Here is a 57,671-nt window from a genome sequence, read left to right as displayed (position 1 = left end):
CGAGGCGGGCGCCGGTGGTCTCCACGGCCTGCAGTATCGCCCGCTGGATCGTCGGCATCGCCTCGACCTGGAGGTGGTAGGCGACATTGACGCAGTGGTGGACGACGGCGGCGCCGTGGATCGCCTCCAGCGCTCCGGCGACGGTGCCCACGTCTCCCCTCGCCCGCCGGACACCGTCGATGGCCTCGCCCTCTCCCGACCGGCTGACCAGCCGGACCTGGTGGCCACGACGGGCCAGTTCCGCGGCGAGCGCGGTGCCTGCGGGGCCGGAGCCCAGAACGACGTGCAGATCCGTGTTCGTGGTCATGATCTCGCTCTCCTCCGTGGGCAGCCGGAGATCGGCCACCCCTCACCTGGCTGGTTACAAGGAATATCTTGAGTTAGAGACTGTAACTCACGCGAGTACCCCTCGCAATCGAAGGCAGCCGGTAGTGTTTGCGACGACCTACTCCACAGGGGGAACCCATGACCGCTGCGCGCACCAGCCCCCGGGACCGCTACCGCGAACAGACCCGCGCCGAGATCAAGGCCATCGCCCTGCGGCAACTCGCCGAAGGCGGTGCGGGGGCGGTGGCGCTCACCCGGATCGCCCGGGAGGTCGGCCTCTCCGGGCCCGCGCTGTACCGCTACTTCGCCAACCGCGACGACCTGCTCAGCAGCCTCATCCAGGACGCCTATGACGACGCCGCCACAGCGGTCGGCAGCGTCGGCGACCAACTGCCCCCCAGCCCCCGGACGAGCCTGCGACTCCTCGCGGACGCCTACCTCGGCTGGGCCGCGGCCCAGCCGCACCGCTATCTGCTGATCCAGGGCAGCCCACTGCCCGGCTACTCGGCTCCGGCCGACACGACAGCCCGGGCCCGCGCGGTCCTGGGCCCCTTCCTCCAGGTCTTCGCCACCGGCGAGCCCGACGAGGAAGTGCGCCCCCTGGTCGCCGAGCTGGCCGCCTGGGCGCAGGAGGACGAGGCGGCCGCCGCCTGGCTGCGCGAGTACACCGGGCTGGAACCGGAGGACGACCGCGCCGCGACCGCCCTGGCCGGTGCGGTCCTCGCCTGGTCCCAGCTGCACGGCACGGTCAGCCTCGAAGTCTCCGGACAGTACGCCGGGATGGGCCACCGGGCACGGACACTGCTCACCTGCCAGATGAGCACCCTCGCGGCGGCGTTCCGCCTCCCGGACGACTGGCCGGAGCGGGCGACGGGCTGAGAGCGGAGCAACCCCGTCCACACTGGTCGTGTCGATCACCTGCTGCGGCGAGGAGAAGAGGTCGCGAACGCTCTCCGCCGCGGCAACGACGACGAGCAACGGCGCCATGGGGCACTGTTGACCTCCCATCCCTGGCGGATCGGCAAGTCGGCACGCCGGTGGATCGGTAGGGGGAGCCGAGGGGCCGGGTCCGCGGTTGCTCCCCGAGTCTGCGGACCCAGACCTCTTCGACCAGTATCACAACCACAGCAGCCGCAAGGCCGCAGCCCACACCGAGGGTGTGCACTCGAACGGCTCAGCAGCGGCTACGTGTGGTTCGCACCTGGCGCCCGGCACGTCGAACCACTCATCCGCCATGAGGGGAATGATCCCGTTAAGACCGTTTTCTTCGTGTCTACTGACCTTTGTGCGCCGTTGACTGTGGTGCCCCTTGCGCCTCCCCGGTATCGACGTGGCGGATCGCAGGGCACACAGGTGACGGCTGTGCGGCAGCCGGACAGGAGAAAGGGCACAAGGTGGCGGTAACGACTGACCAGCCCGTGGACGAGGAGTCGTCCGGGAACACGGGGCGGGCCGGACACAAACGCGGATCGATCGTCGTGGCCTGGATGACCACCACCGATCACAAGAAGATCGGCTCGCTGTACATGTGCACGGCCTTCGTCTTCTTTCTGCTGGGCGGCCTTCTCGCCCTCGGCATGCGGATCGAACTGGCACGTCCCGGTCTGCAGTTGCTGTCGAACGAGCAGTACAACCAGGCGTTCACCATGCACGGCACGATCATGATGCTGATGTTCGCCACCCCGCTGTTCGCCGGTTTCGCCAACGCGATCATGCCGTTGCAGATCGGCTCCCCGGATGTGGCCTTCCCCCGGCTCAACATGCTTTCCTACTGGCTCTTCCTGTTCGGCTCGCTCATCGCCGTGGCGGGATTCCTCACCCCGCAGGGCGCGGCGGACTTCGGCTGGTTCGCCTACACGCCGCTGTCGACCGAAGTGCGCTCGCCCTATCTGGGGAGCGATCTGTGGGTGATGGGGCTGGCCCTGTCCGGATTCGGCACGATCCTGGGTGCCGTCAACTTCATGACCACCATCGTGTGCATGCGGGCCCCGGGTATGACGATGTTCCGCATGCCGATCTTCACCTGGAACGTGCTGCTGACCAGTGTGCTGGTCATCATGGCCTTCCCCGTGCTCGCCGCGTCCCTCTTCGCTCTGGAGGCCGACCGGAAGTTCGGCGCCCATGTCTACGACGCCGCCAACGGAGGACCGCTGCTGTGGCAGCACCTGTTCTGGTTCTTCGGTCACCCGGAGGTCTACATCGTCGCTCTGCCGTTCTTCGGCGTGATCACCGAGATCATTCCGGTCTTCGCCCGTAAGCCGATCTTCGGCTATGTCGGTCTCATCGGGGCCACCATCGCCATCGCCGGCCTGTCGGTCACCGTCTGGGCGCACCACATGTTTCCCACCGGGGCGGTCCTCCTGCCCTTCTTCTCCTTCATGTCCTTCCTGATCGCGGTGCCCACCGGGGTGAAGTTCTTCAACTGGATCGGCACCATGTGGAAGAGTTCACTCTCCTTCGAGACCCCGATGCTGTGGTCCCTGGGCTTTCTGGTCACCTTCTTGTTCGGCGGGCTGACCGGGGTGCTGCTGGCCTCCCCGCCGCTCGATTTCCATGTGACCGACAGCTACTTCGTCGTGGCCCACTTCCACTACGTCCTCTTCGGGACGGTGGTGTTCGCCATGTTCGGCGGGTTCCACTTCTGGTGGCCCAAATTCACCGGCCGTATGCTCGACGAACGCCTCGGAAAGATCCACTTCTGGACCCTTTTCACCGGCTTCCACACGACCTTCCTGGTCCAGCACTGGCTCGGCGCCGAAGGCATGCCGCGCAGATACGCCGACTATCTGTCCGCCGACGGCTTCACCGCTCTCAACACCGTCTCCAGCATCGGCGCCCTTCTCCTGGGGCTGTCCACCCTTCCGTTCCTCTACAACATCTGGAAGACCGCCAAATACGGCGAGAAGGTCACCGTCGACGACCCCTGGGGCTACGGTCGGTCCTTGGAGTGGGCCACCTCCTGCCCACCGCCCCGGCACAACTTCGTCACCATGCCCCGGGTCCGCTCCGAATCCCCGGCCTTCGATCTCCACCACCCCGAAATCTCCGAGATCGACCAGGTGGAGAACATCGATCGCCGCGACGTCGTGGAGACGGGAAAGGGTGTGGCTCCGCCCCTGGGGAGGTCGGATGACCAGTGAGCACGGCGGCGGACCACCCTCGTCCGAGGCGCGCCCGGCACCGCGTGCGGGCGAGCGGGACGAGGCCGCACGCGGGGTCGCGGAGTTGGAGAGCTATCTGCTGCGGCAGACCGAAACACACAACGCCCAGCACGACGCCGCCTGTTTCGCGGCGGAACTCCCCTGGCTGACGTCGGCGCAGCGCAAACAGGTCATCCGTCTCTATGTGCGCGATCGAAAGGCCCTTGCCCGGCAGACGCAGAAACTGATCGAGACAGCACTTGAGCAGCGCGCGGCGGAGGTCGCGACCGCCTATGAGGCGCTGCGGCGCCGTATGTGCCTGACCGTCAGCGTGCTGATCATCGCGCTGACCTTCGCGCTCTGCCTGCTCAGCCTGACGCTCCTGACGTGACGCCTCCGCTCCCGCAGCGGAGGGGCGGTCCGGCACTGAGGGATCGGCTGCCGCCGGGACAGGAGGTGCCCCCGGAGGTGAACGGTGCGCACCGGGGCGTTTGAGCCGGGCGTCCCCGGCAACCGAGGGTCGTGGAGAGGTGGGCCCCGTGCTGCGCTCCAGCAGCGTGGGCAGGGTCCGGGAAGGAGCTGTCATGGCGGGAGACCGCGAGGGCACGGACGGTCACCGCTCGGGGCTGCGGGTGGTCGTCGTCGGCGCCACCGGCAACGTGGGCACGAGCGTCGTCCGGGCGCTCAGCGAGGACGAGCGCGTCGGCTCCGTCCTCGGGCTGGCCCGGCGGTCGTGCAGGCTGTCGGTGGCCAAGGCGGAATGGTCCTGTGTGGACATCGGGGACCCCCGGACCGATCTGGCGCCACATTTCCAGGGCGCGGACGCGGTGGTCCACCTGGCCTGGCTCTTCCAGCCCACGCACGATCCGGTCACCACCTGGCGGACCAACGTGGACGGCAGTGTGCGGGTCTTCGACGCCGTCGCGCGCAGCGGCGTCCCCGCCCTCGTCCACGCCTCCTCCGTGGGCGCGTACTCCGCCGGCCCGAAGGAGGAGTACGTGGACGAGTCGTGGCCCACCCACGGCTGGCCCCGGGCCGCCTACTGCCGGGAGAAGGCCTATCTGGAGCGGGTCCTCGACGCCTTCGAGGAGCGCAACCCCGACGTCCGGGTGGTGCGGATGCGCCCCGGATTCCTCTTCAAACGGGAATCGGCCTCCGAGCAGCGGCGGCTCTTCGCCGGCCCGCTGGTGCCCCAGCGACTGGCGCGGCCCGCGCTGCTCCCGGCCGTCCCCGACATCCCGGGACTGCGGTTCCAGGCCCTGCACACCGACGACGCAGCCGACGCCTACCGCCGCGCCGTCCTGCGCCCGGTGCGGGGTGCCTTCAACCTGGCCGCCGCCCCGGTCATCGACTCCGCACAGCTCGCCGGGCTCCTCGGGGCACGCACGATGCGGCTCCCCCTGCGACCGCTGCGCAGTGCCTTGGCCGCGGCCTGGCGCCTGCGCCTCGTACCGGCCTCCCCCGACCTGTTCGACGCGGTGCTGCGGCTGCCGCTGCTGGACACCACCCGGGCGCGCACCGAACTGGAGTGGAGCCCCGGCCGCAGTGCGACCGAGGCCGTCGACGAATTCGTGCGCGGGCTGTATCAGGTAGCCGGCGCGGACACCGCCCCCTTGGCCTCGCGCCTGCCCGGCGGCCGGGCCCGCGAACTGGCCACGGGCGTCGGCCGGCGCCCTTAGCACCGGGCCGGCCGACGGGGCTGGTCAGTCCGTGCCGGACTCCATCGCGGCGCGATCCAGCAGCTCGTCGTCGCCGAAGACCTCGCCGCGCGAGGCGATGGCCTCGGCACCGCCCTCGGGCAGGGTGCCGATCAGCCCGGTCGCGGCCGCCTGGGCGGCGCCGATGGCGGGGGTGGAGGTGCCGATCAGGCCGAGCCCGGCGTACTGCTCCAGCTTGGCGCGGGAGTCGGCGATGTCGAGGTTGCGCATGGTGAGCTGGCCGATCCGGTCCACCGGACCGAACGCCGAGTCCTCGGTACGCTCCATCGACAGCTTGTCCGGGTGGTAGCTGAACGCCGGCCCCGTGGTGTCGAGGATCGAGTAGTCCTCACCGCGCCGCAGCCGCAGCGTCACCTCGCCGGTGACGGCCGCGCCGACCCAGCGCTGCAGCGACTCGCGCACCATCAGCGCCTGCGGGTCCAGCCAGCGGCCCTCGTACATCAGCCGCCCCAGGCGCCGACCCTCGTTGTGGTACTGGGCGAGGGTGTCCTCGTTGTGGATGGCGTTGACCAGCCGCTCGTACGCCGCGTGGAGCAGGGCCATGCCCGGCGCCTCGTAGATCCCGCGGCTCTTGGCCTCGATGATCCGGTTCTCGATCTGGTCCGACATGCCCATGCCGTGCCGCCCGCCGACGGCGTTCGCCTCCATCACCAGGTCGACAGCGGAGGCGAACTCCTTGCCGTTGATCGTCACCGGACGGCCCTGGTCGAAGCCGATCGTCACATCCTCGGTGGCGATCTCGACCTCGGGGTCCCAGAACCGCACACCCATGATCGGCTCCACGGTCTCCACCCCGGTGTCCAGGTGCTCCAGGGTCTTGGCCTCGTGGGTGGCGCCCCAGATGTTGGCGTCGGTGGAGTAGGCCTTCTCCGTGCTGTCGCGGTAGGGCAGGTCGTGGGCGAGCAGCCACTCCGACATCTCCTTGCGGCCGCCCAGTTCGGTCACGAAGTTCGCGTCCAGCCAGGGCTTGTAGATCCGCAGGTTCGGGTTGGCGAGCAGTCCGTAGCGGTAGAACCGCTCGATGTCGTTGCCCTTGAAGGTGGAGCCGTCGCCCCAGATCTGCACGTCGTCCTCGAGCATCGCCCGGACCAGCAGGGTGCCGGTGACGGCGCGGCCGAGGGGTGTGGTGTTGAAGTAGGCGCGCCCGCCGGAGCGGATGTGGAACGCCCCGCAGGTGAGTGCGGCCAGGCCCTCCTCGACCAGCGCCGCACGGCAGTCGACCAGGCGCGAGATCTCGGCGCCGTAGGTCTTCGCACGGCCGGGCACCGAGGCGATGTCGGGCTCGTCGTACTGGCCGATGTCGGCGGTGTAGGTGCACGGAACGGCGCCCTTGTCGCGCATCCACGCGACCGCGACGGAGGTGTCGAGGCCGCCCGAGAAGGCGATGCCGACGCGCTCGCCGGCGGGAAGGGAGGTGAGGACCTTAGACATAGGAAGATTATGCATAATCACGCATGCTCATGCAAAGGGTGGCCCCCCTTTCGGGGATACGGAAGCACACGGTGAACACTCCCTCACGCTCACCGGCGCCCCCGACACCCTGAGTAACTGAGGGAGCACGAGGGGACGACGCGACTTGCAGCCCGGTCGGCGATAAGGCCTCCGCACCCCGGGCCTAAGGAACCCCCGGTGCCACAAGATGCGCAGACTTCCCCATGTGGCGCCCCCACCTCGGACACGACGCTGGAAGCACAGCAGGAGACCAGCCCGTCCAAGGAGACCGTCATGATGCACCACGAGTTCCAGGCCGCCCGCCAGGCCGCCCTCCTCACCCGGGCGGCGCAGCGCCGCCTGGTCCGCGAGGCCCAGCAGGCCAACAAGGCGGCCCGTAACGGCGCCGACAGCACCCTCGGTACCGGCAGCCGCAAGCTCTTCTTCCGTGTCGCGTGACGGAGCGAGGGCGTCGCTTGGCCGGGCCCTACGACATGGGATGCTCGGCACCGTGCACAGCAGTCACACAAGCCCCGTTTTCGTGGGCCGCAGCGCCGAACTGACCGCCCTCGGTGAGGCCCTGTCCCGGGCGGAGGCCGGGGAGCCCCGAGCCCTGTTCGTGGGCGGTGAGGCCGGCGTCGGCAAGACCCGGCTGATTCAGGAGTTCCTCGGCCGGGCCGCCGCGGGCGGGGCCGTGGTCGCTCTCGGCGGCTGCGTCGAAACCGGCGCCGACGCCCTGCCGTACCACCCCGTCTCGGCCGCCCTGCGCTCCCTGCGCCGCCAGCTCGGCGCGGAGCTCCTCGCCGCCGTCGCCGGCCAGGAGGGCGAGCTCGCCCGACTGCTGCCCGAACTCGGCGAGATGGACCAGGGCCGCTCCGAATCCGACGGCCGCGCCCGGCTCTTCGAGCTCACCGTCCGCCTGCTCGAACGCCTCGCGGCGGACCGGACCCTCGTCCTGGCCCTGGAGGACCTGCACTGGGCCGACCGTTCCACCCGCGAGCTGCTCAGCTATCTGCTGCGCGCCCTCACCGACAGCCGCCTGCTCATCCTCGCCACCTACCGCGCCGACGACCTGCACCGCCGCCACCCCCTCCGCCCCGCCCTCGCCGAGTACGAGCGGCTGCGCACCGTCACCCGCCTCGAACTGCCCCGCTTCGACCGGGACGAGGTCCGCCGCCAGCTCGCCGCCATCCACGGCGGGGCCCCGCCCGAACAGGTGCTGGACCGGGTCTTCGACCGCTCCGAGGGAAATGCGTTCTTCGTCGAGGAGCTGGCCCGCAGCATCCTCGCAGGCTCCCCGGGCGCCATCCGCGACTCCCTCCGCGACCTTCTGCTGGTCCGGGTCGAGGCACTGCCGGACCAGGTGCAGCGCGTGGTGCGGATCGCCGCCGAGGGCGGCTCGGAGGTGGAGTTCCGGCTGCTGGCCGCCGTCACGGGTCTCGCCGAGGACGAGCTGATCGAGGCGCTGCGCACCGCTGTCGGCGCCGCCGTCCTGCAGCCCTCCGACGGGGGCGAGTCCTTCCGTTTCCGGCACGCCCTGATGCGCGAGGCCGTGGTCGGCGACCTGTTGCCCGGCGAGCGCTCCCGGCTCAGTCGCCGCTACGCCGAGGCGCTGGAGGCCGATCCCACGCTCGTACGATCCGAGGAGCGGGCCGGACGGCTGGCCGGCTACTGGTTCGACGCCCGCGACCCCGCCAAGGCGCTGCCCGCCCTGATCGCCGCGGCGGCCGCCGCCCGCGGCCGGCACGCCTTCGCCGAGCAGCACCATCTGCTGGAACGGGCGCTGGAACTGTGGGACGACACCTCCGAGGCGCTGCGCCGCCGGGCGATGCGGCAAGGTGTCGACGACGGCCTGTGTCCGGCCATCTACCCGGACATGCCGGGAGACTTCGTGGACCTGCTCGCCGCACTCACCGTCGCCGCGCGCCTCACCGGAGAGCGGGAGCGGGCGCTCGCCCTCTGCAACCGGGCGCTGCGCGCATTGGAGGGCGTCCCCTCCCCCACCTCCCGAGCTCTCGGCTCCGGTCGAGCAGGGGGTACCCCACCGGGCGACGGAGACCCCATCAGGGCGGCCTGGTTCTGGACCGAGCGCTACCAGTTGACGCGCGACCTGTCCCGATCCGACGGCTGGGACGAGATCGCCCACGCCCAGGAGCTGGTGAAGGGCCTGCCGCCGTCCGTCGTACACGCCGATGTGCTCACGCACGCGGCGCACTGGTACGCCGTGCACCAGCCAGGGCCGACGGCGATCGAGACCGCGAAGCAGGCGGTGGAGCTGTGCCGGTTGACGGGAGCCGAGACCACCGGCCTTGCCGCGCAGCACACCCTGGCCTGGCTGATCATCGACTCGGGCGATGTCGAGGCCGGCCTCGCGCAGGCCCGCGAGGTGTGCGCCCGGGAGCTGGAGCCGGGCAACGCCAACGTCCTGCTGCGCGGCTACGGCAACCTGTCCACGGCGCTGCACGGCATCGGCCGCTACGCCGAGGCGGTCGAGGTCGCCGAACAAGGCAGCGGACTGGCCGACCGGCACGGGCTGCCGGACACCGCTTCGTTCATCGACTGCAACCTCGCCGAGTCCCTCACCCAACTCGGCCGCTGGGCCGACGCCGACGAGGTGCTCCTCCGGGCCCTCGGCCGCCGCGGGGTGAGCGTCCGCGTCCGGGGGCAGATCGCCGGGCAGCGGGCCGAACTGGCCCTGGCCCAGGGCGCGTACGACGAAGCCCGGCAACGGTTGGAGGAGTCCGACAGCTGGACCACCGGCCCCTACCCGGAGCCGCAGCACACCCTGGCCACGGCCCGGATCGCCATCGTGCTCGCGGCCGCCGACGGCCGGATCCTCGACGTCCGCTCCCTGCTCGACGCGGCGGTCGGCGAGGCCATCGCCCCCAGCCACCAGCGCTACGGCTGGCCGCTGCTGTACGAGGCAGCGGCGGCGGAGGCGCGGGCCCGCGGGCGCGCGGTGGCCGAGCCGGGGCGCGCGGCGGCGGTGGACCGGATCCGCAAGGCGATGAAGGGCCAGCCCGAGTTCGCCCCGGTGTGGGCCGCGCAGGCCCGGATGACCGAGGCCGAACTGCTCACCGCCGAGGGCCGGGACGCCACCGCTTGCTGGACGGAGGCCGTTGCCGCCGTCGAGCGGCTGGAGGCCCCGCCGCTGCTGGCCACCGCCCGGCTGCGGCTGGCGGAGGTCCTGATCACCCGCGGCGGCGCCGGGTCCCGCCGAGCGGCCGGAGAGCTGCTGCGGCAGGCTGAGGCGGCGGCGGGAGAGATGGGGGCGGCGCCGCTCCGGATGGAGATCACCACGCTGGCCGGCCGGGCGCGGATCCCGCTGCCGCAGGCCGACGGGGAGACGGCCCCGCCCCCCACGCCGGCGACGGCTTTGGGGCTGACCGCCCGGGAGCGGGAGGTGCTGCGGCTGGTCGCCGCCGGGCGGAGCAACCGGCAGCTCGCGGAGGAGCTGTTCATCTCGCCGAAGACGGCGAGCGTGCACGTCTCCAACATCCTGGCCAAGCTGGGCGCCTCAGGCCGAGGGCAGGCCGCGGCCATCGCGCACCAGCTGGGCCTCTTCGACGAGTGACGCTCCACCTGAACCGCTCGACGGGAGGACAGCGCCGACGAACAGGGCCGAGTGACACCCCCAGTTGGCGTGCTACGGGACGCGACGGCCTTCTGCGGGTCGCTCACCGGCGCCCGCCGCTGAGCGACTGCGGCGGCAACCGGCTCAGTCAGTCCGGAGACGGACGAACATGTAGGGCATGAGGAGGATCGTATCGGATCATCGATCACTATCGGGACCGAGGCGCGTCCCGGCGGACAAGACGACGCCTCGAACGACACGACGCCCTTGCATCCGGCACACAGCCTCAACCGGCGCAGGTACACACGCTGTTCCGTGTTCCTCGGACGCCGCGACGGATGAGGCGCACGCGTGCCGCCGCCGTCCCCGAGTTGCGGACGCGCTGCCCCTCGGCGTAGCGGCGGGCCCTGCCGGGAGGGCGCCGTGTGATCGGCCCCCCGTCCTCCGCGCCGTGGTGGGCCGACGATCTCCTGGCGGCGCGGTCCGCGAAGGGGCTCGACCGGCCGAACGGTGCCTCGCTTGTTCGGCGTTGATCGTTTCTGGTTATGCTGCATCAGCCTCGGCATGACGGAGTCTCACCGAGTTCCCCGGCCACGTCTTGTCCTGTTGCGGTTCCCCGAACGTCGGGGGAGCCGTGCGGAGGGCCGGAGGTGGACTCGATGCTCCCCCCATCGCCTCTTTGCTCAGTCTGTCGAACGATTTGAGGACGCTGATGATGCGCACGGGATCGTCGCCCGGAGGTCAACGGTCCGCCCCGATGTGGATCTGGTGGCTGCCCACACTCGCCATGGCCGTCGCCACGACCGTCGCGGCGATCCAGGTGCCCGATCAGGCACGCGCGGCGGTCATCGGGTGCGGAGTCGTGGGCACCGCCGCGGTGGCTCTCACCGCGGGAGAACTCCTCCGTCGGAGCCGGGCGCTGGCGATATTGCGGGCCCAGTACGCGGAGCACCAGGAGACACTTCAGCGCCATCTGCGCCAGCAGGAGGCCGCGACCGTGCAGTTGGCCAAGGAGCGGCTGCCGGAGGCGGTGGAGCGGCTGCGCAGAGGCGAGTTCGCGGAGAACGTCGTCAGTTCCCTGGCGTCCACCGGACCGGCCTCCGGTCTCGGGGCCGAGTTCGAGGCGGCCCACCATGAGCTGCTGCGCTCCGTCGTCGAGGCGGTGCGGGCCGAGGAGTCCCTCCGCGACTCCGCGCAACGCGGTGTCGTCAACATCGCCCGCCGCGTCCAGGCCATCGTGCACCGCCAGGCCACCGACCTGCGGGAGATGGAGGAGCGGCACGGCGGAAGCGGGGAGTTCTTCGCGGACCTGCTGCGCCTGGACCACTCCAACGCCCTGATCAGCCGACTCGCCGACACCATCGCGGTGCTCGGCGGTGCCCGGCCCGGTCGGCAGTGGAGCCAGGCCGTCCCGATCTACAGCGTGCTGCGCGGCGCCATGTCGCGCATCGCCGACTACCAGCGGGTCTCCCTGCACTCGGTCGCCGAGGTGGCCGTCGTCGGCCGCGCCGTGGAGCCGTTGATCCACGCACTCGCGGAACTGCTGGACAACGCCACCTCCTACTCGCCGCCGCAGACCCGGGTCCATCTGACGGCGAGCGAAGTGCACGCGGGTATCGCCGTGGAGATCGAGGACGGCGGCTTCGGGCTGAGCGAGGAGGCGCGGGCCCGGGCCGAGCACATGCTCGAGACCGCCCGTGAGGGCATCGACCTGGACGACCTCGGCGAGGCTCCGCGCCTCGGTCTGACGGTGGTGGGGCGGCTGGCCCAGGAGTACGACTTCCAGGTCTCGCTGGCGCCGTCCGCCTACGGGGGCGTACGCGCGGTCCTCGTCGTCCCGCACGAACTGATCACGACAGCGCCCGCGAGCGGGCGTGCCCACGGCATCGGTGCCGCATCCGGGCAGCGTCCTTCGGGTCGATCCGCCCCTTCGGCGCCGGCGGCCACGAAGCGCGTGCCGTCGGCCTCCGGCCGCGGGGAGCAGGAGCCGATGGACGAGGAGACGCCGGAGGTCGTCGAGCGCACGGCCAGCGGATTGCCGCAGCGCCGCAGCCGCCGCGGTCGGGCCGGCGCCCGCCCGGTGAGCGGCGCTTCCGCCCCGGAGCAGGCCGAGCGGGACGCCGCGGAGCCGGAGAATCCCGCGCCCGGGATGTGGATGGGCGCCTTCCAGGAAGGCCTGTCCGGCAAGCGATCGGCAACGGCTGCCGCCCAGGGACACAGCGACAAGTCGTCGAATGAAGGTGAGTAAGCGATGGTTCGGCAGCCCGACATGGACTGGATGCTCAAGGACTTGGCGGAGAGCGTCCCGCAGACTCGCCATGTCGTCCTTCTGTCGTCGGACGGTTTGTGCATGGCCCAGTGCCCCGCGGAAATAGACACCTCCGACCGGTTGGCGGCGATCGGGGCGGGTCTCCAGTCCCTGGCCAGGGCGGCTGCCGAGGAGTTCCCGCACAGCAGTGGCCGGATGCGGATGGTCGTCATCGAGGTGGACGGCGGCTTTCTGCACCTGATGGCGGCGGGCGAGGGGGCCCACCTGGTCGTGCTGGTCGACGAAGGGGTCGACATGGGCCTGGTGGGGCAGCACATGCGGGACCTCGTCACCCGTATCGGCGCCCACCTCACGAGCCCGCCACGCGGCGACCGGTTGGCGCGATGACGCCGGATGACGAGTGGGACGAGGGCACCCCGGAGCGGCTGTACATCCTTACGGGCGGGCGCAGCGGGCCCGAGGAGGCCGGACTCGATCTGGTCACGTTGATCGTCGCCCGCAGCGCACCTCAGATCGGCATGCAGCCGGAGCACGAGTCCATCCTGCGGGTGTGCGAGTCCCCGCTGTCCGTCGTGGAGATCTCGGCGCATCTGAAACTGCCGGTGAGCATCGTCACCGTGCTGCTCGCTGATCTCTTGGCCGAAGAACGCGTGGAAGCCAGGGCACCCGCCCCGTCCCTTCCCGACATCGACATCATCAAGGCGGTGATCCATGGTCTCCAGAACCTTTGAGACGGTGGCGGGACCTCGGAGCGAAGACACGCTGCCGTCGTCGGCCACCTCCGCGGTCAAGATCGTCATTGTGGGCGGTTTCGGCGTCGGCAAGACGACCCTGGTCCGCTCGGTGAGCGAGATACGCCCGCTGACGACCGAGGAGACGATGACGCAGGCCAGTGTCAGCGTCGACGACCTCGAAGGCATCGAGCGCAAGAGCATGACGACCGTGGCCATGGACTTCGGCCGCATCAGCATCGACGACGAGCTGGTCCTCTACGTCTTCGGCACCCCCGGGCAGCAGCGCTTCTGGTTCCTGTGGAACGGCCTGTTCGAGGGCGCGTTGGGCGCGGTGGTGCTCGTCGACACCCGCCGGTTGGAGGCGAGCTTCGACGTACTCGGCCGGCTGGAGGAGTCGCAGACGCCTTTCGTGGTGGCGGTCAACGCGTTCGACGAGGCGCCGTCCTACTCCGACGAGGAGCTGCGCGAGGCGTTGGACCTGACCGACGACGTGCCGCTCCTGGTGTGTGACGCCCGGAGCCGGGAGTCCAGCAAGGGCGTTCTGCTGGCGCTGATGCGGTACCTGTATTCCCTCGCCATGACTTCGGAGGCGACGTGACCCCGCAACCCCCCGATCCGCTGTACCAGCCCGGAGAGCCGGACGTGCCGTCCCCGCATCCGGAGCCCGGCGACGGGATCCCCGCCGCCGCTGCCCCCTCCCCGCCGCCGGGCTGCCCCGCGCACGCGGGGGGTGCGGGAAGCGGCACGATCGGTCTGCGCTCCCTCTTCGGCCCGGAGGCCGACGCGGACCCGATGGCCTTGTACGAGAAACTGCGGGCGGAGCACGGGCCGGTGGCCCCTGTGCTGCTGCCGGGTGATGTACAGGCCTGGCTGGTGCTCGGCCATCGGGAGAACCTGGAGGTGGCACGCACGCCCTCGCTGTTCTCCCGGGACTCGCGCCACTGGCACGCCATGCGGGAGGGCCGGATCGGGCCGGACCATCCGCTGGCGCCGCTGACCATGTGGCAGCCGCTGTGCGTGTTCGTGGACGGCACGGAGCATCGGCGGCTGCGTCAGGCCCTCACCGACAGCCTGTCCCGGTTCGAGTCGCGCGGCATCCGGCGCTACGTCATCCGCTTCACGCACCAGCTCATCGACGGGTTCCAGGACGCCGGACAGGCCGATCTGGTCAAGCAGTTCGCCGACCAGCTTCCCCTGCGCGTCATCACCCAGCTGTTCGGCATGGAGGAGGAGTACGGGCCCAAGCTGGTCGAGGCCGCCAAGGACATGATCCAGGGCACCGAGACCGCCGTCGAGAGCAACAACTTCATCACCGAGACCCTGCAGCGGCTGGTGGAGCGCAAGCGGGCGTTTCCCGGGCACGACGTCGGCTCCAAACTGATCGAGCACCCGGCCCGGCTGACCGACGACGAAGTGCGGGAGCACTTGCGGTTGACGCTGGTCGCGGCCAACGAGCCCACGGTCAACCTGATCTCCAACACGCTGCGGATGCTGCTCACCGACCGCCGGTTCCGGGCGACCCTTGCCGGTGGACACACGACCCTGCCCGACGCGCTGGAACAGGTGCTGTGGGACGAGCCTCCGCAGACGACGACCATCGGCCGCTGGGCAACGGGGGACACCCAGCTCGCCGGGCAGCAGATCAAGGCCGGCGACATGTTGGTGCTCGGGCTCGCCGCGGGGAACGTCGACCCGGCCGTACGACCCAATCTCTCGGTCCCTCTGCACGGCAACCGCTCCCATCTGGCCTTCAACGCCGGGCCGCACGAGTGTCCGGGCCGGGACCTCGGCCGGGCCATCGCGGACACCGGGATCGACACACTGCTGTCCCGGCTGCCGGACCTGCGACTGGCCATCCCGGAAGCCGACCTGCGCCGGGACAACGCTTTGATGTCCCGGCGGCTGGTGTCCCTGCCCACGACGTTCACCCCGCCCCGCCGGGTGGGGCGGCGGAGTACGGGTGAGCCCGGCTCCTCGGCAAGGCAGCCACTGCCGCTGCCGGAGGCCGAGCCGCTCCCGGAGGCACCATCCCGGGAGACCGGGGTGGTTCCGCAGCGCGTCTCAACTCCGCGCCTGGATCGCGACTCCAGGTGGGCGGCCATGAAACATCGGTTGCGGATTCGTCGGTGAGAGGGTGCCGGACGCTGCGGGCTGCCCGGGCCGTGCCGTACCGCTTGGTATGGCTATGGAGAAAAGGTCCCGGTTTCGGCCGGGATTGCCACATCTTGCACGAGGAATATGCCGCACGGGTGGAACAGGGAACGCTGTGGCGCGAATAGCCTTCTGATGCTGTGGACACATATGAGCCGTGGAGGGTCACACAGCGTTCAACCACTCCCTGCCGTCCACCGGCCCGCCCCACCGGGCGGGCCGTGGCATGAGAGCTGGTCGTGAACGCGGCGCCGCGACCGGACAACGGCGCGCCGTCGACAGGCCTTCTTGAGTGTTCGGGCACCAAAGCGGCACAGCCGCAGGACAACTGAGGTGATCGATAGTGGAGCACGGGGTGCTGGTCCCGCCCGTCTATTCTCCGATTTCTTCCGCGATACATTCCCGGCACGAGCTGATCAACCAACAGACCACGGCCTGGGCACACAACTTCGGCATCGGCTCGCGTGAACTCCGCGAGAAACTGATCGGTCAGGACATCGGCACCTTCGCCGCCCGCATCCTTCCGGAGGGCAACGAGGAGGTCGTCTCGCTCCTCGGCGACTTCATCCTGTGGCTCTTCGGCGTCGACGACGGCCACTGCGAGGAGGGCGAACTCGGCACCGATCCCAAGGAGCTGATCCCCGAACTGTCCCGGCTGCTGCGCATAGCCCAGAACCCGGAAGCAGCCATGCTCACCGGGGACTCCCTGGCCGCGGGGCTACGGGACCTGCGGCGCCGGATGGACCAGCATGCGACACCGGGGCAGGTCGCCCGCTGGGTGGACGCCCTGCGGGAGTACTTCCTGTCGGTGGCCTGGGAGGCGTCGCACCGCAGCAAGGGCACGGTCCCCGACCTCAACGACTACACCCTGATGCGCCTGTACGACGGGGCCACGTCCGTCGTCATGCCGCTGCTGGAGATGGGCTACGGCTACGAACTCCAGCCGCAGGAACGGGACAGCACGGCCGTGCGTGCTGCCGCCGAGATGGCCTACTTCATCATCACGTGGGACAACGACCTCTTCTCCCATCACAAGGAATCCCGGGGGCAGCAGTACTACCTCAACGTGCTGCGCGTTCTGGAACACCACCACGGGCTCTCGCCTGCCGAGGCCCTCGACACAGCTGTCGCCCAGCGCGACCGGGTGATGTGCCTCTTCCTGCGGGCCCGCGACCACCTCGCCGCCTCCGGCAGCCCTCAGCTGCGCCGATATCTGGAAAGCCTCAGCTCCTTCATCCGCGCCGCACAGGACTGGGGCATCTCCTCGCGCCGGTACACCACCCCCGACGACCCGGCCGAGCTGCCCACCACGTTCCGGGACACCCCCACCGACGACAGCGCCGAGCCGCTGGACATCCCGGCCATCGCCTGGTGGTGGGACGTCGTCCCCGACGAACCGACCCCCGGTGTCCCGCAACGCGGTGAGCTCCGGGTCGGCGATCAGGCGGTCGGGGTTCCTCACCTTCCCCGCTCGGGCCGTGTAGCGACGGCCGGACACCGACGCCGTTCCTGTGCCTGAGCAACGGCAGTCATGAAGGTTGTGAAGAGGAGCTCCCTGTGACCACAGCGTTGCGCGCAATACCCCGGGCCCCCGGCAGGCTGCCCCTGGTCGGCCATGCGATCCCCCTTCTGCACCGACCTCTCGACTTCGTGCAATCCCTGCCGTCCACCGGAGACCTGGTGAGGGTGGACCTCGGCACCCTCCCGGTCTACTTCGTCACCAATGCCGACCTCACCCACGACCTGCTCGTCACCAAGTCCCGGCACATGGAGAAGGGCAGGTTCTTCACTCGGGCCCGCATTCTGATCGGAGACTCGCTGCCAACCGCCCCCGCGCACATCCACCGGCCGCACCGTCGGCTGATGCAGCCGGCTTTCCACCGGGAGCGGATCGCCGAATACGCGCGCGTGATGGCCGACCGAGCCAGGGCCATGGCCGACGCCTGGACCCCGGGCCGGAGCATCCCTCTCGACGAGGAACTGGCCAGGTTCTCGGTCAGTACCCTGGCCGCAACCATGTTCTCGACGGACATCAGCCGCCCCGCAGTGGAGGCTGTACTCAGGGATGTTCCGGTCCTGTTGAAGACCGCGATGTTCCGCACGGTGACGCCGAAGCTGCTGGACCGGCTGCCGATCCCGGCCAACCGGAAGTTCGACCAGGCGGCCGTCCGTCTGCGCAAGGTCATCGACGATGTCATCGCGGCGTACCGGGAGCACGACGACTCCGAGGTCAACGACCTGCTCTCGCTCCTGCTCGCCGCGCGCGACAGCGACACGGGCGAAGCCCTCACCGACCGCGAGGTGCGCGACGAGTTGGTCGCCATTCTGTTCGCCGGCACGGAGACCACCGCCTCGACCCTCTCCTGGACCTTCCACGAACTGGCCGCCCACCCCGAGGTCGAGCACCGTCTGCTCGACGAGATCCGGTCCGTCGTCGGGGACCGTCCCATCAGTTTCGAGGACGTGCCCAAACTGAAGTACACCGACCGCGTGGTACGCGAGGTCTCCCGCATGCACTCGGTCCCGCTGCTGATGCGCCGGGTGGCCACCCCGGTCGAACTCGGCGGCACCGAACTGCCGGTCGGCACCGAGATCGCGTTCAGCCTCTACGCGCTGCACCGGGATCCCCGGCTCTACGAGGCCCCGGAGCGCTTCGATCCGGACCGCTGGCTGCCGGAGCGCAGTCAGGACCGGCCCCGTGAGAGCTACATCCCGTTCGGCTCGGGCAACCGCAAGTGCATCGGGGACGGCTTCGCCTGGACGGAGATCGTCATCACGCTGGCCACCGTGCTGGCCCGGTGGCGGCTGGAGCCGCTGCCGGGCCACTCCGTGCGGGAGGTGGCGTCGGCCGTGGCACACCCGGACCGGCTGCCGATGCGGCCGGTGCCGCGGACGGCGGCGGCTTGATCGGGTGACGGTGGGCCACCCGGCGGAGGTTGCGCGGACCTTTGCCGGGTGGCGACGCCCGCTGTTCCGGCGCACGCGGTGGGCCCCGGACCGGTGCCGCCCCAGCCGCTCGGCGCTCCGGATTAATTTTCCGCAGTGTTGACGAAAATCAGCGTCCCTTCGCATGCTCGAACTGCGGCGCGAACACCTCCGTCGCCGGTACCCGATGCCGGCGAGCCGGCGCCCCGGACGACGAAGAAGGACGTGACTGATGACCAGCTCCGAGAAAGGGACACACCTCCACAGACGGTCCTTGCTGGTCGGCGTCGGCTCCTTGGGAGCGGCGGCGGCGCTGCCCACGACCGCAGCACAGGCGGCGGCGCGGGGCGCCGCACCGACCGGGCGGTATCCGTCGAACCGACCCGAGCTCGATCCGTACGGTCTCGCGGACACCGGGGCGGACCTGTGGCCGCGCAAGGACAACTCCTTCATCCTTCCGCTCGAACTGCGCCCCCGTGACGAGGAGCTCGGCCGGGTGTGGATGCGCGACACCTACGTCAACTGCTTCGTCGTCGACGGCCGTTTGGTCTACGTCGCCACCGGCACCACCCGGGTTCCCGGGCTGGAGGCTGCCGCCCCCTGGAACGACGGCATCTTCGTGTGGGTCTCCCGGTCGCTGCGCGGGCCGTGGCGACTCGTCGACACGACCGGCATCCGGCCGAACGCCGAGAAGGGCAAGGTGTGGTCGCCCGAGTTCGTCGGCGAGAACCGGCCCGGACGCACTGTCGTCGCCCAGTGGCAGGAGTACTGGCATGACGACCGGTTCGGCAAGCGCGGTCAGGCGTGGGCGCCGGAGGTGCACCACTTCCGCGGCAGGTGGTACATCGTCGCGTGCATGGGCGACCACTCCCGGAAGGTCGGCTCGTTCCTGCTGGTGAGCGAGGGCGGGATCGAGGGGCCGTACCGGCTCGTCGAGGGCAACCTCGACAAGCCCTTCGGCGACTCGTTCATCGGCGGGCCGAAGTTCATCGAGCCCGGCGCCTACCACCACATCGACGGGAGCCTCTACACCGAGGGCGACGACGCCTGGCTCGTACTGCACAACGACCTGTACGCGAAGTTCCGGGACGACATGGAGGACATCGTCCCGACGACGAACCTCCCCAGGTTCCGGCAGACGCCCTACTCACCCGAGCCGTACCTCGAAGGCGCGTACGTGTTCAAGTACCAGGGCAAGTACTACCTCGTGCACGCCGCGTGGGACCGGACATCGCTGAACCCGGACGGCAGCACCCGCTACGCCTACGACCCTCCGGGCCCCGGCCGCGTGCAGTACCAGTACGACGCGGTCGTCGCCGTCTCGGACACCTTCGAGGGCCCGTACTCCCAGCGGTGGACCGCGGGTGTGGGCGCCGGGCACAACAACTTCTTCGTGGACGGGAGCGGTCGTCTGTGGGCGACGTTCTTCCGCAACCCGAACGTGGGCTACTGGTCGGACCCCGCCCGCCTCGCCGACGCCGCCGTACCCGGGGTCGTACGGCTGGAGTGGACGGGGCCGCAGGGCAACCGGCTGTACGTCCGACGCCGCGACCGGGGTCGCGGCACCGTCGGTGACTGACCTTCCGACACCGCCCGCACGTGGCGGCGGGCTCTCGGAGGGTGCGGGACGGTCCGGCCGTCGGCTGAGCAGATCAGCCGGCGGCGGGGGCGCGGGCCACCCGGAAGCCGAGGTTGCCGGTGGTGCTGTCCGGGGTGTTCGCGGTGCGGGCCGCGACGCGGTAGCGGTTGCAGTAGGAGTCGTGGCACAGATAGGAGCCGCCACGCATGGCCCGCAGCCCCGGCTGCTCCGGGTGCCAGGTGTCCGCCGTCCACTCCCACACATTGCCCGAGACGTTGAACAGTCCGAAGCCGTTGGGCGGGTAGGCGTGCACCGGAGCGGTTCCGGCGTAGCCGTCCTCGGCGGTGTTCCTGGCCGGGAAGGCGCCCTGCCAGATGTTGCAGTGGTGCACCCCGTGGGGGGTGAGGTCGTCACCCCACGGGTAGCGGGCCTGGTCGAGCCCGCCACGGGCCGCGTACTCCCACTCCTCCTCGGTCGGCAGCCGCCCGCCGTCCCAGGCGCAGAAGGCGCACGCGTCCGCCCAGCTGATGTGGGTGACCGGGTGGTCCCAGCGGCCGGCCAGCCCGCTGCCGGGGCCCTCCGGGGCGTCCCAGCGGGCCCCTTCCACACCGCACCACCACGGGGTGGCGTCCGGGCGCGGTGAGATCTTGCGCAGCCGCCCGGGAAGGAACTTCGCGAAGACGTAGCTCCAGCCGAAGCGCTCGGCGTCGGTGCGGTGGCCGGTCGCCGCGACGAAGGCGGCGAAGCGTGCGTTGGTGACGGCGTAGGCGTCCACGGTGAACGGCGCCACGGTGACCCGGCGCACGGGCCCCTCACCGTCACCGGGGTTCACATCGGTGTCCTCGCTGCCCATCCGGAACGTGCCACCGGACAGTTCGATCCGCGTCCGGTACTCCTCGGCCGCTCCGTCGGGCGGACCGGTCGTGGCCGCAGCCGTGGGGGCCACGTCCACGGCCGGCCGGCGGGCGGGCGCGCAGCAGCCGCGCTGCCCGGTCCCGGAGTCCGACGGGGTCACGCGCGCCCCTCCTCCCCCGCCCCGCCGGGCGCGGGTGCCGTGTCCGGCTCGCTCTCGAAGGCCGAGAGGGTGGTGTCGTAGTCGGTCTCCACGTCGTACATCGGCGACATCCAGTGGAAGAAGTTGTCACCCCGCTCGCGCAGCAGATCGTAGAGCGTACGGGTCAACTCGGCACGTACGTCGCGCAGTTCCGGATGGTCGTAGCGGTTGTGCAGCTCGTCGGGGTCGGTGTGCAGATCGTAGAGCTCGTTGCGGGACTCGGGGTTGACCACCAGCTTGTAGCGGCGGGTGCGCAGCATGCGCTGGGGGTAGGGGAAGTGATGGCCGTGGAACTCCGCGAGATGGTGCGGGGCCCACTCGGGCCGCTCGCCCGCGGCCAGCGGCAGCAGACTGCGGCTGTCCACGGCCGGTTCGGTGTCGCTGCCCGCCAGGTCGAGGATGGTGGCGGTGCAGTCGGTGAGCGAGACGAACTCGTCACGGACCTGGCCGGGCGGCGCGCCGGGGACCTTCAGGAGACCGGGTATCCGGTAGATGTCCTCGTACATCGCCGGGCCCTTGTCGTGCAGCCGGTGGGCGCCGGTGAACTCACCGTGGTCCGCCGTGAAGAACACCGCGGTGTGCTCCTCCAGCCCCAGTTCGCGGACCGCGTCCAGGATGCGTCCGATCTGCTCGTCGATGAGGGTCACATAGCCCCAGTAGACGGCGATCAGTTTGCGGCTCTCCTCCAGCGGCATCGTGTCGAACGCCCACAGCCTGCTGTAGTTGCTCTGCACCGGGGGCTTCGCCGCGAAGGTCTCGCTCACCGAGGCGGGCAGCTCGACCAGCGCGGGGTCGTACATGTCGTAGTACGCGTCCGGGAGGATGTAGGGCAGGTGCGGGCCGAAGAAGTGGGTGGCCAGGAAGAACGGCCGGTCTCCACCCGGACCTGCCCCCGCCCGTCCCGCTCCGGGCGCCGCGCCCACTCCGTCCGCCACCCAGCGGCGCAGCATCTCGATGGTGCGGGTGGCGAGATAGTGCTCGAAGGTCGCCTCGACGGGCTGGCGCAGCCGGGCGGCGAGGAGGTTGCCGGGGCTGCCGTTGGGTGTGGTGCCGCGTACGGGGTCGGTGATGCGATACGGGGGAAGGCCGTTCTCCTCCAGGTGGGCGAGGTAGTCCGGGTGGTCAACCGGGTTGTGCCAGCCCGCGAGGTCCGGGCCCTCGAAGCCGTAGTCCGCGGCGGTCCGGCGCACTCCCCCGTGCCATTTGCCCAGCAGACCCAGCCGGTAGCCCTCGGCACGCAGTTGGCCGGCGAAGGTGAACTGGTCGTCGGCAAGGTCTTCCAGATAGCCGACGTTGCGTTCGTAGTTGGCCAGCAGCTTGTGGCGGAAGGGCGCGGCGCCCGTGAGCAGGCTGGCACGTGCCGGGGTGCAGATCGCGGTGGGGGTGTAGCAGCTGTCGAACCGGGTGCCTTCGGCCGCGAGCCGGTCCAGGTTCGGGGTGCGGACGTGGGGGTTGCCGTAGGCACCGAGGGTGTCCACCCGGTGCTGGTCGGTCATGAGGAAGAGCATGTTGGGGCGCACGGGGACCCTTTCGGTTCGGTCGGCCTGGGGCCGGCGGGGGCGGCCCGGGGCGGGCGGCGGACCGCTCCCGGCCGGCGCCACGCGAGGCATGCTCCGGCCCCCTGAATATTTATGTCAATACTGCGCACATAAATCCGGGCGGGCCCGGAATCTCTTTGTTCCGACTCATTGACGAAAAACTGCGGCGCTCACCATGCTGTGCGGCATGCAGGCACACGACGGCCCCCTGACGCGGCTGCGCAAGAGCCATGAGCAGTCCGTTCTGGACCTCCTCCGCAAGCACGGCCCGCTCAGCCGGGCCGAGTTGGGCACCCACAGCGGCCTGTCCCGCACCACCCTCTACGACATCGTCGCGGGCCTGGTGGAGGGCGGCGCCGTGGTCGCCTCCACCCCGCCGGCGGAGGTGCGCAGGCGCGGCCGGCCGGTCGAGAAGCTCAGCCTCAACCCGGACGCCGGGGAGGCGATCGGCATCGACTTCGCCCGCCGCGCCGTCCATGTCTCGGCCGTCAACGTGGCCCACGAGATGATCGGTTCCGCCAGTGAGGCGCACGCGGCCGATCTCCCCTGGGCCCAGCGCGCCGACATCGCCGAACGACTCCTCGGCACGCTCGGCGGCTCGGGCCAGGCGGGACCGGCCCGGAACGGGCCGGCCGAGGGCCCACGACCCGGTACGCTCCGGCTCGGCTCGCTCAGCGCCATCGGGGTCGGCGTGGTCGGACCGATCACTGATCCCGGCGGTGCGGAAGCCCGCGCGCTCAGCATCGACGGCCTGCCCGGTCTGCTCCGCGAACGGTTCGGCGTCCCGGTGCTGCTCGACAACAACACCCGACTCGCGGCACTGGCCGAAGCCGTATGGGGCGCGGCCTCCGACGGCGGCGACGTGTTGTATCTGCGGCTGTCCCACGGGGTGGGCGGCGGACTGGTCGTCGGCGGCTCGCTGCACCGCGGAATGTACGGGATGTCGGGCGAGTTCGGGCACATCACCGTCGACCCGCAGGGCGCACCGTGCGAATGCGGCGGCACCGGCTGCCTGGAGACCGTCGCCTCACTCGACGCCGTCCTGCACCGCTACCGCTCGGCCGGTGGCCGGGCCGAGGACATCGCCGCCTTCCTGTCCGCCGCCGCGGCCGGGGACCGGATCGCGCACGCGGTGCTGGAACAGGTCGGCACCGACATCGGCATGGTACTGGCAGCCGTGTCCAACGCGGTGGGCCCGGGCGTCATCGTCATCGGCGGTGAACTGGCCCAGGCCGGTGCGGCGCTGATCGAGCCCGTCGAGCGGGCCCTGCGCACCCATGTGATGCCGATGGTCCGCAACCAGGTGCGCGTACGGCGCGCCACCCTCGGCGACGCCGGCAGCGCCCTGGGCGGCATCGCCCTCGTCCTGCACGAATCCCCCCTGCTCTCCCGCTATCCGCAGCCCGTCACCGAGGAGCTCGCGTGGACCCAGTGAGGCACCCATGGCCGTGATCGTCCCTCCCGAGAAGACCGCCGTGGCCCAGGCCCCACGGCGCACCGCGCGCCGCTCCCGGCACCGACCGCTCGCCCTCAACGTCCTCGCGCTGGTGGCCGGTGTCCTCGGCTGGGCGGTCGTGGCGGCGCTGGAGCTGGTGGAGAACCTGCCCACACCGCTCGCCGTGGCGCAGCAGGCCGGTGACATGGTCGCCGACGGCACGCTGATGACCGACACGCTCGCCAGCCTGCGCCGGGTCTTCCTCGGCTACGCCCTCGGTGTGATCGTCGCCGTACCCGTGGGCTTTCTGATGGGCTGGTACCCGACGGTGCGCGCCGTGGTCGAGCCCTACATCCAGTTCTTCCGCACCATCCCACCGCTCGCGCTCATCCCGCTGACGGTGGTGCTGCTCGGGATCGGCGAGGTCCCGAAGATCGCGGTCATCTACCTCGCCTCGTTCATGGCCTGCGTCGTCTCCTCCTTCCAGGGCGTCGTCGATGTGGACCGCACCCTCATCAACGCGGCGCGGGTGCTGGGCGCCTCGGACCGGGTCATCTTCGCCAAGGTGGTCGTCCCGGCCTCCACACCGTTCATCCTCGTCGGGATGCGCATCGGGCTCGGCGCCTCCTGGGCCACCGTGGTCGCGGCCGAACTGATCGGCGCCCAGGAAGGACTGGGCTACCGGATGCAGAAGGCGTCCACCTGGTTCGAGATGGACACGATCTTCGTATCCCTCATCACCATCGGCGTGCTCGGCCTGCTCATGGACCGGCTGCTGCTGCTCGCCGAACGACGGCTCACCGGCTGGCAGGAGCGACGATGAACAGCAGGATCAGCTTCCAGGACGTGGTGAAGACCTTCCCGCTGAAGGGGGCCGAGTTCACCGCCTTGGACGGGGTGTCCCTGGACATCGCCGACCAGGAGTTCGTCACCGTCGTCGGCCCCTCGGGGTGTGGCAAGAGCACCCTGATGAGCATGGCCGCCGGCCTCCAGGAGCCCAGCTCGGGCCGGGTGCTGGTGGACGGCAGACCGGTGACGGGGCCCGGTCCCGACCGAGGCGTCATCTTCCAGCAGTACGCGCTCTTCCCATGGCTGACGGTGCGCCAGAACGTGGAGTTCGGTCTCAAACTGGCCGCCGTCCCCACCCAGGAGCGCCGCCGCCGGGCCGCCGAGGCCATCACGCTGGTGGGACTCGACGACTTCGCGGACGCACTGCCCAAGACCCTCTCGGGCGGTATGAAACAGCGCTGCGCCATTGCCCGCGCCTACGCGGTGGACCCGCAGGTCCTGCTCATGGACGAGCCGTTCGGTGCGCTGGACGCCCTCACCCGGGTCCAGCTGCAGGATCAGCTGCTGGCGACCTGGAGCCGCGAGAAGCGCACCGTACTGTTCATCACACACGACGTCGACGAGGCGGTCTATCTGGCCAGCCGGGTGGTGGTCATGGCCGCCCGGCCCGGCCGTATCCACCGCGTCGTCGATGTGGACCTGCCCTATCCCCGCACCGAGGAGATCCGGCTCTCCGCGGATTTCCGGCAGATCCGCAACGCGGTGTGGACCTCCGTCTACCACCAGGAGTCCACCGCTCCGGCCGCCTGAGCACACCGCCGGTCGCCGAGCACCTTCCGTACCCGTTCGGCGCGCGGTTCCGCGCGCCCTTCGGGGCCGCACCTGCCCCCCTTCCCCTTCCGCCTCCCCGTAAGGACACCTTCGCCATGCCCAAAAGGACCATCCGCCGCACTCTGTCGGCGCTCTTGTCCGTCACGGCCCTGACCCTCGCCATGAACGGGTGCTCCACCGGGGCTTCGCAGGACGACGACACGGTCGACTTCGGCTACATAGGCGACTACAACGGCGCCAGTCTGCTGGCCATCGCCGAGAAGCAGGGACTGTGGAAGAAGCAGGGCCTCACCGCCAGAACGAAGGTGTTCAACAACGGACCGGTGCAGATCCAGGCGCTCGGTTCCGGCGACCTCGACTACGGCTACATCGGTCCGGGCGCGATGTGGCTGCCCGCCTCCGGCAAGGCGAAGGTCATCTCGATCAACACCTTCACCTATGCGGACCGCGTCATCGCCCAGCCCGGCATCAAGACGATGAAGGACCTCAAGGGCAAGCGGGTCGGCGTGCCCGAGGGCACATCCGGCGACATGATCCTCAACATCGCACTGGAGAAGGCCGGGATGACCACGAAGGACATCCAGAAGATCGCCATGGACCCGTCCACCGTCGTCTCCTCCTTCACCTCCGGAAAGATCGACGGCGCCGGCATCTTCTACCCCTCCATCGACACGATCAAGAAGAAGGTGCCGAAGCTGGAGGAGGTGGCCAGTACGAAGGAGACCGGGGACACCTTCCCCACCGCTTTCGTCGCCGGCAACAAGGTGCCGGAGAAGAAGAACACCAAGGTGATCAAGGTCCTGCAGCAGGCCAACGACTGGCGCAAGAAGCACCCCGAGGAGTCCATCGCCCTCACGGCCAAGATGCTGCACGTCAGCAAGGCGCAGGCGAAGTCCGACGCCTCGCACGTCGAGACCCTCTCCACCGACGAGCTGGTGGCCAGGACCGAGAGCGGCGAGTTGGGCCGCCGGCTGAAGGAGCTGGGGGAGTTCTTCCTCCGCAACGAGCAGTTGGAGAAGAACCCCGACCCGGCCGACTACTACACCGGCGCCCTCTACCGGAAGGTGCACTCCCAGTAGTCCGCCGGTGCGGGTCCGCCGCCCTCGGTGCCCCAGTTCGTACAGCCTCCGGTGCCGCTCCGGGCCCGCCCGGGCTAGGGCGGGAAGGTGACGGGAAGGTGGTCGAGCCGGGTCTCCCACGTGGAGGCGGTGTCCGTGAGCCCGCCGGGGTCGCCGCTCAGGGCGAGGCCGGGAAGGCGGTGGATCAGCACCTCCACGGCCGTCTCGATGATGGCCTGGCCCACGGCCTGCCCCGGGCAGGCGTGGGGGCCGCTGCTGAAGGCCAGATGGGCCTGGTTGCCGCGTACCGCGGTGCCGGTGTGCGGACGGATCTCCGGGTCCAGGTTGCCCGCGGCCAGGCCGAGGATGAGCAGGTCCCCGGACCTGACGTGCTGACCGCCGAGTTCGCAGTCGGCGTTGGCGAAGCGACCGGGGAGCACGGCCAGCGGCGGCGAGTTCCACATCGCCTCTTCGACGATCGCCGTGATGGTCATCTGCCCGCTCACCAGGTCGGAGAGGCGTGAGTCGTTACTGAGGATCGACTGCAGCACCCGCGCCAGCAGGTTGCTGGTGGTGGCGTGGGCCGCGATGAGCACCAGCCGCAGGTGGTTTTGCACCTCGTCGTCGTCCAGGGCGGCCGGGTGCTGGATCAGTCCGGTGGCGAAGTCGGGACCGGGTTCGGCACGTTTGTGGGCCGTGAGTTCGGCGAGCACCCGTGCGATGCGCTCGTTGGCCGAGATCGCCCCTTCGCCGCCCGCCATCATCTCGGCACAGGCCGTCGCCAGATACTTCCCGTCGGACTCCGGCAGCCCGAAGAGCCGCGTCAGGACGAGCATCGGCAGATACTCGGCGTACTGGAGGACCAGGTCGGCCTGCCCGGTGTCCGCGAAGGCGTCGATCTGCTTGTTGGCGAAGTGGACGACGTGGCGGCGTATCCCGCGGTTGGCGACCGTCTCCATGCTCTCGGTCACCGCTCCGCGCAGCCGCTGATGCGGCTCCCCGTCCTGCGAGAGGCAGTCGGGGCGCCACCCCAGCATCGGGATGAGCGGTGAGGTCTCCTCGATGCGCCCCTCCTCCCAGTCCCGCCATTTGCGCGAATCCCGGCTGAACTGACCGGGGTTGTCCAGCACCCGCCGGTTCTCCCGGTAGCCGAGTACGAGCCAGGCGGGCACGTCGCCCTCCAGCAGGACGGGCGCCACCGGCCCGTACTGCTTGCGCAGCCGGGAGTAGGTCCCGTACGGATCGGCCGTGGACTCGGCCGCGTACAGCCTCGTGGTGGCGCCGGTGTGCCGCGCGGGGCAGCCCACGGGCGGGGTCGGCGCGTCAAGGTGCGGACTGTCGGAGGGCTGGACGTTCATCGCGGCTCCAATGCGGCAACAGACCGTTCCTTGATGTGGCGGATGAGCGCGATCAGCACATCGCGGCTCGACGCCCGGTCGCGTGCGTCGCAGGTGACGATCGGTGTCTGCGGGGAGATGGCCAGGGCCTCCCGTACCTCCTCGACCGGGTGGTTGTGGGCGTCGGGGAAGAGGTTGAGGGCGATGACGAACGGCACCTCCAGCCGCTCCATCTCCTCGATGGCGCGGAAGCTGGACTCCAGCCGCCGGGTGTCCACCAGGACCACCGCGCCGAGAGCGCCCTTGAACAGGCCGTTCCACAGGAACCAGAACCGCTCCTGCCCCGGCGTGCCGAACAGGTACAGCACCAGTTGCTCGTTGAGGCTGATCCGACCGAAGTCGAGACTGACAGTGGTGCTCTTCTTGTCCGCCACGCCGACCAGATCGTCGACGCCGACAGTGGCCTGGGTGAGGGTCTCCTCGGTGGTGAGCGGCACGATCTCGCTGACCGAGCCGACCATCGTCGTCTTCCCCGTGCCGAAACCGCCGGCGACCATCACTTTGACCGACCGGCTTCCCGCGTGCAGCGCTTCCGCCCGTTGCGGAAACGCCGGCCGGTCAAAGCCGTTGAAGTCCACTGAGTACCTCCTCGAGAAGCGCGAGGTCGGGTCCGTGGTCGCCCGTACCTGCAATGGGATCACGGGCTTCCACACGGCCTGTGTTCAGCAGGTCGGCCACCAGCACCGAGAGGATGTTGAAAGGCAGCCCGAGGTGTGCGCCGAGTTCGGCCACCGACAACGGGTCGCGGCACCACCGGAGGATGGCGTCGTGCTCGGGCTGGGTCCCCGGTTCCGGTGTGGAGCGGGCGACGATCAGGGTGGCCACATCGAGGGTCGACGCGTCCGCCGTGGGCGCGCTGCGGCCTTGGGTGAGTATGTAGTAGCGCTCCAGCCCGGGCAGGCCCGAGCCTGCTTGCGGCTCGGTCATCCAGACTGCTCCTGGCGCGGGACGGTGCCGAGGAGGTCACCCATCCTGCGGGCGCAGTCCCTCATCTGGTGCCCCAGCAGTCCCTGGTCGAGCCCTTTCCTGGCCAGCACGCCCAGGTACGTCTCGTTGCCGGCGCGTACGACGAACAGATGGCCGCCGTCGACCTCGATCCCGGCGAGCCGCAACTGGCCCTTCTCCTTCGGGAACTGCTCCGCGACGGGCTGGGCCAGTGACTGCAGGCCCGCGACGATGGCGGCGAACCGGTCGGCGTCGTCGGTCTCCGCACCGTACGAGGTGATGGCTTTCCCGTCCGAGGAGGCCACCAGGGCGAAGCGGATCTCCGGGATGCTCTCGGCCAGGTCGCGGAGCGCCCAGCTCAGGTCGGTCTGGTGCTGCGTCATGTGGCTAGTCACTCTCTTGTTGCTCGTCGGGGCGGTCGTTCTTGTCGGGCCCGTTCGTCGGGCCGCTGCCGGACACGAAGGCGGCCAGTCCGGCGAACGACTCCTCCGGCGGCACGCCCCCGGTCTCCCCCGTCGCGGCGCGTGTGCCGTGGCCGGGAGCCGGCGCGTCCGTGAACTGCTTGCTCCGCTTGGGCAGCCCGCCGGGTGTGGTGGCGCCCGTGACCAGCTCCTCGTCCGGGCTGTCCGAGCCATTCCGGCCGGTTGTGCCCGCCGGGCCTTCCGGGGCGGCGGCGGGGCCGACCGTGACGGGCTCGGACGGGGTCCTGACGGGTTCGGGGCGCGGACGGGGCATCGGGGCCCGGGTGAGGGCCGACTCGGAGTACGGGCGCTTGTCGAGGGGCTTGAAGTACTTGTGGGGCACCACGACGACCACGGCGGTGCCCAGCCACGGCGAGTCGTCGAAGGTGACGGTGATGCCGTACTTGCGAGCGAGGTTGCCCACGACGCGCAGGCCGAGCTGCGCGTCCTCGGCCAGCCCACCCGGTCCCGAACCGACCGCCACACCGTTCAGCAGCCGCAGCGCCTGGCGCCGCTTCTCGGCCCTGAGCCCGGTGCCCGCGTCCTGGATCTGGATGCCCAGCCCGTTGGGTACTTCCCGGCCGGAGACGATCACCGGCTCCGAGGGGGGCGAGTACCGCGCCGCGTTGTCCATCAGATGGGCGAAGATCAGCGTGAGATGGTCGACCAGGTTGCCGTCCACGCCCAGTTCGGGAAGTCGGCGCAGCTGTACCCGCTTGTACTCCTTGATGCGCGCCATGCCGCCACGCACCACGCTGAGCAGCGGCTGGTGGGTCTGCCACTGCCTGCCCGGCCGGTCGGCCCCGCCCAACACGACGATGCTGGCGGCCAGACAGTCGGCCGGGCCGATCTCCTGGTCCAGCTGCATCAGGTCCCGGGCGACCGCCGGCAGGCTGTAGTGCACACCCTGCATCTCGTGCAGTTGGGCGCGGATCTTGCTCGTGTAGACCTGCATCCGACTGCCGATGCTGACCACCGACTGCCGGGCCGAGGTGCTGCGGTCGAACTCCTCCTCGATGGCCATCATGGCCGAGCGCAGGAGCTTGCGGAGCGTGCTTTTGAACTCCTCCGGTACGTCCGGGTCCTGGGCGAGCGGGCGCAGCACGTCGTCCATCGCCTCGCCCTGGCGCAGTTCGTCGACCGCCCTGGGCAGGAACTCGTCCGCCACTCGTACCAGCTGGGCCTTGTGCAGCTCGGTCAGCTGGGAGAGGCGCGCGTTCAGTTCGGAGACCTCCGAAGCGTGCTTCTGCCCCAGGGACGCCAGCCATTGCTGCGCCTGCTCCTTGTCCCGCGCCGCCTGCGCCTGATGGTCAGCGGCGGCCTTGCGGGCCCGCCTCTCGGAACTCAGCAGGCGCTCGACGCAGACGGCGGAGGCGGCCGTGGCCACCGCGCCGACCAGGAGGACGGTCGTCAGGTCTCGGGCCGATCCCGCGGCCGTCACCACGGCCGTGGCCGCACATATCGCTACGGGCAGTGACCACCACGCGTACCAGGCGGCGGGCAGCCGGGTTGCGGGTGGGTTCGTGGCAAGTTCCATCTGGATCCTCAACCGATTTGCTCATGCGGGCGGGTCGGAAACGCACTCGTCGTACAGCCTGTGCCGTACGGGAGGCGGCACTCACCGAATGACCTGCTGATCGTCCCGGTTCCTTTTCTTCGGAGGTGCGAAGTGGTGGCGGCAGGCCACGGTTCCCCGCGAGTGCGTCAACTCGCCGGGAGTCGGGGAGCATAGCGAGAAGAAGGGGCGCCCCGCAGGAGATGCTGTGTTCTGCCATAGTTCTGCCATACGCCTCGGATTCACGTTCGAGTGCGGCGTGTGGCCGATTTCCCTCCCCTTCGTGGTGCACGACGCAAAGAAATACCTGGCAGGGCTCCGAAGGGACTGATTCCGGCGTATACGGCAGGGCGCGGACGCGGGTGCGTTCAATGCACCCGTCGGATCACCGACCTTTCGAGCCGGTCGACTCCCTGACCGATTGTGTCCTTTTTTGATCAGTCACCTGACTGAGTGCCTCTCGACCGCCCGTCCCGGATGCATCCGCCGATTGTGGGGAGACTGACCCCTAGCATCGGCACCACTCCCCCATCGCGGCCCGCGGGCCCGGCTGCCGGACACGACCTCGCGAGTGGCGGGGTGACAGCCGCTGCTACCCGTTCGACCTGGGCCGACGGCCCTCGGCCAACGGGTTCGGCACACCGCGCCCCGGCTCGGCGAGGAGCGCGCAGCGCCACCGTACGCCCCACCGCACCGCGCATGACCGGCATGCACGCAGCACCGACGTGAGCGTTTCCACGAGCAGGAGGACTCACCGATGGGACGAAGCGGAACCAGCGACGAACTGGCAAACATGGTCAGGGAATCTGTCATTAGTTGCACGGAAGATTACAAGCGCCGCGAAGAAGCCGGCGTCGCACGCCGGAACAGCGCTGCGCGCCAGGAAGTGCGGCGCGGCGGCAACGCGATATTCCCCGTGGAAGGGGCTCTGGTCCGCGCCCCCAGGGAATTCAGCGCTCCCGACGAGCACGGCATGGAACGCCTGCGCAGGCTGGACGAGTGCCTCGCCGTCATAAACAACGCGTTTCCCGGCGTCGAGACCGGCATCAGCCTGTGCCGGCTCACATGTGCGTTACTGGAAGGGGTCTGGCGAGAGCGGGCGGAGAGCAACGAGATCGCCCCCTACGACGATTCGTGCACCTGTACGCTCTGTGCGCACCTGCCCAAGCCACTCACCCGCGCGCTGGACGACTACGACTGGCGCAGGAGCGACGGGCGCCCCCTCCGGATCAAGACATGGCCCTACCGAAAAGAACTGGACAGCGTGCTGACCGGCGGCTGGGTATGGACCAGGAAGATGAACGATTCGGACCGGGATCTCGGGCTCCGGTTCCGGCACGAGGACGACATCCTGGTCCTCCACGAGTACAAGCGCGTCCAGTCGGCGATCGACGTGGCCGACACCGCCCGCGCGGTCGAGCAGCGCCTGGCCGAGGACTGCACGACCAATGGCGCGCGGGCCCTGATATCCGGTCTCTACGCGGCCTACAAGCGCTCCGTCGACGAGTACTGGCTCAAGCGGCATGTGTCGGGCACCGCCACGCTCCCCCAGTCCACGCCGCTCGACAAGTCGGCCTACACCCTGCTCCAGCTCATGGACTGCCTGTTCTGGCACGTCTCCCCGGACAGCGAGCTCTGGCAGGAGGAGCACCTCGCCTCGCTGGTCCTGTGCCGGGTGCTCAACGACATGACCGATGCCCGCGCGGACGCGGTCACCGGCGAGGCCAGCAACTTCTGGCTGAGTGCCATGTCCACGCACGACAAGGCGCTGTACGGGGCGTGCGTCGTCGCGCTCATCAAATACGGGTGCATGCCGGAGGCACACGGCCTGCTGTGGAACACCTGGCTGATGGGGACCACCATCGTCTGGGAAGGACTGACCGGGCGGCACGCCCTGTGGTTCGACGGGATCACCAACGGGCTGCCGCCGGTGGACGGCTGCCCGCTGTGCGGTATCGAACCCAACGCCTGCACGGGTCTGCTCACCGACGGTGTCGCGCTGCGCGTCGGCGGGACGCCCGCGGTGGATGTGCTGGGCGAACGGGCGGCCCTGCTCTCGGCGCGCTGCCGCGCAGAACACCCGCAGGCATGGCGGCTGTTCGCCAGCGAGCTGGCCGCCTTCGAGGCGCTGCACGGGGAATGGCGCGGTGACGTCGACACTGCCTGGGAGATACTGCGCCGCACCTACATAGCCGCCGTCCTCGCCTCACTGGCGGGCGGCGAGGGCGCCCGCGAGGTCCAGACCGACTCGGGGAACGTCGGCGCGGCCCTGTTCCACGCACTGCACCGGCCCCCGACCTGGAAGGAGGACACGGCCCTGCTCGCCTACATGTTCGGCTGCGCGCATCCGCACTTCCTGTGGAACGCCCAAGGCTTCGCACCGACCGCGGTCGGCGGGGACTGGCTGGACGGCTGAACGGACCGGGCGGCCGAACGGACCGGGCGGCTGCCTTGCCCGGGCAGGGCGTCGACGGTACGACCGTACGCCCCGGCTCCGCGCCCGCCCCAGCCACGGCGCACCTCTCCCGGCAACGGCACGAGGCCCTGTCCATGACGGACAGGGCCTCGCCCGCACCCGCACCCGCCCGGCTTGCGCACGGGCCATCCGTCCGAGTACCGGTTCACTGGTCGGAGTAGCTGAGATCCCCCATCGTCCAGGCGCTCACGTCCTTGATGGCGATCCGGTACATCCCACCCGTCTCGGGGATGCCCACCGGCCCCTGCAGGATTCTGGCGACGTGGAAGTGCAGGTAGGAGGGCTCTCGGGAGTCACGAGCCTCCGTGGCGTCCGGCGCTGCCATGAAGGTGCCGGCGAACGGTCCGAGTCGTTCCGAGTCCCTCAGGACCTCGGCCACTCGCTGCCTCCACAGCGTCTCGGGCGCCAGGCGGCCCGTGATGACGGCCCCATGGACCACGACGGTGAGAGACATCTGATTGGTTTGCTCCGACTCCACCATGGCGGCGATGTCGACGAGCAGCTCGTCAGCATTCGACATGGGTGCTGATGCTATAAGGCCGCGTACCAGGTCCGCGACGGCCGGGGCCCCGACGTTCCGCCGGATGGCCCGTCGGAGCGGTACGCGGCCCCCAGCTCAGGCCTGCGTCGCGGTTCCCAGCAGCGCCGAAGCCGTCTGCTGAGGTGTGAGGACCGGCGCGGTGGCGGGCTCGTGGCAGGTGAAGCCGAGCCGGGTCAGCGCCCGGCCCACTTCTCCGACGGTGAAGTCGCGGCGGTCCTGCCTGGTGACCACTTCCCCGACCTGCTGGACGGGGTAGGTGCGGCGGCCGATGGTCACGGACGTTCCCGAGGCGGGTTCGGGCTTGACGCCCTTCATCGCCTCCAGCACATCGCTCTTGAGCAGGTAGAAAGCGGAGTGGGCGATCACGCAGCGCATAGGACCTCAACAGGGTCGAAGGGGAACTCCGGGAGGGGCCGACCGCCTCGGGCGGTCGGCGGGCGGGAAGGCCGAGGATGCGGCCGTTCCCGCCCGAGCACAGGAGGGACGCGTCAGGCGGCGATGCCGGAGGCGGGGCGGCGGCGTCCCCGCGCAGGCCGGCTCCGTCGTCCGCGTGCGGCGGAGTCGCCGCGCTTGGGGCGCTCGGCGACCGGCGCGGCGATGGTGACCGGCACACCGGGGGGCTCCTGGGCGCCGGTGATACGGCTCAGCTCGGCCTCACCCGAGCGGACCTTGGTGACCTGGGCCGTGATACCCGCGTCGGCGATCAGCCGGCTCATGCCGCGGCGCTGGTCCGGCAGGACGAGGGTGACGACGGTGCCGGACTCACCGGCGCGGGCGGTGCGGCCGCCGCGGTGGAGATAGTCCTTGTGGTCGCTGGGCGGATCGACGTTGACGACGAGGTCCAGGTTGTCGATGTGGATACCGCGAGCTGCGACATTGGTGGCCACCAGGACGGTGACGTGCCCGGTCTTGAACTGGGCGAGGGTGCGGGTGCGCTGGGACTGGGACTTGCCGCCGTGCAGCGCCGAGGCGCGTACACCGGCGGCCAGGAGCCGCTTGGTGAGCCGGTCCACCGCGTGCTTGGTGTCCAGGAACATGATCACCCGACCGTCGCGGGCGGCGATCTCCGTGGTGGTGGCCACCTTGTCGGTGTCGTGCACATGCAGCACGTGGTGCTCCATCGTGGTGACCGCGCCGGCGGAGGGGTCGACGGAGTGCACCACCGGGTCGCTCAGATAACGCCGCACCAGGCGGTCGACGTTCCGGTCCAGGGTGGCCGAGAAGAGCAGCCGCTGCCCCTCGGGCCGTACCTGGTCGAGCAGCTGGGTCACCTGGGGCATGAAGCCCATGTCCGTCATCTGGTCGGCCTCGTCCAGGACGGTGATGGCCACCTGGTTCAGCCGGCAGTCGCCCCGGTCGATGAGGTCCTTGAGCCTGCCGGGCGTCGCGACGACGACCTCGGCCCCGGCACGCAGCGCGCCCGCCTGCCTGCCGATCGACATGCCGCCCACCACGGCGGTGAGCCGAAGCTGCAGCGAGCGGGCGTAGGGGGTGAGCGCGTCGGTGACCTGCTGGGCCAGTTCCCGGGTGGGTACGAGGACGAGAGCCAGCGGCTGGCGGGGCTCGGCCCGCTGCCCTGCGGTGCGGGCCAGCAGAGCGAGGCCGAACGCGAGTGTCTTGCCGGAGCCGGTGCGCCCGCGGCCCAGCACGTCCCGGCCGGCCAGCGAGTTCGGCAGGGTCGCCGCCTGGATCGGGAACGGCACGGACATGCCCTCGGAGACCAGCGCGGCACGCAGCCGGTCGGGCAGGTCCAGCTCGGCGAACTTCTCGACGGCCGGCAGCGGCGGAGTGCTGGTGGTCGGCAGCGCGAACTCCGTGGGGCGGGAGGCGGAACGCGGTCCCTGGCCGCCCGACCGCCCGCCCTTGGCCGAACGGGACGGAGCGCCCGTTCGGGCCGTCCCCAGCGGGCGGTTGCGGCCGCCCCGACCAGAGCCGGTGGCGGCACCCTTGCGGGAGCGGTAGGAGTTGTCGTTCGTGCGGGTTGAGCGATTCATACGGAACCTTCCTCGGTGCGGCACGCATCGAGGGGATTCCTGCAGCAGCAATGAGCCGCACGAGGATCCGCAAGAACGAGCCGAAGAAAAAGAGAAAACAAACCGGGCCGCAATCGGCGGCCGGATATCACAGACAAAGCGACGGCGGGTCGGAACGGGCGGCGGCGGGTGAGCCGTGGAAAACGGCAGTCACTTCTCGGGCCGCGAGCGCCGGGATCCGGATTCCGCCCGGCGAAGTACGCGGAAGGGTGGCGGACGGCGCTGCCGTCGGCTCGCCGCGTACGGTGCCCGTCGAGGACGAGGGGCACGATCGGTGTGGCGAGCCGGGGTGCGCACGCACGGTGCGGACCCCGGCTGCCGATAGGCGTCAGCGTCAGGCCGGAACGATGTTCTCGGCCTGAAGGCCCTTCTGGCCCTGCGTGACGTCGAAGTTCACCTTCTGGCCTTCCTGAAGCTCACGGAACCCGGAGGCGGCGATGTTCGAGTAGTGGGCGAACACGTCAGCGCCGCCACCGTCCTGCTCGATGAAGCCGAAACCCTTTTCCGCGTTGAACCACTTCACGGTGCCAGTTGCCATTCGATCTCCCTTGGGGGCAGTGACCGGAGTCCGCACCTTGCGGAACCGGAGTCGCTGCGATGATTTACCCTCCGGGAAAACCCGAACTAAAAATTTACTCGATGTGCTCGCCGCGATGGAACATCGCTGGAGCATCTGTAATCTTTGGGAACCACAACTGCAACTCGCATCAGCGTAGCACGATCAAGCCGGTGGCCGCGATAAGTTCCCACCCGGCAAGGTCCTCGCCAGGGAAATTTCTGACCGCTCATTTCCTGAATTTCTGCAGCGGCGAGGGGAGATACCCGCTCCGAACCGTCGCCCGCGTGCGGATGCGGCCGCGATCGCCGGAACAGCGGGTTGCCGTGCAAGCGGCGTCGGACGCGGCGGCGCCCCTCGACCGAGGTACGTGATCGACCGGCCACCCACGGTCGCGACAGGACGAACACGGCCGGGTGCACCCCGCACCGGCCGCAGCTCCTCCCTCGTCCCCTCCTCGCCATCCTGCTTCCGCGAGTGAAGGTTTTCTCTCCCAGGGAGGCCAGGGATGCTCCCTGGCCTGGAGGGTCGGCGCCTCTCCCCCGGCCGCTCGCATGTACGTCCTGGTCCGATCTAGGCTGGTATTACCTGCTTGGGATGGTTGGTACCGTCATGCTGCAAGTACTGATAGCCGTCATCGTCGTCGTGGCCGTCCTGGCGGCCATAGGTGTCCTGTCAGCGGTCCGCATCATCAAGCAGTACGAACGCGGTGTCGTACTGCGCCTCGGCCGCCTGCACCGGGACATACGAGGACCCGGACTGACGCTGATCGTTCCGTTCATCGACCGGCTGCGCAAAGTGAACATGCAGATCGTCACCATGCCCGTTCCGGCCCAGGAGGGCATCACACGGGACAACGTGACGGTGCGCGTGGACGCGGTCGTCTACTTCAAGGTCGTGGAACCGGCCTACGCGGTCATCCGGGTCGAGAACTACCAGTTCGCCGTCTCCCAGATGGCGCAGACCTCTTTGCGGTCGATCATCGGTAAGAGCGATCTGGACGATCTGCTCTCCAACCGGGAGAAGCTCAACCAGGGCCTGGAACTGATGATCGACAGCCCCGCCGTCGACTGGGGCGTGCAGATCGACCGGGTGGAGATCAAGGACGTGTCACTGCCGGACACCATGAAGCGGTCCATGGCCCGCCAGGCGGAAGCACATCGTGAGCGCCGGGCCCGTGTCATCAACGCGGACGCGGAGCTCCAGGCCTCCAAGCGGCTGGCGGAAGCGGCCGAGCAGATGTCCGTGCAGCCCGCCGCCTTGCAACTCCGGCTGCTGCAGACCATCACGGCCGTCGCCGCCGAGAAGAACTCCACCCTTGTGCTGCCCTTCCCCGTCGAGCTCCTGCGCTTCCTGGAACGGGCGCAGCAGCCCGAGACCGACGAGGGAGACGAGGAAGGAAGAGTCCCCGCCGCATTCGCGTCCGGCACCTCGGTGGCCGAGGCGCTGGCAGCCGCCGCCGAGGACACCGAGGACGCCGGGGAGACAGAGCCGAGCGGGGGCGGAAGGAACAAGCGGCGCAAGGTGGAGGAGGAGATCGCCCCCACCTTCCGGTCGGCGGGCCGCCAGTCCCGCTCGGCCGGTAGGCCGCGACCGACCGCCGCCGAGTCGCTCACCTCTGCCACCGGCCCACTGCCTCCGGACCCGGCCGCTCCGCGTCGCGATCCGGACATGGTGCTGCCGGAGCTGGAGGTGACCGGCCTGCCCACTGCGGAGGACACCGCCGCCGGACGCCCTTCTGAGGAGCAGCCCGAGGAGGCGGAGCACTCCGGCCGCGGCAGGTGGCGCCGCCACCACCACAAGGGGGCCTGAGCGCCGGGGGCCTGCCGCTTCAGAGGCAGGCCGAGGCGTAGTGGCGGCCGGTGCCGGCTGTTCCCGCGTGCCGCCGACGGTAGCGGCCGACGGCACGCGGGGTTCGGGCCTCACTCCGGTACCGCGGCGGTGACATAGGAGGCCAGCGTCTTCTCCACCTGCGTGAGGACGCGCACCCCGTGCTCGGTGAGCGCCCCTCGAAGAGGCAGCAGTCCGGCCGCGGCCCGACGTGCCTGCCCGTCCAACAGCAGATACCGCTCGCCGATCGCCTGCTCGGCCGCCCCGCGAACCATGGGAGGAGCAGGCGCCGCGGAGAGCACCCTGGCGTACAGCTCACGTGACCGGACCAAGGCCACCAACTGCCGGAACAATGCCGCCGACGGCCGTGAGTCGGGCCGCGGCGGGGTGTGCGTCCATGGCCGGTCCCGTTCGTCGCGCAGGAACGGAGCTGTCACCTGTGCGGCGTTGCAGCGGGTGTGCGTGCCCCCGCGCACCAGGGCCTCCGCGTACCGGACGACCGCAGGGACGCCCTTCCCGTGACGGACCATCCGGCGCCGGTTGACGAAGACGGCGCCGTGTGTGGTGAAGTCGGTGAACCCGGCGATCCGGGAGCCGTCGACCACCCCGACCTGGCGGACCAGCACGGACAGTTCGGCCAGTATCGAGGGCCACACCTGGGCCAGCAGGCACGCCGAGGCGCAGAACGCCGCCCGCTCCGGACCGCCCCACCGCCCCACCACGTCGGCGACCTGCGTCGCCGGGCGCTGGGCCGACTTCCCATGCCGTGGGGTGTCGCGGACGGCGCGTGCCACCGCCTGTGACAAGTGCGCCTCGGGAGGCGCGAGATCGGTGTGCCACGCCGCACAGGGAGAGTGCGCGGCGCGGCGCGTACTCCGCGCCGCCAGCAGTTCGAGACGCGTCGCCTCCTGACAGTGCCACCGTGGTCCGGCACCGCGCGGCGTGTTCAGCATGTGCAACGCCGCGGCGTGCACACCGGGATGCCACGGCTTCAGCTCGTGCGCATGGCCGCACCGGACAGCCGAATCGGCTCGCCCCGTGCCCGTCACCTCCCCGGCCGCCGCTGCCGCGGCGTGGGCACGACTGGTCGCCAGCGCCTCGCTCACCCGCGCCTGTACTGCGCTCGCCTCGACGGACGCCATGCGCCCGTCCGGTGCGACGTCCACCCTGTGTTCTCTCCTTCATGGGGGGCGGCGGGGCCCGTACGTCGCGGGCCCCGCCGCTCCGGGTGATCTGCGACCCGAGTACTGCTCAGCCCTTCCCCTCTCCGCCTCCTTGTGCGGCATCGGCATTCACGACAGTGCCCACGGGAGGAGACAGGCCACTCATGGAAGGGGGCAAACCACTCATCACGGCGAATCGCCGCAGGCCTCCCGATCCGCCCTCCGGACCCGAAGGGGGTCTGTTCGTGGGCCCCGCCCGGCTCCTAGGGTGAGTCCCCCCGCCGCTGTCCTGTGCCGGAGGTCTCCATGCTCGATGCCCGTCCGGTCAACCTCCTGGAGCTGCACCCCGACTTCGCGACCGATCCGTACCCGGCCTACGCGGCGCTGCGGGAGCGGGGGCCGGTGCACCGGGTGACCACCGACGGGCAGGAGTCCTTCTGGCTGGTCGTGGGCCATGAGGCGGCTCGGGCCGCCTACACACATCCCCGGCTGAGCCGGGACTGGCGACGGTACGGCGCTCTGGCCACCGGCCTGCCGACGCCGACGACGCTGGAGAACCCGGGAAACGCGCACATGCTGCTCGCGGACCCGCCCGACCACACCCGGCTGCGCCGCCTCGTCTCGCGGGAGTTCACGCCGCGCCGGGTCGCGGCGCTGGCCCCCGGCATCCAGATACTGACCGACCGGCTGGTGGACGCGATGCTGAAGGCTCCGGAGCGGCGCGGCGATCTCGTCGACGCCGTGGCCTTCCCGCTGCGGCTCACCGTGATCTGTGAGCTGCTGGGCGTCCCGGACATCGACAGGGAGGCGTTCCGTCGATGGTCGGACGAGGTCATCGCCCCCACGAGCGGCGACTCCGCCCGCGCCGCACACCGGGAGGCGGTCGCTCATCTGACGGACCTGATAGCGGCGAAGCGCACGGACCCGGGGCCGGATCTGCTCAGCGCGCTCATCCACACGGTGGACGACGACGGCGACAGGCTCTCCGAGGACGAACTGCTCTCCACCGCCTTCCTCCTCCTGATCGCCGGGCACGAGTCGACGGTGAACTTCCTGTGCAACGGGATCAGCGCCCTCTTCTCCCATCCGGAGCAGTTGGCTGCGCTGCGCTCCGGACCGGACACCCTGTTGGAGGGGGCGATCGAGGAGATGCTCCGCTACGACAGCCCCGTGGAGACCTCGACCCCGCGCATCGCGGTCGAGGACGCGGACATCTGCGGCAGCGTCGTACCGGCCGGCGGCGTGGTGCTGATCGCCGCGGCGGACGCCGGCCGCGATCCGGCCCGCTACGACCGGCCGGAGTGTTTCGACATCCGCAGGGGTGGCCGAGGGCACCTGAGCTTCGGCCATGGGGCGCACTTCTGCCTCGGCGCTCCGCTGGCCCGGCTGGAGGGGCGCATCGTCCTGCGCACGCTCCTCACCCGGTTGCCCGGGCTCGCGCCCGACGGACCGCCGGCCGACCGGCTGTCCAGTCTGGTGTCCCGGGGCATCCGGCGGCTGCCCGTCCGCTGGTGAGCGGCGTGGAGCAGGGTGAGCGACGCCGTCACCGGGCGGTGACGCTCATGGTCAGTCCCGCCGGCAGCAGGGTGGTGCGGACGTCCGGCCGGGTCGCCATGCTGGTGACGGTGAAGCGGAGCGAGCCGGCCAGGACGCTCACCAGCGTCGAGAGTTCGACATCGGCCAGCGCCTTGCCGACGCACCAGCGGGTGCCCATGCCGTACGGCACATAGGTGCCCGTTTCCGGTTTCAGATCCTGCCAGCGCTCCGGGCGGAAGCGGTCGGCGTCGTCGCCGAACGTCGCCGTGCTCCGGTGCAGCACGTACGGGGAGATCAGTACGGCGGCGCCCTCGGGAATCCGCCAGCCGGCGGCCTCCTGCTCTCCTCGCGCGGTGCGCACGATCAGCCAGTTCGGCGGCCAGAGCCGGAGCGTCTCGGCGAGCGTCCACCGTACGTACTCCGGCACGCTCCCCTCTTCCGCCGAGTGGAGTGCGTGCGCACATGCCTCGGCCGTCCGGGGGTGGTCGGCCAGGGCGACCAGGCACCAGGTGACGGCGGCCGCGGGCACCCGGTAGGAGGCCAGACCACTGGAGACGAGAATGCGCACCACGGCCTCCGTGCCGAGTCCGGAGGCGGTGAGCGCGTCGACGAGCCCACCGCTGCCGGGCCTGGCGAGCGCCCTGCGCAACTCGTCCTCCAGAGCGCTCTGCGCACGCACCGAGCGGCGGTAGCGCGGGAGGAGGCGCCGGAGCGCCCGCGGCAGCTGGAACGGGCTGGCGATCAGGGGGGTGATGGCGGCCAGCAGTTCGGCCGTGCGGGCGGGGACCGGGCCGGCGTCCCGCGAGCCGAAGCAGTAGGTGGTGAAGGACCGGGCGGTGAGCTGTTCCAGGCCGAGGAGGGGGTCAGCGATGTCGCCCGCCGTGCGCCACTGCCGGCACAGCGCGTCGGCCGCGGAGGTGAGCCACCGCCGGTGCTCCCGCAGCGGGTCGGGAGACATGCCGCGCTGGGTGGCCCGGCGACCGCGCATCCACTCCTGCGTGGCCGGATCGTCGCGCACACCGCTCACCTCGTCGCGCCGGATGGTGCTGGTGACGAGGAAGTCGGTGTTGGTGCGGCGCAGCACCTCCTGCGCCGCGGCGGGGTCGTTGACCAGCACGGTGCCCTCGGCGAGCTGTACGACCGGGCCGTGCTGCCGGACGGCGGAGCCGAGCGTGCCGAGGCGGTCCTGCTCGTATCTCTCCAGGAACTCGGCGGGTGAGAACCCCGTGGGCGCGGGTGGACGGAGCACGGATCCCTCTCCTTCGGACAGTGCCGGCAGCCTCCGGACAGTGCCGGCAGAGCTCAGGCGCGGGCGGCCCGGCCCCGGTGGGTGCCGGGGCCGGGCCGCCGTGGAACTGCCGTGGCGCGGTGCCTAGGGGTTCAACAGGTGTCTACCTCGACAGGTGTCTACGGAATCCAGGGGTAGGCGCCGACCGCCCCCTTGACGGTGATGCCCAGCTTGCTCGCCGCCTTGAACAGCATGCGCTTGGCCATGAACGTCCCCGTTCTGCGCGAAGTTGCCGGCCGAGGGCCGGCCCGACGCGCAGCAGCAAACCATACGCGCGCGCCCGCCGCCAGAGAGCGGAAGAAAGCTGCTCACCCCGCTGCTCCACTGGTCAACGGTCCTTCGTGCGGGGGCGGTTGGGCCCCCGCCGTCCATGCGTGCACCACCGCGGCTGCCGGCTGATTTCTGCTCTTACGGGCAGTCCACCACCTGCCCCGCATAGCTGAGCCCCGCGCCGAAGCCCAGCAGGAGCACCGGATCACCGGAACGCACCTCGCCCAGATCGATGAGCCGCGAGAGCGCCAGGGGAACGGAGGCCGCTGAGGTGTTGCCGCTTTCCACCACGTCCCGGGCCACGGCGGCGTTCACCGCGCCGAGGCCCTCAGCCATGCGTTCGATCATCCGTAGATTGGCCTGGTGGACGACCAGGCCCTTCAGGTCCGCCGGGGCGAGCCCGGCGCGTCGGCAGGCCTCCACCCCGACCGCCACCAGTTCCGTGGTCGCCCACCGGTAGACGGGCTGGCCCCGCATCGTCAGACGGCTCCACCGGTCGGGGATGGCCACGAGTGCGGCTCGCTCACCGTCCCCGCCCCATACCACCGGATGGATACCGGTGTGCTCCGCCGCCCGCACCACGGCCGCGCCGGCTCCGTCCGCGAAGATGGGGGCGGTGTTGACGTCCTCCGGGTCGACCCAGTCCGTCATCCGCTCCGCGCCGACCACCAGTACGCAGCCACTGGTACCCGCCCGCACCATGCTGTCGGCCACCCCCAGGCCGTAGCAGAATCCGGCGCACGCCGCATTGACGTCGAACGCGCCGACGGTCGGTATGCCCAGCTCCGCGGCTGTGAGCGCGCCACCGCCCGGCATCGGTGACGGCATCGAACAGGTCGCCAGAATGAGCAAATCGACGTCGTCAGGTGTCAGGCCGGCCGAGGACAGCGCCTTGGAGGCGGCATGCGCCGCCATTCTGGGGATGGATTCGCACGGCCCTGCGAATCGCCTTTCGCGTATGCCCACACGGCGCTCGATCCATTCCGGTGAGACGCCTAAAGAATTCCCCAAATCCGCGTTTCCCACCACCCGTTCCGGACGGCTGGCGGCTACCGCCGCGATCCGCGAGCCGGGGGCTCCGGCCGCATACGAAGGTTTTGGAATTGACAAACCATTCACCCACCAAAACTTTGATGCGTCGTCATGTCCCTGGACTCGTGCGGGTGTTGCAGACGGAGTACGGCAGTGCGAGGATGACTGGGAGAAGCTATCCGACCGCCCTCCGAAGCCCGCGGGGTACCGGCATCTGTCATTCCGGTTTCAGCCGGAGCGGACATCAGCCGGAGCGGACAGCGGAGTGTGCCCGGATCAGTATTTCTCCTGCGACGAGGCAAGCCTCGGGAAGTTGGAGTGCACGATGAACGGGGATGAACGGCCGGACTGGGAAGGCTCACCGCGTTTAACGGAAACCGCCGGAGCGCGCGTGAGCACGCTGTCGGCGAAAAGGTCCGCATTGCAGACCTTGACCAACCGTGAACGCGAGGTTCTCAGGGTACTGGCAGCCGGGGAAAGCAATCGGGTCCTCAGCCGGAGGCTGGGGATCGCGGAACGGACGGTGAAGGCGCATCTGACGAGCATCACCCGCAAGCTGGGGCTGAGGTCCAGGGTCGAGGCCGTACTGCTGTCGATGCAATGGACGGACGACCTGCTGCCGGAGCCGCCCGACGGCGACGGCCGGTAGCCGCCATGACCGGCCCCGCTGCAGGGGACGGAGCGGCGGACGTGCCCCGCGCCCACGAGGTGGCGGTGGAGCTGCTGTGGCTCCCGGGGCACGTCACCGCTGCGCGGGAAGCCGCCGACGTACTGGACGCCGAGGAGCGGCGACGGGCCGCCGCCTTCCAGGACCCGGTCGCACGCGAGCGCTTCGTCACCTCCCATGTGGGGCTGCGGCTGTTTTTGGGGGCACACCTGGGGACGGACCCGCGGACGCTCGTGTTCACCCGGCAAGAGTGCGGGATGCCCGGGTGCGGGCGTCCGCACGGGCGGCCCGCCGTGGCCGGACGACCCGAGGCGCACTTCTCGCTCTCGCACGCCGGGGACATGGCGCTCCTCGCGCTCTCCTCCTCCCCGGTGGGGGCGGACATCGAGTCGGAGAAGCTGGTGCGTGACGGTCTGGAGCGGGCGGGACGGCGGCTGCACCCGGACGAACAACGCGCTCTCGCCGCCCTGCCCACGGCCGTGCGTGCCCCGGCCGTGCTCGGCTGCCTGGTGCGGAAGGAGGCGTACCTCAAAGGTCTCGGCACCGGGCTCGCCGGCGGGCTCGGCGCTCACCATGTCGGCCTCGCCGAGCGCTTCGCACCGGCTCCTGCCCCGCGCGGGCCGACCGACTGGGTGCTGCGGGACGTGCCGGTGCCCGAGGGATACCAGGCCGCGGTGGCCGTGCGGCACACGGACGCCGACGGCCCTTGCCCGGTGCTGCGCCGCACCCGCCGCCTCACTGCTGCTGCCCAGCCTTCCTGACCACCCGGTTCAGCCTGTCCATCCTGGTGGCCAGGCTCATCCGTCCCTCCAGGCGGAAGACCGGCGGGCGACTGCCGTCCACGTCGTCGAAGTCGTACTCGGCCGCCAGGTCACCGGTGGCCAGCACCTGGCCGGTCCGCTCCATGACATCGGGGTCGGCCAGCAGCGCGGCCACCGCCCGCCCCACGTACTCCGCCGAGTGCACGACCGAGGCCGGGCCGCTGCCCAGCGCCTCCCAGGCGGCCTCGACCCGTTCGGTGCGCACGAAACCGGGGTGCAGACCGACAGCGGCGATGCCCCGCTTGCGCAGATCCGAGGCGAAACCCCGGCACATCCGGTCGGCCGCCGTCTTGAAGACGTCGTAGGCGACCTGGCCGAGGTAGATGTCGCCGTCCGAGAAGCTGATACCCACGATCAGTCCGCTGCGCCGCGGCAGCATCAGCGGCACCAGTCGCCGCGTCACGTCGTACTGTGCGCGCAGGGAGGTTTCGCAGAGGCTGTAGCGCCACAGCGGCTGCTCCCAGAACGGTGCGTCGAACCGGACCTCGTGGGAGCGTTCGTAGCCGCTCCAGGCGTTGTTCACCAGCAGGTCGAGCCCGTCCTGCTCGGCACTCAGCCGCTCGGCCAGTGCCTCGTTCTGTTCGGGGACGCCGTGGTCGCAGCGCAGGGCGATGCCTGTGCCACCGCGCCGCGTCACCTCCTCGGCGGTGTCCTCCACCGTGCCCGGCAGATCCTCGGTGCGCCGCCCGTCCCGGGTGCTGCGTCCGGTGACGTAGACGGTGGCGCCGGCTTCGCCCAGTGCCAGCGCGACGCCCCGCCCCACGCCTCGGCTCGCTCCGGTGACCACGGCCACCTTCCCGCCGAGATCCGGCGCCTTCCAGACTTCGTTCACCACCAGTGTCCTTCCATGGGGTTCAGCCGAGGTGTTCGGCGGCGTAGGCGAGGCTGGTCGCGTAGGCCGCGGTGTCGTCGACCACGGGGATGCCGTAGCGGCTGCGCAGCATCGGCATGGAGGTGGGCAGGACGCCGCCGCTGCACCGGGTGACCTCTCCCACGTCGCGCAGCACGGACAGATAGGCGCGGGTCATGGGGTCACGCCGGTCGATCTCGTCCGGGTCGAGCGTGTCCGCGTCCACCAGCGGTGGCGGAGTGAACGTCCGGCCCACGGCCGCCGCGTGTTTGGCCAGGACGCGCAGACAACCTTCGACATCCATCGCCTCGGGCCCGTAGGAGACCCAGAAGGCGCCCTCGTCGTCGCCGAGTTCGACTGCCCGCACGACGGCTTTGGCCAGCAGGTCCTGAGCCACGAAGTCCATCCGGATGCCGGGGTGGACGGGTACGAAGGGGGCCCGGCCGCGCAGCAGCCAGTCGGACATCTGCTGGACGATCTGCCCCCGGGAGGTCCATCCGGTGGCGGCGTCGCCGATGAGGTTGGTCGGCCGGAAGACGGTGTGCGGCAGGCCGCTTACCCGCAGCAGCTCCTCCGCCTGCCGTTTGGAGTCGATGTAGTTGCGGCAGATGTTCTCCGACCGCAGCTGTGCGGGCGCGCCGGGGAGCAGGGCGGCGACGAATTCGGTGCTCATGAAGTGCACCGTCGCCCCCGCCTGCGCGGCGAAGTCGATCACCTGCCGGGTGCCGTCGACGTTGACGGGACGGTAGCGCTCGGCCGGCAACCCCCACTCCGTCAGCCCGGCGGAGTGGATGACGACATCCACCTCGGCCGCGAGGGCCCGGTAGCTGTCCGGGTCCAGCCCGAGGCGTTCGCGGGTCAGATCGCAGCGCAGCACCGGTTCGGCCGCCTCGGGCACCGGCGCGCTGCGGGCGGCCGGGATGATCCGCAGCCGGTCGGGGTGCTGCTCGCGCAGTACGGCGCGGCCGACGACACCGGACGCCCCGGTCAGCAGCACTGTGCGGGGACGGCTCATGCCCGTGCGTCCTTCCAGTCCATCAGCCGCGTCGCGGCGCGTACCCCGGCGAACAGCGCCGGCTCGGGCGGGAACGAGGCGGGTGGCCTGCGATCGGCGCCGTCGACGAAGAGCAGCCGCGCGTAGTCGGTCTCCTTGCCGAGCGTCAGATCACGCAGCACCTTGCCCCCGGTGTGGGTGGCCGCGATCCCGTTGCCGCAGTAGCCGTATCCGTACAGCACGGAGCCGCCGGCCAGGGTGCCGAAGTGCGGGGCGAAGTCGCGCACCACATCGGCCACTCCCCCGTAGGCGTAGGTGAAGCGCACGTCCTGCCACTGGGGGAAGAAGCGCAGGAACTCCCGGTGGATCGCGCGGTAGACAGCGGCGCGGTTCATGTTCCGCTGTCGTTTGTCCCGGCCGAAGTAGTACGGGGCCGGCCCTCCGGCGAACAGGACGCGGTTGTCCTGGGTGAGCCGGGCGCAGGTGAGCAGGGACTTGGCCTCGACCAGGCCTTCACGCCCCTCCCACCCGACCCGGGCCAGCTGGGCGTCGGTCAGCGGCTCGCTGACCATGGCGTACGTCCAGACAGGTACCACCTTGCGGCGGAAGGGGGGAAAGGCGTCCATGTGGACGTTGGTGGCGAGGATGACCTTGTCGGCCTTCACCCGACCGCCTGCGGTGACGACGGTGGGCCGCACCCCGGGTTCCACGCGCAGGCACGGCGAGTCGTCGTAGAGGGTCACGCCCTTCTCCTCTGCCACCCTCGCGATGCCCCGGGCCAGTCTGAACGGATTGACGAGGGCGCCCCCGGTGCGCAGGCCGCCCAGCAGGGCGGGCGAGTCCACCAGGGCCCGGGTGGCGTCCGAGGGCAGGATGCCGGGCTGTGCCGCGCCCATCCGCTCGGCGAGGGCCCGGTCGTCCTCCAAGCGTCTGAGCTGTGCCGGGCTGGTGGCGACCATGAGGTAGTCGTTGGCCTCGTACCCGGCGTCGATACGGTTGCGCCGGGTGAACCTGCCGATCTCCAGGATGGACCTGCCGACCGCCCGTGACGCCTCCAGCGCGCGCTGCGGTCCGAACCGTTCGACCAGCGCCCGGATGTCCTTGCCGATGGTGGGGGTGACGAAGCCGTCGGCGCGGCCGGAGGCCCCGTACCCGGAGTGGCGGGCGTCGACGACGCGGATGTCGAGGGCCGGTTCGGCTTCCTTGAGGAAATACGCGGACCACAGGCCGGTGAAGCCGCCGCCGACGACGCAGACGTCGCAGTCGGCGTTTCCCCGAAGCGGGGGACGGGGTGTCACCCGCTCGGTGTCGTGCCAGTAGACCACGTGCTTGTACGCGTCCAATGAGCGCTCCTCGACAGGCCATGGTTGTGCCGAAATCAGCCGGCTTCGAGAGGGAAAGCGAGAGGGAAAGTCAGGTGGCTTCGAAGGTGATACGCGACAGCCCCAGGTGACGGTTGTCGAAGTGGCCGACGGTCGCGCCCAAATAGCGTTCGTAATCGGCGACGACACGCTCTCCGGCGCTCTCGACGGCGGCCGTCCGGTTGTTGCGCAGCCGCCGCAGCCATTCCGCACAGGTCCGGCTGTAGTGATCCGGGTCGTTGCGGAGCGTCACGACGTCGAAGTGCTTCTCGCTCGCCTCGACGACTTCCGACAGGGCGGGAATCTCCGATTCCGGGAAGATGGTCTCGATGATGAACAGCAGATCGCGCACGGTCTGCCGGTCCATCCGCACGTTGTTGCCCTTGATGTTGGTCTGCAACGCGAGTCTGCCGCCGCTGGGGAGCCAGTCCCGGCAGCGTGTGAAGAACTCCCGATAGGCGGCCACCCGTTCGGACCGGGTCAGCCCGGTGCGTGCGAAGTGCTCGAAGGCCCCGATGGAGATGACCGCGTCGTAGGTGCCCTCGGGTTCGTGTTCCAGCCAGTTCTCCACCCGCACTTCGGTGCGGGGCAGCTCGCGGGCCCGCAGCAGCTCCGCCTGGCTGTCGCTGAGGGTGAGGCCCACCGCGTGCTCGACACCGTGCTGCTCGACGAGGCGTGCGAGCAGGCTCCCCCAGCCGCATCCGACGTCCAGGACCCGCCGGGCGCCCGCGGCACGGGCCTGGTGGACCAGATAGTCGAGCTTGCGCCGCTGTGCGCTCTCCAGCGTCTCGTCGCCCTCCCACAGCGCGCAGGTGTAGGTGAGGTCCGCGTCCAGCCACAGGGCGAAGAAGTCGTTCGACACGTCGTAGTGGTGCCGGATGGACTCCGCCGTGGCCCCCTGGTAGGCGGCGGTGGTCACGCTGCGGAGGTGTCCGAGGCGGCCTGTTCGGCGAGCTTCACCAGATCGCCCACCGTCTTGACGCCGGCCGCCTGGCTCTCGTCGAACGTGATCTCCAGATCGTCCTCGATACCGTAGACGATATCGGCGATCTGCAGACTGGACAGGCCCACCGACTCGAAGGTGGTGTCGGCGTTCAGCGTCATCGTCGACGCCTTGCTGCCGAGCTTCTTGGCGATGCGTTCGCAGATCTCTTCAGCAGTAATCAACGGATGCCTTCCCATGAGGACGTGCCCGGTGCCGGACGGTGCACGCGTGATCTGTTCGCACCGGCCTGACCGTTTCTCGGATGCTTCTCGCGAATACGCGTCGCACGCTTTTCGTGCCGCGCCTGTACGTCGCGCGGAAACTCGTCATTCATGTACTTTCACGCTCCACGCAGCTACTTCTCCGCGCCAGGCGTGAGACAGCCCCAGGCAGTACCGGCACAGGTGCCCAGAGGCATTCCGGCCGCCTGCGGCGTACGGAAGGCCTTCACGCTACGAGACCGGTGGCGGCAGCGGCCATTGCCCTTTGGGGCATTGCTCCAAAGGGCAATGCCGTACGCCGGATTCCGGCTGACGGGACGCCGGTGGGGATGTTTAGCTTGTCCCGCACGACCGACCGCGACGGTCCGGCCCGCGGCCCGGCCGACCCTCGCCGGACCGCCTCGCCGCCACGATCGCGTCTTTCCATCCGATCCTGCCCGCGTCCATCCGCTCCTGCCCGCGCCGCGCGCACCGGCCCGGTGGCAGCACGACTCCAAGCAGTCAGCCAACTTCTGGGAGATGACAGCCCCATGGACGGCCGAGAACATCGCTGGTTCATGCTCGGAGCGTCGGTGATCCCGCTCATCGCGGTCTTCGGCGCGATGGCCCTGTTGTGGAACAAGGTCTTCTACTGGTCGGACGTCGTGGTGCTGGTGATCATGTATGTGATCTCCGGCTTCGGTATCTCGACCGGCTACCACCGCATGCTCACGCACCGCTCCTTCGAGACGTACCGGCCCGTCCGGGTCGCTCTGGCGACCGCCGGCGCCATGGCCGGGCAGGGACCGCCGCTCATCTGGGCCGCGCACCACCGCAAGCACCACCGGGTGGCCGACAAGACGGGCGACCCGCACAGCCCCCACCTCGACTTCCCGCCCGGCTTCAAGGGCGCCATGGCCGGACTGTGGCACTCCCACCTCGGGTGGCTCTTCGACGTCAAGCTGACCTCCGAGCCCATGCGCTACTGCCCCGACCTGGTGCGGGAGAAGCCGCTGCGCTGGCTCAGCGAGCATCTGCTGCTGGTGGTCACCGCCGGGGTGCTGCTGCCGGGAATCCTCGCCTTCGCGATCACCGGCGGTTCGCTGTACGCCGCGCTCACCGGCGTGGTCTGGGGCGGACTGGTACGCATCTTCCTGATCAACCACATGACGTACGCGGTGAACTCGATCGGCCACTACTTCGGGCGCCGTCGCTTCGAGACCACCGACGAGTCGCGCAACGTGGCCTGGCTGTCGCTGCCGTCCTTCGGGGAGGCCTGGCACAACAACCACCACGCCTTCCCGCGCTCGGCCCGGCACGGCATGAAGTGGTACGAGGTCGACCTGAGCGCCATTCTCATCTGGTGCCTGGAGAAGACCCGCCTGGCGTGGAAGGTCATCCGGATCGACAGCGAACGGCTGACCCTGAGGGAGGCCGGCATCAGCCGGGTGGACGGCGCAGCTCTCGACCGCCGTCAGCTGCTGGCGGGCCAGCAGAAGCTGGCTCCCATGGCGGAGCGCTCCCGCGACTCCGACACCTCGCTGGTGGACGTGGAGTAGCCACCCACCGGGGTGCGGTGACGGGAAGACCGGGCGACGAGACAAGGGGTTCGATGGATTTCTTCAACGCCCTCACCAACGGGTCCTCGCGTGGGGTGCTCCACGCGTGGACCGGCGACGAGTTCGAGCACCTGCCCTGGCGCGAGGTGGCCCGGGACGCACACGGCATGGCTGCCCGGCTCCGGGAACTGGGCGTACGGTCCGGCACCCGGGTCGCCTGCGTCCTGACCAACACCCCCGACACCGTGCGGGGGCTGCTCGGGATCTGGCTGGCGGGCGGGGCGGTGGCCTCCTTGCCGCTGCCCACCCGCGGCCAGAGCGCGCAGGCCTACGGTGAGCAGCTGGTCGCCCTGTCGGCCCGGCTGGAGCCCACGCTGCTCCTGCTGGACGACGAGCTGGTCCCCCTCGTCCCGGGGGAGTTGGCGGCGCAGGTGCCGATCCGCGGCTGGGCGACGCTGCACGGCAGCGGATCGGTGACCCCCTCCCCGCCCGGCCGCGACGAGCTGGCGTTCATCCAGTACTCCTCGGGCAGCACCAGCACGCCCAAGGGGTGTGCCCTGACGACCGGTTCGGTCGAGCGGCAACTGGAGATCATCCTGCAGCTGACGGGTGGGCGCCCCGGGGCGGACACCGTCGTCTCCTGGCTCCCCCTCTCCCACGACATGGGCATGTTCGGCTGCCTGCTGTACTCGTGGGCGTACGACTTCGACCTCGTCCTCTCGACGCCCGAGCGGTTCGGCATGGCGCCGCGCAGCTGGTTCCGTGACATGTCGGAGTACGAGGCGACGATGACCGCGGGCACCAGTACGGCCGTGCATCTGGCCACCCGTGCGCAGGGCAAGGGTTCGCTGCCCCGGCAGTTGCGGCTGCGTGCGGCCGTCATCGGCGCGGAACGCATCGACGGGGACACCCTGACGGCGGCCACCGAGAAGTTCCGGCCCTTCGGCCTGTCCGACACCGCGTTCCAGCCGGCGTACGGCATGGCGGAGGCCACCCTGGCCGTGACGGGCAAGCCCTGGCAGGACAAGCCCCGGCTGCTGTCCTTCGACCGGCTCGCCCTCGTGGACGGCTCGGCGGTCGAGGTGGAGCCCGAGCACCCCAGGGCCTCCCGGCTGGTGTCCAACGGTGTCGCCCTGCCGGGCGTGTCGGTGCACGCGGGAGAGGCCGGACAGGTCGCCGAGATCGAGGTCTCCTCGCCGAGTCTGGCCTCCGGCTACCACCGGGACCCGGAGCGGACCGCCGAGCGCTTCCGGGACGGCCGGTTGCACACCGGTGACCTCGGCTTCCTGCACGAGGGCGAGCTGTATGTGACGGGCCGGCTCGACGACATGCTCTCGGTCGGCGGCCGGAAGGTGTACGCCTCGGAGATCGAATCGGCCGTCGACTCCCTGACCCATATCCGCAAGGGCTGCGCGGCCGTGGTCGAGGCGGGGGGCTCGGGCGGCGCGCAGTTGGTGCTGCTGGCCGAGGCGATGGGAAAGCCGCGCGACTTCCGTCCCCTCGCCGAGGAGGCGGCGTCGCTGGCCATGGACCGGGCCGGAGTCGCACTCGCCGAGTGCCTGTTCCTGCCGCGCGGCACGCTGCCCAAGACACCGAGCGGAAAGATCCAGCGCTTCCGCTGCCGGTCGCTGCTCCAGGACGAACTGCTGGAACCGGTGGCACGGGTGGCCCTGGCCTGAGACACGGGCGCGTCAGGCGCGCCCGTGCACCGCGCACCGCCCCGCCCGAGTCACCACAGGAAGGACGCGACACATGACTGTCTTGCCCTCTGCCGTCGGCATCGCGGGCACCGGCAGCCATCTCCCGCACGAGCCGATCGGTGTGGAGACGTATCTGGCGGCCGGTCTCGAACTGAGTCCGATGGACAACGGCCCGCTGTTGCGTCCTCCGCGGTGGCGGCACCACGTCAAGCCGGGAGACCGGGCCGCGGAGCTGATCGAACGTGCCGCGCTGCCGATGTTCGAACGGCTCGGGGTGGACCCGGCGGCCGAGGTGGACCTGCTGCTCACCAATGTGCTGCTGCCCGACGACCTGTTCACCGGATGCGGGGCCGATACGGCCGACCGGCTGGGCATCGCACCCGAGTCGATCATCGACCTGCACAACGGGGGATGCGCGTCCTTCCCCTACATGCTGAAGATCGCCGCGGGACTGATGGCCGCGCACGGAGCCCGTGGCGCGCTGATCGCCAATGTGCAGAACACGGCCGGGCAGATCTTCGCCCAACCGGGGAACCGCTTCAAGCAGCACAGCGTGGTGGCCGGCGACGGATGCGGCGTCGCCTACCTCACCGCCGATGCCTCCTCCCGGCTGCTGGGGGTGCGCACGCGCAACACCCCCGCCACGGCGCGGGACGTCGGCATGGCGACCGAGGACGGCCGGCACTACTGGGAGAGCGGCTCTGGCGTCCTGGACGTGCAGTTCGACGCGGCGAAGACCAAGGAGACCCTGGACCTCGGCAACCGCATCGTGCCCGAACTGGTCCGAGAACTCGCCCAGGAGCACGGCTTCGCCGTCGAGGACATCGACGTACTCATCACCAACCAGCCGAACCGGATCTTCCTGCGCAACTGGCGCACTGCGCTGGGCATCCCGCCCGAACGTCATCTGGACACCTACGACCTGTACGGCAACCTCTACGGGGCCGCCGCGCCCGTGACGCTGCACCGGGCGCTGACCGACGGCCGCATCGAGCCGGGCGACCTGGTGGTGACCGCCGGGTTCGCGCATGCGGGTGACTTCGCCGCAGCCGCCGCCCTCCGCTTCTGATCAGCCCCGCTCCTCATCCGCCCCGGACCGACTCCCGGCCCCCGTTCCCCCGCTCCCCAGTTCACCGTTCCCCTGGTGTCCGGCCTTCGGGCAGGACCTCGACTCAGCAATGGCGTGGCGACCCGCACCTGGTCGCGGCACGAACGTGACGGAGAAACAGATGCAAGCGACGACGACCGGTGAGCGCCCAGCACGCCGACCTCGGCGATCCGCGCTGCGCGGCATGCTCATCGGCACCGCCCTCGCCATGGTGGTGGTGCCGACGGCCCCGGTCGCGGCCGCCGGTACGTCGGAAGCGGACCCGCCCCCTTCGGTCTCGACGGCATGCGGCACCCCGCTGTCGGCCTCGGAGGTACGGTCGGTCGTCGCCCTGTCCGACACCTCCACCCTGACCGGTGACGACCCGCTGGACCGCTTCGACCAACAGGTCACCCGGACCCGGCGGATCACCGCGATCCTGGTACGCCACCAGGACCGGCGCGGACTGTTCGCCGTCGGCCTCGACGCCATGGAGCGCACCGTCATGCAGCCTCTGCTGCGCGGGACGACGTTCCACGACCCGGCGTTCGGGCACGCCTTCACGCCGGAACTGCTGCGGCGGTACCTGGCGACCGTGCACGACGAGTTCCTCGGGCGGCCCACCCCGCCGCACTGGAAGCGGTACTACGACCTGGCGCACCGCTGCGACACACCACCGGCGCGGGTGGCCATGGCGGGCTACAACGCCCACCTCACCGTCGACATCGGTCACACGCTCGCGACCGTGGACACCGAGCTGCGGCACGCCCCCGACTACGCGACGGTGACCGGCGCCCTCCTGAAGCACAACAGCCTCGTGGTGAAGGCGACGAAGGAGGCGTACGGGGTGGATCTGAGCGGCGTCTGGTCGCTCGTGGCGACGACCGGCCCCGTGATGTACACGATCGTCTTCGTCAACGGCCTCGCGCTGCAGATTCCTCCGGTCAGGCCGATCGTCCAGGCCGAGATCGCGCTGGTGTGGCGCACTACGGACGTCGCACTCACGGTGGCCACCGCGTAGTGCCGGCTCTCGAAAGGGTGACAAGTCAGTGGGTGAGCAACCGAGCACTCCGCACGCCGAACAGGCAGCACGGACATCTGCCCATGACCGGCTCCGCGTCGTGTTGGACGTCGTGCTGGCGGAGACGGCGGCGCTCCTCGGCCAGGAACCGACCGACATCGATCCGTCCCGGCCGTACCTGGACTACGGCTACAACTCGCTGGCGGCCGTCGAACTGACCCAGCAGCTCGGCCGGTTGTACGGCGTCGAACTGCCGCTGACGATGCTCTTCGACCAGCCGACCCCCCATGCGGTGGCCGACTACCTGCTCTCCCGGCTCGGTCTGCCCACAGTCGCCGACGCCGCCGGGGACGGGACCACGGGTGACGCGGCCACGGGTGACGCGGCCACGGACCATGGGGCGGCGGACGGCGGGGCGGCGGGCAGCCGGGCCACCGACGCGGAGCAGACCCGGAGCAAGGGACGGGCCCGCGCGGGTGCGGTCCCGCCGCGCGCCGAGGACGATCCCATCGCGGTGGTCGGGATGGCCTGCCGCCTCCCGGGCGGGGTGAACTCGCCGGAGGAGTTGTGGCAGTTGGTGGCCGAGGGCCGGGATGCGATATCCGGCTTCCCCACCGACCGGGGCTGGAACGTGGAGGAGCTGTACCACCCCGATCCCGACCACCCCGGCACCACCTCCACCCAAGGCGGCGGCTTCATACCGGACGTGGCCGACTTCGACGCCGACTTCTTCGGGATCAGCCCACGCGAGGCGCTGGCGATGGATCCGCAGCAGCGGTTGCTGCTGGAGGGTGTGTGGGAGGCGTTCGAGAACGCCCACATCGACCCCGAGAGCATGCGCGGCAGCCGGACAGGCGTCTTCGCCGGGGTGACCGGCACCGACTACGCCTATCTGGCCCATGCCGACCGCACAAACCTGCAGGGCTACTGGGGGCTGGGCACGCTGAGCGCGGTGGCGTCCGGTCGGGTGGCGTATACGTTCGGGTTCCAGGGACCCGCGCTGACGGTGGACACCGCCTGCTCCTCCTCCCTGGTCGCCACCCACCTGGCCATCCAATCCCTACGCCAGGGCGAAAGCACCCTCGCCATCGCCGCAGGCGTCACCGTCATGGCCACCCCCACCGTCTTCATCGAATTCTCCCGCCAACGCGCCCTGTCCCCCGACGGACGCTGCCGCAGCTTCGACACCACCGCCGACGGCACCGGCTTCTCCGACGGCCTCGCCATCCTCCTCCTCGAACGCCTCAGCGACGCCCAACACAACGGCCACCACATCCACGCCCTCATCCCCGGCAGCGCCATCAACCAAGACGGCGCCAGCAACGGCATGACCGCCCCCAACGGCCCAGCACAACAACGCACCATCACCCAAGCCCTCAAAAACGCCCACCTCACCCCCCACGACATCGACGCCATCGAAGCCCACGGCACCGCCACCACCCTCGGCGACCCCATCGAAGCCCAAGCACTCCACAACACCTACGCCCCCCACCGCCCCACCCACCAACCCCTCCACCTCGGCTCCCTCAAATCCAACATCGGCCACACCCAAGCCGCCGCCGGCATCGCCGGCACCATCAAAATGATCACCGCCCTCCACCACCACACCCTCCCCACAACCCTCCACATCACCCAACCCACCCCCAAAATCAACTGGAACAACACCCCCCTCACCCTCCTCACCACACCCCAACCCTGGCACCCCACACCCCACCGACCCCGCCGCGCCGCCATCTCCAGCTTCGGCGCCAGCGGCACCAACGCCCACCTCATCCTCCAAGAACCACCCAACACCAACACCAACGGCGCCGATGCCGTCCCCGCCGCAGGGGACAGGGACGACGGCATCGGCTCCGACACCCCCATCGTCTGGCCCCTCTCCGCCAAAACACCCACCGCCCTGACCGCACAAGCCCAACGCCTCCACCACTGGCTCACCCAAAACCCCCACCACCACCCCACCCACATCGCCCACACCCTCACCACCCGCACCCAACACCCCCACCGCACCGCCCTCATCGGCCACAACCACACCCAACTCACCACCGCCCTCACCCACCTCACCACCAAACAACCGGACCAGATCTCTCCCCGCCCGGCGCGCAGCCGACCGGGCCGTGTGGCGTTCGTCTTTCCCGGTCAGGGCTCGCAGTGGCCCGGTATGGCCGCCGGATTGCTGGAGGCCTCCCCGGTGTTCGCGGAGCAGTTGGAGCGGTGCGCCGAAGCCCTGGCGCCGCACACCGACTGGGACCTCCTCGATGCGGTGACCGACCCGGCCCAGGCCCCCGCACTCGACCGGGTCGATGTGGTGCAGCCCGCGCTGTTCGCCGTGATGGTGTCGCTGGCCGCGCTGTGGCGTTCCTACGGGGTCGAGCCCGACGCGGTCGTCGGGCACTCGCAAGGAGAGATCGCCGCGGCCTGCGTCGCGGGAGCACTGAGTCTGGAGGACGCGGCCCGTGTCGTCGCGCTGCGCAGCCGGGAGATCGCCACGCTCGGCGGCACGGGCGGAATGCTGTCGGTGGCGCGCCCGGTGGCCGAGGTGCACGCCATGCTCGCGGCGGCTCCGGGCCTGTCCGTCGCGGCGGTCAACAGCCCCACCTCGGTCCTGGTCTCGGGCGACAGTGCGGCGCTGGACGCGTTCCACGAAGACTGCGTCGCCGAGGACGTCTGGGTGCGGCGGATTCCCGTCGACTACGCCTCGCACTCGCCGCACATCGAGTCGCTGCGGGACCGGTTGCGTGCCGTACTGGGGCCGGTGCGTCCGCGTACCGCCTCCGTGGCGTTCCACTC

Annotated in this window: 49 protein-coding genes (2 of these 49 running past the window's edge); 28 read left to right on the top strand and 21 right to left on the bottom strand. The window is 70.3% G+C overall.

Features of this window, described 5'->3' with window-relative positions:
* Positions 1 to 307, bottom strand: the beginning of a protein-coding gene (locus tag JW613_RS08555; RefSeq protein WP_209210096.1) for an NAD-dependent epimerase/dehydratase family protein. 647 nt of this gene lie to the left of the window's left edge; 307 of the gene's 954 nt are visible here — the first part of the coding sequence; its start codon is at positions 305 to 307; its stop codon lies off the left edge, out of view.
* 158 nt (positions 308 to 465) lie between these two features.
* On the opposite strand from JW613_RS08555, the gene JW613_RS08550 reads away from it, so the two are divergent.
* The 4 genes from JW613_RS08550 to JW613_RS08535 all read left to right on the top strand — a co-directional run bounded on the left by JW613_RS08550 (position 466) and on the right by JW613_RS08535 (position 5,146).
* The gene (locus JW613_RS08550) at positions 466 to 1,206 is read left to right on the top strand and encodes a TetR/AcrR family transcriptional regulator (RefSeq protein ID WP_209210095.1); all 741 of its coding nucleotides are present in this window, start codon (positions 466 to 468) and stop codon (positions 1,204 to 1,206) included.
* Positions 1,207 to 1,745: 539 nt separating this feature from the next.
* Complete coding sequence (ctaD, locus tag JW613_RS08545; RefSeq protein ID WP_307865850.1) at positions 1,746 to 3,467, top strand: aa3-type cytochrome oxidase subunit I; 1,722 nt, start codon at positions 1,746 to 1,748, stop codon at positions 3,465 to 3,467.
* On the top strand, positions 3,457 to 3,858 hold the full coding sequence (locus JW613_RS08540; protein WP_209210094.1) for a hypothetical protein: 402 nt from the start codon (positions 3,457 to 3,459) through the stop codon (positions 3,856 to 3,858). The genes ctaD and JW613_RS08540 overlap by 11 nt, the downstream gene beginning before the upstream one ends.
* A gap of 193 nt (positions 3,859 to 4,051) precedes the next feature.
* Positions 4,052 to 5,146 carry an NAD-dependent epimerase/dehydratase family protein gene (locus JW613_RS08535; RefSeq protein ID WP_209210093.1) on the top strand — a complete coding sequence of 365 codons (1,095 nt, stop codon included), beginning with the start codon at positions 4,052 to 4,054 and terminating at the stop codon, positions 5,144 to 5,146.
* Positions 5,147 to 5,170: 24 nt separating this feature from the next.
* Here the strand turns inward: JW613_RS08535 and argG are convergent, their stop codons facing one another.
* A complete protein-coding gene (argG, locus tag JW613_RS08530) occupies positions 5,171 to 6,616 on the bottom strand; it encodes an argininosuccinate synthase (protein WP_099885922.1) in 1,446 nt (481 codons plus the stop codon).
* A gap of 198 nt (positions 6,617 to 6,814) precedes the next feature.
* Between argG and JW613_RS08525 the strand changes: the two genes are divergently transcribed.
* The 10 genes from JW613_RS08525 to JW613_RS08480 all read left to right on the top strand — a co-directional run bounded on the left by JW613_RS08525 (position 6,815) and on the right by JW613_RS08480 (position 19,848).
* Positions 6,815 to 7,075, top strand: coding sequence for a hypothetical protein (locus JW613_RS08525; protein ID WP_209210092.1), 261 nt, complete (start codon positions 6,815 to 6,817; stop codon positions 7,073 to 7,075).
* Between the two features lie 52 nt (positions 7,076 to 7,127).
* Entirely contained in the window at positions 7,128 to 10,190 is a 3,063-nt protein-coding gene (locus JW613_RS36300; RefSeq protein WP_307865835.1) for a helix-turn-helix transcriptional regulator, read from the top strand.
* 757 nt (positions 10,191 to 10,947) lie between these two features.
* Positions 10,948 to 12,438 carry a sensor histidine kinase gene (locus JW613_RS08515; protein ID WP_245225236.1) on the top strand — a complete coding sequence of 497 codons (1,491 nt, stop codon included), beginning with the start codon at positions 10,948 to 10,950 and terminating at the stop codon, positions 12,436 to 12,438.
* Positions 12,439 to 12,441: 3 nt separating this feature from the next.
* Positions 12,442 to 12,846: a roadblock/LC7 domain-containing protein gene (locus tag JW613_RS08510; RefSeq protein WP_180289847.1), complete on the top strand. Its 405-nt coding sequence runs from the start codon at positions 12,442 to 12,444 to the stop codon at positions 12,844 to 12,846.
* Entirely contained in the window at positions 12,843 to 13,190 is a 348-nt protein-coding gene (locus tag JW613_RS08505) for a DUF742 domain-containing protein (RefSeq protein ID WP_209210089.1), read from the top strand. Before JW613_RS08510 ends, JW613_RS08505 begins: the two co-directional genes overlap by 4 nt.
* Positions 13,171 to 13,791 (top strand): GTP-binding protein, encoded by a 621-nt coding sequence (locus tag JW613_RS08500; protein WP_209210088.1) that lies wholly within the window; start codon positions 13,171 to 13,173, stop codon positions 13,789 to 13,791. Before JW613_RS08505 ends, JW613_RS08500 begins: the two co-directional genes overlap by 20 nt.
* A gap of 44 nt (positions 13,792 to 13,835) precedes the next feature.
* Complete coding sequence (locus JW613_RS08495) at positions 13,836 to 15,323, top strand: cytochrome P450 (RefSeq protein WP_372447926.1); 1,488 nt, start codon at positions 13,836 to 13,838, stop codon at positions 15,321 to 15,323.
* A gap of 364 nt (positions 15,324 to 15,687) precedes the next feature.
* Positions 15,688 to 16,863: a selina-4(15),7(11)-diene synthase gene (locus tag JW613_RS08490; protein WP_307865834.1), complete on the top strand. Its 1,176-nt coding sequence runs from the start codon at positions 15,688 to 15,690 to the stop codon at positions 16,861 to 16,863.
* 38 nt (positions 16,864 to 16,901) lie between these two features.
* Positions 16,902 to 18,251 carry a cytochrome P450 gene (locus tag JW613_RS08485; protein ID WP_307865833.1) on the top strand — a complete coding sequence of 450 codons (1,350 nt, stop codon included), beginning with the start codon at positions 16,902 to 16,904 and terminating at the stop codon, positions 18,249 to 18,251.
* Positions 18,252 to 18,501: 250 nt separating this feature from the next.
* The gene (locus JW613_RS08480; protein ID WP_209210087.1) at positions 18,502 to 19,848 is read left to right on the top strand and encodes a family 43 glycosylhydrolase; all 1,347 of its coding nucleotides are present in this window, start codon (positions 18,502 to 18,504) and stop codon (positions 19,846 to 19,848) included.
* Between the two features lie 73 nt (positions 19,849 to 19,921).
* Here the strand turns inward: JW613_RS08480 and JW613_RS08475 are convergent, their stop codons facing one another.
* Entirely contained in the window at positions 19,922 to 20,863 is a 942-nt protein-coding gene (locus tag JW613_RS08475) for a formylglycine-generating enzyme family protein (RefSeq protein WP_209210086.1), read from the bottom strand.
* The gene (locus JW613_RS08470) at positions 20,860 to 22,398 is read right to left on the bottom strand and encodes a sulfatase family protein (RefSeq protein ID WP_245225235.1); all 1,539 of its coding nucleotides are present in this window, start codon (positions 22,396 to 22,398) and stop codon (positions 20,860 to 20,862) included. Before JW613_RS08470 ends, JW613_RS08475 begins: the two co-directional genes overlap by 4 nt.
* Positions 22,399 to 22,615: 217 nt before the next feature.
* Between JW613_RS08470 and JW613_RS08465 the strand changes: the two genes are divergently transcribed.
* From JW613_RS08465 to JW613_RS08450, 4 genes are all read left to right on the top strand, one after another.
* The gene (locus tag JW613_RS08465; RefSeq protein WP_209210085.1) at positions 22,616 to 23,875 is read left to right on the top strand and encodes an ROK family transcriptional regulator; all 1,260 of its coding nucleotides are present in this window, start codon (positions 22,616 to 22,618) and stop codon (positions 23,873 to 23,875) included.
* A gap of 7 nt (positions 23,876 to 23,882) precedes the next feature.
* Positions 23,883 to 24,698, top strand: a complete 816-nt coding sequence (locus JW613_RS08460; RefSeq protein WP_209210084.1) for an ABC transporter permease — start codon at positions 23,883 to 23,885, stop codon at positions 24,696 to 24,698.
* Positions 24,695 to 25,474, top strand: a complete 780-nt coding sequence (locus tag JW613_RS08455; protein WP_209210083.1) for an ABC transporter ATP-binding protein — start codon at positions 24,695 to 24,697, stop codon at positions 25,472 to 25,474. Before JW613_RS08460 ends, JW613_RS08455 begins: the two co-directional genes overlap by 4 nt.
* Positions 25,475 to 25,590: 116 nt before the next feature.
* Complete coding sequence (locus tag JW613_RS08450; RefSeq protein WP_209210082.1) at positions 25,591 to 26,574, top strand: aliphatic sulfonate ABC transporter substrate-binding protein; 984 nt, start codon at positions 25,591 to 25,593, stop codon at positions 26,572 to 26,574.
* A 74-nt stretch (positions 26,575 to 26,648) separates the two neighbouring features.
* Here JW613_RS08450 and JW613_RS08445 read toward each other — a convergent pair whose 3' ends face one another.
* The 5 genes from JW613_RS08445 to JW613_RS08425 are packed head-to-tail and all read right to left on the bottom strand — an operon-like array spanning position 26,649 to position 30,893.
* Positions 26,649 to 27,911: a cytochrome P450 gene (locus JW613_RS08445; RefSeq protein WP_209210081.1), complete on the bottom strand. Its 1,263-nt coding sequence runs from the start codon at positions 27,909 to 27,911 to the stop codon at positions 26,649 to 26,651.
* The gene (locus JW613_RS08440; protein WP_307842358.1) at positions 27,908 to 28,528 is read right to left on the bottom strand and encodes a GTP-binding protein; all 621 of its coding nucleotides are present in this window, start codon (positions 28,526 to 28,528) and stop codon (positions 27,908 to 27,910) included. The genes JW613_RS08445 and JW613_RS08440 overlap by 4 nt, the downstream gene beginning before the upstream one ends.
* On the bottom strand, positions 28,509 to 28,877 hold the full coding sequence (locus JW613_RS08435) for a DUF742 domain-containing protein (RefSeq protein ID WP_209210080.1): 369 nt from the start codon (positions 28,875 to 28,877) through the stop codon (positions 28,509 to 28,511). Before JW613_RS08435 ends, JW613_RS08440 begins: the two co-directional genes overlap by 20 nt.
* Entirely contained in the window at positions 28,874 to 29,278 is a 405-nt protein-coding gene (locus tag JW613_RS08430) for a roadblock/LC7 domain-containing protein (protein WP_099885911.1), read from the bottom strand. Before JW613_RS08430 ends, JW613_RS08435 begins: the two co-directional genes overlap by 4 nt.
* Before the next feature lie 4 nt (positions 29,279 to 29,282).
* Positions 29,283 to 30,893, bottom strand: a complete 1,611-nt coding sequence (locus tag JW613_RS08425) for a sensor histidine kinase (RefSeq protein WP_209210079.1) — start codon at positions 30,891 to 30,893, stop codon at positions 29,283 to 29,285.
* Between the two features lie 775 nt (positions 30,894 to 31,668).
* Here JW613_RS08425 and JW613_RS08420 point away from each other — a divergent pair.
* Positions 31,669 to 33,327 (top strand): hypothetical protein, encoded by a 1,659-nt coding sequence (locus JW613_RS08420; protein ID WP_245225234.1) that lies wholly within the window; start codon positions 31,669 to 31,671, stop codon positions 33,325 to 33,327.
* A 205-nt stretch (positions 33,328 to 33,532) separates the two neighbouring features.
* On the opposite strand, the gene JW613_RS08415 is transcribed toward JW613_RS08420, so the two are convergent.
* From JW613_RS08415 to JW613_RS08400, 4 genes are all read right to left on the bottom strand, one after another.
* Positions 33,533 to 33,907 (bottom strand): GvpU-like protein, encoded by a 375-nt coding sequence (locus tag JW613_RS08415; protein WP_099885909.1) that lies wholly within the window; start codon positions 33,905 to 33,907, stop codon positions 33,533 to 33,535.
* A gap of 96 nt (positions 33,908 to 34,003) precedes the next feature.
* The gene (locus JW613_RS08410) at positions 34,004 to 34,303 is read right to left on the bottom strand and encodes an SCO5918 family protein (protein WP_099885908.1); all 300 of its coding nucleotides are present in this window, start codon (positions 34,301 to 34,303) and stop codon (positions 34,004 to 34,006) included.
* Between the two features lie 113 nt (positions 34,304 to 34,416).
* Entirely contained in the window at positions 34,417 to 35,922 is a 1,506-nt protein-coding gene (locus JW613_RS08405; protein ID WP_209210078.1) for a DEAD/DEAH box helicase, read from the bottom strand.
* Positions 35,923 to 36,295: 373 nt separating this feature from the next.
* On the bottom strand, positions 36,296 to 36,499 hold the full coding sequence (locus JW613_RS08400; protein WP_099885906.1) for a cold-shock protein: 204 nt from the start codon (positions 36,497 to 36,499) through the stop codon (positions 36,296 to 36,298).
* 630 nt (positions 36,500 to 37,129) lie between these two features.
* Here JW613_RS08400 and JW613_RS08395 point away from each other — a divergent pair.
* Positions 37,130 to 38,329, top strand: coding sequence for a slipin family protein (locus JW613_RS08395; RefSeq protein ID WP_209210077.1), 1,200 nt, complete (start codon positions 37,130 to 37,132; stop codon positions 38,327 to 38,329).
* A 110-nt stretch (positions 38,330 to 38,439) separates the two neighbouring features.
* Here JW613_RS08395 and JW613_RS08390 read toward each other — a convergent pair whose 3' ends face one another.
* Positions 38,440 to 39,513, bottom strand: a complete 1,074-nt coding sequence (locus JW613_RS08390) for a hypothetical protein (protein ID WP_209210076.1) — start codon at positions 39,511 to 39,513, stop codon at positions 38,440 to 38,442.
* Positions 39,514 to 39,816: 303 nt separating this feature from the next.
* Here JW613_RS08390 and JW613_RS08385 point away from each other — a divergent pair, with 303 nt between their 5' ends.
* A complete protein-coding gene (locus tag JW613_RS08385; protein ID WP_209210075.1) occupies positions 39,817 to 41,025 on the top strand; it encodes a cytochrome P450 family protein in 1,209 nt (402 codons plus the stop codon).
* Positions 41,026 to 41,053: 28 nt separating this feature from the next.
* Here the strand turns inward: JW613_RS08385 and JW613_RS08380 are convergent, their stop codons facing one another.
* On the bottom strand, positions 41,054 to 42,295 hold the full coding sequence (locus JW613_RS08380; RefSeq protein WP_209210074.1) for a cytochrome P450: 1,242 nt from the start codon (positions 42,293 to 42,295) through the stop codon (positions 41,054 to 41,056).
* Between the two features lie 447 nt (positions 42,296 to 42,742).
* Positions 42,743 to 43,708, bottom strand: a complete 966-nt coding sequence (locus JW613_RS08375; protein ID WP_209210306.1) for a beta-ketoacyl-ACP synthase 3 — start codon at positions 43,706 to 43,708, stop codon at positions 42,743 to 42,745.
* Positions 43,709 to 43,961: 253 nt separating this feature from the next.
* Between JW613_RS08375 and JW613_RS08370 the strand changes: the two genes are divergently transcribed.
* Positions 43,962 to 44,285: a response regulator transcription factor gene (locus tag JW613_RS08370; RefSeq protein WP_209210073.1), complete on the top strand. Its 324-nt coding sequence runs from the start codon at positions 43,962 to 43,964 to the stop codon at positions 44,283 to 44,285.
* A gap of 5 nt (positions 44,286 to 44,290) precedes the next feature.
* Positions 44,291 to 45,064, top strand: a complete 774-nt coding sequence (locus tag JW613_RS08365; protein WP_209210072.1) for a 4'-phosphopantetheinyl transferase family protein — start codon at positions 44,291 to 44,293, stop codon at positions 45,062 to 45,064.
* On the opposite strand, the gene JW613_RS08360 is transcribed toward JW613_RS08365, so the two are convergent.
* From JW613_RS08360 to JW613_RS08340, 5 genes are all read right to left on the bottom strand, one after another.
* Entirely contained in the window at positions 45,039 to 45,956 is a 918-nt protein-coding gene (locus JW613_RS08360) for an SDR family NAD(P)-dependent oxidoreductase (RefSeq protein ID WP_209210071.1), read from the bottom strand. The genes JW613_RS08365 and JW613_RS08360 overlap by 26 nt on opposite strands.
* Positions 45,957 to 45,978: 22 nt before the next feature.
* Positions 45,979 to 46,989 (bottom strand): SDR family oxidoreductase, encoded by a 1,011-nt coding sequence (locus tag JW613_RS08355; protein WP_209210070.1) that lies wholly within the window; start codon positions 46,987 to 46,989, stop codon positions 45,979 to 45,981.
* On the bottom strand, positions 46,986 to 48,311 hold the full coding sequence (locus JW613_RS08350; RefSeq protein ID WP_209210069.1) for an NAD(P)/FAD-dependent oxidoreductase: 1,326 nt from the start codon (positions 48,309 to 48,311) through the stop codon (positions 46,986 to 46,988). The genes JW613_RS08355 and JW613_RS08350 overlap by 4 nt, the downstream gene beginning before the upstream one ends.
* Positions 48,312 to 48,381: 70 nt before the next feature.
* Positions 48,382 to 49,248, bottom strand: a complete 867-nt coding sequence (locus tag JW613_RS08345; RefSeq protein WP_209210068.1) for an SAM-dependent methyltransferase — start codon at positions 49,246 to 49,248, stop codon at positions 48,382 to 48,384.
* Positions 49,245 to 49,496 carry an acyl carrier protein gene (locus tag JW613_RS08340; protein ID WP_099885898.1) on the bottom strand — a complete coding sequence of 84 codons (252 nt, stop codon included), beginning with the start codon at positions 49,494 to 49,496 and terminating at the stop codon, positions 49,245 to 49,247. The genes JW613_RS08345 and JW613_RS08340 overlap by 4 nt, the downstream gene beginning before the upstream one ends.
* A gap of 569 nt (positions 49,497 to 50,065) precedes the next feature.
* On the opposite strand from JW613_RS08340, the gene JW613_RS08335 reads away from it, so the two are divergent.
* The 5 genes from JW613_RS08335 to JW613_RS08315 form a co-directional block, all read left to right on the top strand.
* Positions 50,066 to 51,073: an acyl-CoA desaturase gene (locus JW613_RS08335; RefSeq protein ID WP_209210067.1), complete on the top strand. Its 1,008-nt coding sequence runs from the start codon at positions 50,066 to 50,068 to the stop codon at positions 51,071 to 51,073.
* A gap of 53 nt (positions 51,074 to 51,126) precedes the next feature.
* Positions 51,127 to 52,752 (top strand): AMP-binding protein, encoded by a 1,626-nt coding sequence (locus JW613_RS08330; protein WP_209210066.1) that lies wholly within the window; start codon positions 51,127 to 51,129, stop codon positions 52,750 to 52,752.
* 73 nt (positions 52,753 to 52,825) lie between these two features.
* Entirely contained in the window at positions 52,826 to 53,842 is a 1,017-nt protein-coding gene (locus tag JW613_RS08325; protein WP_209210065.1) for a 3-oxoacyl-ACP synthase III family protein, read from the top strand.
* A 160-nt stretch (positions 53,843 to 54,002) separates the two neighbouring features.
* Positions 54,003 to 54,881, top strand: coding sequence for a DUF5995 family protein (locus tag JW613_RS08320; RefSeq protein ID WP_209210064.1), 879 nt, complete (start codon positions 54,003 to 54,005; stop codon positions 54,879 to 54,881).
* 28 nt (positions 54,882 to 54,909) lie between these two features.
* Positions 54,910 to 57,671, top strand: partial view of a type I polyketide synthase gene (locus JW613_RS08315; protein ID WP_209210063.1) — the beginning only. Its footprint extends 3,112 nt past the window's final position; 2,762 of the gene's 5,874 nt are visible here — the first part of the coding sequence; the start codon lies at positions 54,910 to 54,912; its stop codon lies off the right edge, out of view.

Source organism: Streptomyces smyrnaeus (genome assembly GCF_017676345.1).
GTDB lineage: Bacteria > Actinomycetota > Actinomycetes > Streptomycetales > Streptomycetaceae > Streptomyces > Streptomyces smyrnaeus.
Note: the sequence above shows the minus strand (reverse complement) of the source record. Positions and strands in the feature narration are given on the sequence as shown.

What these genes read in the sequence shown, in the direction of transcription:
- JW613_RS08515 (WP_245225236.1), top strand. Translation starts at nt 10,948, where the DNA reads ATGTGGATCTGGTGGCTGCCCACACTCGCCATGGCCGTCGCCACGACC.
- JW613_RS08330 (WP_209210066.1), top strand. Translation starts at nt 51,127, where the DNA reads ATGGATTTCTTCAACGCCCTCACCAACGGGTCCTCGCGTGGGGTGCTC.
- JW613_RS08355 (WP_209210070.1), bottom strand. Translation starts at nt 46,989, where the DNA reads ATGAGCCGTCCCCGCACAGTGCTGCTGACCGGGGCGTCCGGTGTCGTC.
- JW613_RS08450 (WP_209210082.1), top strand. Translation starts at nt 25,591, where the DNA reads ATGCCCAAAAGGACCATCCGCCGCACTCTGTCGGCGCTCTTGTCCGTC.
- JW613_RS08500 (WP_209210088.1), top strand. Translation starts at nt 13,171, where the DNA reads ATGGTCTCCAGAACCTTTGAGACGGTGGCGGGACCTCGGAGCGAAGAC.
- JW613_RS08405 (WP_209210078.1), bottom strand. Translation starts at nt 35,922, where the DNA reads ATGAATCGCTCAACCCGCACGAACGACAACTCCTACCGCTCCCGCAAG.
- JW613_RS08370 (WP_209210073.1), top strand. Translation starts at nt 43,962, where the DNA reads ATGAACGGGGATGAACGGCCGGACTGGGAAGGCTCACCGCGTTTAACG.
- JW613_RS08335 (WP_209210067.1), top strand. Translation starts at nt 50,066, where the DNA reads ATGGACGGCCGAGAACATCGCTGGTTCATGCTCGGAGCGTCGGTGATC.
- JW613_RS08455 (WP_209210083.1), top strand. Translation starts at nt 24,695, where the DNA reads ATGAACAGCAGGATCAGCTTCCAGGACGTGGTGAAGACCTTCCCGCTG.
- JW613_RS08425 (WP_209210079.1), bottom strand. Translation starts at nt 30,893, where the DNA reads ATGGAACTTGCCACGAACCCACCCGCAACCCGGCTGCCCGCCGCCTGG.
- JW613_RS08320 (WP_209210064.1), top strand. Translation starts at nt 54,003, where the DNA reads ATGCAAGCGACGACGACCGGTGAGCGCCCAGCACGCCGACCTCGGCGA.
- JW613_RS08365 (WP_209210072.1), top strand. Translation starts at nt 44,291, where the DNA reads ATGACCGGCCCCGCTGCAGGGGACGGAGCGGCGGACGTGCCCCGCGCC.
- JW613_RS08465 (WP_209210085.1), top strand. Translation starts at nt 22,616, where the DNA reads ATGCTGTGCGGCATGCAGGCACACGACGGCCCCCTGACGCGGCTGCGC.
- JW613_RS08480 (WP_209210087.1), top strand. Translation starts at nt 18,502, where the DNA reads ATGACCAGCTCCGAGAAAGGGACACACCTCCACAGACGGTCCTTGCTG.
- JW613_RS08470 (WP_245225235.1), bottom strand. Translation starts at nt 22,398, where the DNA reads ATGACCGACCAGCACCGGGTGGACACCCTCGGTGCCTACGGCAACCCC.
- JW613_RS08430 (WP_099885911.1), bottom strand. Translation starts at nt 29,278, where the DNA reads ATGACGCAGCACCAGACCGACCTGAGCTGGGCGCTCCGCGACCTGGCC.
- JW613_RS08505 (WP_209210089.1), top strand. Translation starts at nt 12,843, where the DNA reads ATGACGCCGGATGACGAGTGGGACGAGGGCACCCCGGAGCGGCTGTAC.
- JW613_RS08460 (WP_209210084.1), top strand. Translation starts at nt 23,883, where the DNA reads ATGGCCGTGATCGTCCCTCCCGAGAAGACCGCCGTGGCCCAGGCCCCA.
- JW613_RS08410 (WP_099885908.1), bottom strand. Translation starts at nt 34,303, where the DNA reads ATGCGCTGCGTGATCGCCCACTCCGCTTTCTACCTGCTCAAGAGCGAT.
- JW613_RS08385 (WP_209210075.1), top strand. Translation starts at nt 39,817, where the DNA reads ATGCTCGATGCCCGTCCGGTCAACCTCCTGGAGCTGCACCCCGACTTC.
- JW613_RS08395 (WP_209210077.1), top strand. Translation starts at nt 37,130, where the DNA reads ATGCTGCAAGTACTGATAGCCGTCATCGTCGTCGTGGCCGTCCTGGCG.
- JW613_RS08540 (WP_209210094.1), top strand. Translation starts at nt 3,457, where the DNA reads ATGACCAGTGAGCACGGCGGCGGACCACCCTCGTCCGAGGCGCGCCCG.
- JW613_RS08535 (WP_209210093.1), top strand. Translation starts at nt 4,052, where the DNA reads ATGGCGGGAGACCGCGAGGGCACGGACGGTCACCGCTCGGGGCTGCGG.
- JW613_RS08445 (WP_209210081.1), bottom strand. Translation starts at nt 27,911, where the DNA reads ATGAACGTCCAGCCCTCCGACAGTCCGCACCTTGACGCGCCGACCCCG.
- JW613_RS08420 (WP_245225234.1), top strand. Translation starts at nt 31,669, where the DNA reads ATGGGACGAAGCGGAACCAGCGACGAACTGGCAAACATGGTCAGGGAA.
- JW613_RS08400 (WP_099885906.1), bottom strand. Translation starts at nt 36,499, where the DNA reads ATGGCAACTGGCACCGTGAAGTGGTTCAACGCGGAAAAGGGTTTCGGC.
- argG (WP_099885922.1), bottom strand. Translation starts at nt 6,616, where the DNA reads ATGTCTAAGGTCCTCACCTCCCTTCCCGCCGGCGAGCGCGTCGGCATC.
- JW613_RS08550 (WP_209210095.1), top strand. Translation starts at nt 466, where the DNA reads ATGACCGCTGCGCGCACCAGCCCCCGGGACCGCTACCGCGAACAGACC.
- JW613_RS08435 (WP_209210080.1), bottom strand. Translation starts at nt 28,877, where the DNA reads ATGACCGAGCCGCAAGCAGGCTCGGGCCTGCCCGGGCTGGAGCGCTAC.
- JW613_RS08510 (WP_180289847.1), top strand. Translation starts at nt 12,442, where the DNA reads ATGGTTCGGCAGCCCGACATGGACTGGATGCTCAAGGACTTGGCGGAG.
- JW613_RS08415 (WP_099885909.1), bottom strand. Translation starts at nt 33,907, where the DNA reads ATGTCGAATGCTGACGAGCTGCTCGTCGACATCGCCGCCATGGTGGAG.
- JW613_RS08325 (WP_209210065.1), top strand. Translation starts at nt 52,826, where the DNA reads ATGACTGTCTTGCCCTCTGCCGTCGGCATCGCGGGCACCGGCAGCCAT.